The sequence below is a fragment of the Maricaulis salignorans genome (assembly GCF_900103475.1).
Lineage (GTDB): Bacteria > Pseudomonadota > Alphaproteobacteria > Caulobacterales > Maricaulaceae > Maricaulis > Maricaulis salignorans.
This window is the reverse complement of the sequence record NZ_FNHG01000011.1, coordinates 55,659-100,572: the sequence shown is the minus strand read 5'-3', so window position 1 is coordinate 100,572 and position 44,914 is coordinate 55,659. Positions and strand designations below refer to the sequence as shown.

64 protein-coding genes (1 of these 64 running past the window's edge) are annotated in these 44,914 nt (G+C 62.0%); 51 read left to right on the top strand and 13 right to left on the bottom strand.

Annotation, left to right across the window (positions count from 1 at the left end):
• The 29 genes from BLT42_RS10030 to BLT42_RS09890 all read left to right on the top strand — a co-directional run.
• The coding region (locus BLT42_RS10030; RefSeq protein WP_091770313.1) for an EF-Tu C-terminal domain-related protein at positions 1–96 on the top strand (96 nt) is incomplete at its 5' end.
• Positions 97–178: 82 nt separating this feature from the next.
• Entirely contained in the window at positions 179–493 is a 315-nt protein-coding gene (gene rpsJ / locus BLT42_RS10025; RefSeq protein WP_091770311.1) for a 30S ribosomal protein S10, read from the top strand.
• A 4-nt stretch (positions 494–497) separates the two neighbouring features.
• Positions 498–1,259 carry a 50S ribosomal protein L3 gene (rplC, locus tag BLT42_RS10020; RefSeq protein ID WP_091770309.1) on the top strand — a complete coding sequence of 254 codons (762 nt, stop codon included), beginning with the start codon at positions 498–500 and terminating at the stop codon, positions 1,257–1,259.
• Complete coding sequence (rplD, locus tag BLT42_RS10015; protein ID WP_091770307.1) at positions 1,256–1,891, top strand: 50S ribosomal protein L4; 636 nt, start codon at positions 1,256–1,258, stop codon at positions 1,889–1,891. The genes rplC and rplD overlap by 4 nt, the downstream gene beginning before the upstream one ends.
• A gap of 2 nt (positions 1,892–1,893) precedes the next feature.
• A complete protein-coding gene (locus BLT42_RS10010) occupies positions 1,894–2,190 on the top strand; it encodes a 50S ribosomal protein L23 (RefSeq protein WP_091770305.1) in 297 nt (98 codons plus the stop codon).
• Position 2,191: 1 nt separating this feature from the next.
• Positions 2,192–3,028: a 50S ribosomal protein L2 gene (gene rplB / locus BLT42_RS10005; protein WP_091770303.1), complete on the top strand. Its 837-nt coding sequence runs from the start codon at positions 2,192–2,194 to the stop codon at positions 3,026–3,028.
• A 10-nt stretch (positions 3,029–3,038) separates the two neighbouring features.
• A complete protein-coding gene (gene rpsS / locus BLT42_RS10000) occupies positions 3,039–3,317 on the top strand; it encodes a 30S ribosomal protein S19 (RefSeq protein WP_091770301.1) in 279 nt (92 codons plus the stop codon).
• A 3-nt stretch (positions 3,318–3,320) separates the two neighbouring features.
• A complete protein-coding gene (gene rplV, locus BLT42_RS09995; protein ID WP_091770299.1) occupies positions 3,321–3,701 on the top strand; it encodes a 50S ribosomal protein L22 in 381 nt (126 codons plus the stop codon).
• Positions 3,701–4,405 carry a 30S ribosomal protein S3 gene (gene rpsC, locus BLT42_RS09990; RefSeq protein ID WP_091770296.1) on the top strand — a complete coding sequence of 235 codons (705 nt, stop codon included), beginning with the start codon at positions 3,701–3,703 and terminating at the stop codon, positions 4,403–4,405. The genes rplV and rpsC overlap by 1 nt, the downstream gene beginning before the upstream one ends.
• Before the next feature lie 12 nt (positions 4,406–4,417).
• Positions 4,418–4,831, top strand: coding sequence for a 50S ribosomal protein L16 (gene rplP / locus BLT42_RS09985; RefSeq protein WP_091770294.1), 414 nt, complete (start codon positions 4,418–4,420; stop codon positions 4,829–4,831).
• A 14-nt stretch (positions 4,832–4,845) separates the two neighbouring features.
• The gene (gene rpmC, locus BLT42_RS09980; protein ID WP_091770292.1) at positions 4,846–5,052 is read left to right on the top strand and encodes a 50S ribosomal protein L29; all 207 of its coding nucleotides are present in this window, start codon (positions 4,846–4,848) and stop codon (positions 5,050–5,052) included.
• A gap of 3 nt (positions 5,053–5,055) precedes the next feature.
• Complete coding sequence (rpsQ, locus tag BLT42_RS09975) at positions 5,056–5,292, top strand: 30S ribosomal protein S17 (protein WP_091770290.1); 237 nt, start codon at positions 5,056–5,058, stop codon at positions 5,290–5,292.
• Between the two features lie 40 nt (positions 5,293–5,332).
• Entirely contained in the window at positions 5,333–5,701 is a 369-nt protein-coding gene (gene rplN / locus BLT42_RS09970) for a 50S ribosomal protein L14 (RefSeq protein ID WP_091770288.1), read from the top strand.
• Positions 5,701–6,018: a 50S ribosomal protein L24 gene (gene rplX, locus BLT42_RS09965; protein WP_091770285.1), complete on the top strand. Its 318-nt coding sequence runs from the start codon at positions 5,701–5,703 to the stop codon at positions 6,016–6,018. Before rplN ends, rplX begins: the two co-directional genes overlap by 1 nt.
• Positions 6,011–6,565, top strand: a complete 555-nt coding sequence (gene rplE, locus BLT42_RS09960) for a 50S ribosomal protein L5 (RefSeq protein WP_091770283.1) — start codon at positions 6,011–6,013, stop codon at positions 6,563–6,565. The genes rplX and rplE overlap by 8 nt, the downstream gene beginning before the upstream one ends.
• Before the next feature lie 48 nt (positions 6,566–6,613).
• The gene (gene rpsN / locus BLT42_RS09955) at positions 6,614–6,919 is read left to right on the top strand and encodes a 30S ribosomal protein S14 (RefSeq protein ID WP_091770280.1); all 306 of its coding nucleotides are present in this window, start codon (positions 6,614–6,616) and stop codon (positions 6,917–6,919) included.
• Positions 6,920–6,931: 12 nt separating this feature from the next.
• Positions 6,932–7,327, top strand: a complete 396-nt coding sequence (rpsH, locus tag BLT42_RS09950) for a 30S ribosomal protein S8 (RefSeq protein WP_091770278.1) — start codon at positions 6,932–6,934, stop codon at positions 7,325–7,327.
• A gap of 12 nt (positions 7,328–7,339) precedes the next feature.
• Positions 7,340–7,873, top strand: a complete 534-nt coding sequence (rplF, locus tag BLT42_RS09945) for a 50S ribosomal protein L6 (RefSeq protein WP_091770276.1) — start codon at positions 7,340–7,342, stop codon at positions 7,871–7,873.
• An 8-nt stretch (positions 7,874–7,881) separates the two neighbouring features.
• Complete coding sequence (rplR, locus tag BLT42_RS09940; protein WP_091770273.1) at positions 7,882–8,244, top strand: 50S ribosomal protein L18; 363 nt, start codon at positions 7,882–7,884, stop codon at positions 8,242–8,244.
• A 12-nt stretch (positions 8,245–8,256) separates the two neighbouring features.
• On the top strand, positions 8,257–8,859 hold the full coding sequence (gene rpsE / locus BLT42_RS09935) for a 30S ribosomal protein S5 (protein WP_091770271.1): 603 nt from the start codon (positions 8,257–8,259) through the stop codon (positions 8,857–8,859).
• A gap of 11 nt (positions 8,860–8,870) precedes the next feature.
• Positions 8,871–9,056 (top strand): 50S ribosomal protein L30, encoded by a 186-nt coding sequence (rpmD, locus tag BLT42_RS09930; RefSeq protein ID WP_091770268.1) that lies wholly within the window; start codon positions 8,871–8,873, stop codon positions 9,054–9,056.
• A gap of 39 nt (positions 9,057–9,095) precedes the next feature.
• Complete coding sequence (rplO, locus tag BLT42_RS09925) at positions 9,096–9,569, top strand: 50S ribosomal protein L15 (RefSeq protein WP_091770342.1); 474 nt, start codon at positions 9,096–9,098, stop codon at positions 9,567–9,569.
• A gap of 33 nt (positions 9,570–9,602) precedes the next feature.
• On the top strand, positions 9,603–10,937 hold the full coding sequence (secY, locus tag BLT42_RS09920; RefSeq protein WP_091770266.1) for a preprotein translocase subunit SecY: 1,335 nt from the start codon (positions 9,603–9,605) through the stop codon (positions 10,935–10,937).
• The gene (locus BLT42_RS09915; protein ID WP_091770263.1) at positions 10,934–11,500 is read left to right on the top strand and encodes an adenylate kinase; all 567 of its coding nucleotides are present in this window, start codon (positions 10,934–10,936) and stop codon (positions 11,498–11,500) included. The genes secY and BLT42_RS09915 overlap by 4 nt, the downstream gene beginning before the upstream one ends.
• 144 nt (positions 11,501–11,644) lie before the next feature.
• Complete coding sequence (gene rpsM / locus BLT42_RS09910) at positions 11,645–12,013, top strand: 30S ribosomal protein S13 (RefSeq protein ID WP_091770261.1); 369 nt, start codon at positions 11,645–11,647, stop codon at positions 12,011–12,013.
• A 10-nt stretch (positions 12,014–12,023) separates the two neighbouring features.
• Positions 12,024–12,413, top strand: a complete 390-nt coding sequence (rpsK, locus tag BLT42_RS09905; protein WP_091770259.1) for a 30S ribosomal protein S11 — start codon at positions 12,024–12,026, stop codon at positions 12,411–12,413.
• 75 nt (positions 12,414–12,488) lie between these two features.
• Complete coding sequence (locus BLT42_RS09900; RefSeq protein ID WP_091770257.1) at positions 12,489–13,508, top strand: DNA-directed RNA polymerase subunit alpha; 1,020 nt, start codon at positions 12,489–12,491, stop codon at positions 13,506–13,508.
• A gap of 45 nt (positions 13,509–13,553) precedes the next feature.
• Complete coding sequence (rplQ, locus tag BLT42_RS09895) at positions 13,554–13,976, top strand: 50S ribosomal protein L17 (RefSeq protein ID WP_091770255.1); 423 nt, start codon at positions 13,554–13,556, stop codon at positions 13,974–13,976.
• Positions 13,977–14,054: 78 nt separating this feature from the next.
• A complete protein-coding gene (locus BLT42_RS09890; protein WP_233342423.1) occupies positions 14,055–15,464 on the top strand; it encodes a Do family serine endopeptidase in 1,410 nt (469 codons plus the stop codon).
• Here BLT42_RS09890 and BLT42_RS09885 read toward each other — a convergent pair.
• Positions 15,461–15,877: a VOC family protein gene (locus BLT42_RS09885; RefSeq protein WP_091770253.1), complete on the bottom strand. Its 417-nt coding sequence runs from the start codon at positions 15,875–15,877 to the stop codon at positions 15,461–15,463. The genes BLT42_RS09890 and BLT42_RS09885 overlap by 4 nt on opposite strands.
• Positions 15,878–15,925: 48 nt before the next feature.
• Here BLT42_RS09885 and BLT42_RS09880 point away from each other — a divergent pair, with 48 nt between their 5' ends.
• Entirely contained in the window at positions 15,926–17,242 is a 1,317-nt protein-coding gene (locus tag BLT42_RS09880; RefSeq protein WP_091770251.1) for a replication-associated recombination protein A, read from the top strand.
• 39 nt (positions 17,243–17,281) lie between these two features.
• Here BLT42_RS09880 and BLT42_RS09875 read toward each other — a convergent pair whose 3' ends face one another.
• A complete protein-coding gene (locus tag BLT42_RS09875; protein ID WP_091770249.1) occupies positions 17,282–18,007 on the bottom strand; it encodes a DUF6624 domain-containing protein in 726 nt (241 codons plus the stop codon).
• A 584-nt stretch (positions 18,008–18,591) separates the two neighbouring features.
• Here BLT42_RS09875 and crcB point away from each other — a divergent pair.
• The 7 genes from crcB (at position 18,592) to BLT42_RS09840 (ending at position 24,040) form a co-directional block, all read left to right on the top strand.
• Positions 18,592–18,975, top strand: a complete 384-nt coding sequence (crcB, locus tag BLT42_RS09870; RefSeq protein WP_091770247.1) for a fluoride efflux transporter CrcB — start codon at positions 18,592–18,594, stop codon at positions 18,973–18,975.
• Entirely contained in the window at positions 18,972–19,964 is a 993-nt protein-coding gene (locus BLT42_RS09865) for an RluA family pseudouridine synthase (RefSeq protein WP_091770245.1), read from the top strand. The genes crcB and BLT42_RS09865 overlap by 4 nt, the downstream gene beginning before the upstream one ends.
• Entirely contained in the window at positions 19,964–20,641 is a 678-nt protein-coding gene (locus BLT42_RS09860; protein ID WP_091770243.1) for an HAD-IA family hydrolase, read from the top strand. The genes BLT42_RS09865 and BLT42_RS09860 overlap by 1 nt, the downstream gene beginning before the upstream one ends.
• A 117-nt stretch (positions 20,642–20,758) precedes the next feature.
• Entirely contained in the window at positions 20,759–21,976 is a 1,218-nt protein-coding gene (locus BLT42_RS09855) for a hypothetical protein (protein WP_091770240.1), read from the top strand.
• A 22-nt stretch (positions 21,977–21,998) separates the two neighbouring features.
• Positions 21,999–22,751, top strand: a complete 753-nt coding sequence (locus tag BLT42_RS09850) for an ATP12 family chaperone protein (protein ID WP_091770238.1) — start codon at positions 21,999–22,001, stop codon at positions 22,749–22,751.
• Positions 22,752–22,813: 62 nt separating this feature from the next.
• Positions 22,814–23,491: a 2OG-Fe(II) oxygenase gene (locus tag BLT42_RS09845; protein WP_176780324.1), complete on the top strand. Its 678-nt coding sequence runs from the start codon at positions 22,814–22,816 to the stop codon at positions 23,489–23,491.
• Positions 23,492–23,524: 33 nt separating this feature from the next.
• Positions 23,525–24,040 carry a GrpB family protein gene (locus BLT42_RS09840; protein WP_091770235.1) on the top strand — a complete coding sequence of 172 codons (516 nt, stop codon included), beginning with the start codon at positions 23,525–23,527 and terminating at the stop codon, positions 24,038–24,040.
• A gap of 31 nt (positions 24,041–24,071) precedes the next feature.
• Here BLT42_RS09840 and BLT42_RS09835 read toward each other — a convergent pair whose 3' ends face one another.
• Both BLT42_RS09835 and BLT42_RS09830 read right to left on the bottom strand, forming a co-directional pair.
• Positions 24,072–24,857, bottom strand: a complete 786-nt coding sequence (locus BLT42_RS09835; RefSeq protein ID WP_091770233.1) for a hypothetical protein — start codon at positions 24,855–24,857, stop codon at positions 24,072–24,074.
• Between the two features lie 39 nt (positions 24,858–24,896).
• Positions 24,897–25,988 (bottom strand): GNAT family N-acetyltransferase, encoded by a 1,092-nt coding sequence (locus BLT42_RS09830; RefSeq protein ID WP_091770231.1) that lies wholly within the window; start codon positions 25,986–25,988, stop codon positions 24,897–24,899.
• Between the two features lie 155 nt (positions 25,989–26,143).
• Between BLT42_RS09830 and BLT42_RS09825 the strand changes: the two genes are divergently transcribed.
• A complete protein-coding gene (locus BLT42_RS09825) occupies positions 26,144–27,676 on the top strand; it encodes an acyl-CoA carboxylase subunit beta (RefSeq protein WP_091770229.1) in 1,533 nt (510 codons plus the stop codon).
• Here the strand turns inward: BLT42_RS09825 and BLT42_RS09820 are convergent.
• The 3 genes from BLT42_RS09820 to BLT42_RS09810 all read right to left on the bottom strand — a co-directional run bounded on the left by BLT42_RS09820 (position 27,673) and on the right by BLT42_RS09810 (position 29,362).
• Positions 27,673–28,377 (bottom strand): 5-formyltetrahydrofolate cyclo-ligase, encoded by a 705-nt coding sequence (locus BLT42_RS09820; RefSeq protein WP_091770227.1) that lies wholly within the window; start codon positions 28,375–28,377, stop codon positions 27,673–27,675. The genes BLT42_RS09825 and BLT42_RS09820 overlap by 4 nt on opposite strands.
• Before the next feature lie 77 nt (positions 28,378–28,454).
• The gene (locus BLT42_RS09815; protein WP_091770225.1) at positions 28,455–28,934 is read right to left on the bottom strand and encodes a hemerythrin domain-containing protein; all 480 of its coding nucleotides are present in this window, start codon (positions 28,932–28,934) and stop codon (positions 28,455–28,457) included.
• Positions 28,931–29,362: a group III truncated hemoglobin gene (locus tag BLT42_RS09810; protein WP_091770332.1), complete on the bottom strand. Its 432-nt coding sequence runs from the start codon at positions 29,360–29,362 to the stop codon at positions 28,931–28,933. The genes BLT42_RS09815 and BLT42_RS09810 overlap by 4 nt, the downstream gene beginning before the upstream one ends.
• 130 nt (positions 29,363–29,492) lie before the next feature.
• Here BLT42_RS09810 and BLT42_RS09805 point away from each other — a divergent pair, with 130 nt between their 5' ends.
• The 4 genes from BLT42_RS09805 to BLT42_RS09790 all read left to right on the top strand — a co-directional run bounded on the left by BLT42_RS09805 (position 29,493) and on the right by BLT42_RS09790 (position 32,953).
• A complete protein-coding gene (locus BLT42_RS09805) occupies positions 29,493–29,924 on the top strand; it encodes an Rrf2 family transcriptional regulator (RefSeq protein WP_091770223.1) in 432 nt (143 codons plus the stop codon).
• 14 nt (positions 29,925–29,938) lie between these two features.
• Positions 29,939–30,169, top strand: a complete 231-nt coding sequence (locus tag BLT42_RS09800) for a hexameric tyrosine-coordinated heme protein (protein ID WP_091770221.1) — start codon at positions 29,939–29,941, stop codon at positions 30,167–30,169.
• A gap of 175 nt (positions 30,170–30,344) precedes the next feature.
• Positions 30,345–32,642 carry an adenosylcobalamin-dependent ribonucleoside-diphosphate reductase gene (locus tag BLT42_RS09795; protein ID WP_091770219.1) on the top strand — a complete coding sequence of 766 codons (2,298 nt, stop codon included), beginning with the start codon at positions 30,345–30,347 and terminating at the stop codon, positions 32,640–32,642.
• 20 nt (positions 32,643–32,662) lie between these two features.
• Entirely contained in the window at positions 32,663–32,953 is a 291-nt protein-coding gene (locus BLT42_RS09790; protein ID WP_091770217.1) for a DUF6522 family protein, read from the top strand.
• Positions 32,954–32,993: 40 nt separating this feature from the next.
• Here the strand turns inward: BLT42_RS09790 and soxR are convergent, their stop codons facing one another.
• Positions 32,994–33,452 carry a redox-sensitive transcriptional activator SoxR gene (gene soxR / locus BLT42_RS09785; protein ID WP_091770215.1) on the bottom strand — a complete coding sequence of 153 codons (459 nt, stop codon included), beginning with the start codon at positions 33,450–33,452 and terminating at the stop codon, positions 32,994–32,996.
• A 112-nt stretch (positions 33,453–33,564) separates the two neighbouring features.
• Between soxR and BLT42_RS09780 the strand changes: the two genes are divergently transcribed.
• The 5 genes from BLT42_RS09780 (at position 33,565) to BLT42_RS09760 (ending at position 38,047) form a co-directional block, all read left to right on the top strand.
• Positions 33,565–33,948, top strand: coding sequence for a VOC family protein (locus tag BLT42_RS09780; protein WP_176780323.1), 384 nt, complete (start codon positions 33,565–33,567; stop codon positions 33,946–33,948).
• 428 nt (positions 33,949–34,376) lie between these two features.
• Positions 34,377–35,846 carry an IMP dehydrogenase gene (gene guaB / locus BLT42_RS09775; RefSeq protein ID WP_091770211.1) on the top strand — a complete coding sequence of 490 codons (1,470 nt, stop codon included), beginning with the start codon at positions 34,377–34,379 and terminating at the stop codon, positions 35,844–35,846.
• A gap of 115 nt (positions 35,847–35,961) precedes the next feature.
• Positions 35,962–36,378 (top strand): MAPEG family protein, encoded by a 417-nt coding sequence (locus BLT42_RS09770; RefSeq protein WP_091770209.1) that lies wholly within the window; start codon positions 35,962–35,964, stop codon positions 36,376–36,378.
• Complete coding sequence (locus tag BLT42_RS09765) at positions 36,375–36,737, top strand: DUF3088 family protein (RefSeq protein WP_091770207.1); 363 nt, start codon at positions 36,375–36,377, stop codon at positions 36,735–36,737. The genes BLT42_RS09770 and BLT42_RS09765 overlap by 4 nt, the downstream gene beginning before the upstream one ends.
• On the top strand, positions 36,734–38,047 hold the full coding sequence (locus BLT42_RS09760) for an RsmB/NOP family class I SAM-dependent RNA methyltransferase (RefSeq protein WP_091770205.1): 1,314 nt from the start codon (positions 36,734–36,736) through the stop codon (positions 38,045–38,047). The genes BLT42_RS09765 and BLT42_RS09760 overlap by 4 nt, the downstream gene beginning before the upstream one ends.
• An 88-nt stretch (positions 38,048–38,135) precedes the next feature.
• Here the strand turns inward: BLT42_RS09760 and BLT42_RS09755 are convergent, their stop codons facing one another.
• The gene (locus BLT42_RS09755; protein ID WP_091770204.1) at positions 38,136–38,954 is read right to left on the bottom strand and encodes a sulfotransferase family protein; all 819 of its coding nucleotides are present in this window, start codon (positions 38,952–38,954) and stop codon (positions 38,136–38,138) included.
• Positions 38,947–39,747: a sulfotransferase family protein gene (locus tag BLT42_RS09750; RefSeq protein WP_091770202.1), complete on the bottom strand. Its 801-nt coding sequence runs from the start codon at positions 39,745–39,747 to the stop codon at positions 38,947–38,949. The genes BLT42_RS09755 and BLT42_RS09750 overlap by 8 nt, the downstream gene beginning before the upstream one ends.
• 347 nt (positions 39,748–40,094) lie before the next feature.
• Between BLT42_RS09750 and guaA the strand changes: the two genes are divergently transcribed.
• The 3 genes from guaA (at position 40,095) to BLT42_RS09735 (ending at position 43,052) form a co-directional block, all read left to right on the top strand.
• Positions 40,095–41,654: a glutamine-hydrolyzing GMP synthase gene (gene guaA, locus BLT42_RS09745; protein WP_091770200.1), complete on the top strand. Its 1,560-nt coding sequence runs from the start codon at positions 40,095–40,097 to the stop codon at positions 41,652–41,654.
• Between the two features lie 64 nt (positions 41,655–41,718).
• Positions 41,719–42,462: an SDR family NAD(P)-dependent oxidoreductase gene (locus BLT42_RS09740; RefSeq protein WP_091770198.1), complete on the top strand. Its 744-nt coding sequence runs from the start codon at positions 41,719–41,721 to the stop codon at positions 42,460–42,462.
• Positions 42,459–43,052 carry a 2-hydroxychromene-2-carboxylate isomerase gene (locus BLT42_RS09735; protein ID WP_091770196.1) on the top strand — a complete coding sequence of 198 codons (594 nt, stop codon included), beginning with the start codon at positions 42,459–42,461 and terminating at the stop codon, positions 43,050–43,052. Before BLT42_RS09740 ends, BLT42_RS09735 begins: the two co-directional genes overlap by 4 nt.
• Here the strand turns inward: BLT42_RS09735 and BLT42_RS09730 are convergent.
• Positions 43,049–43,414 carry a hypothetical protein gene (locus BLT42_RS09730; protein WP_091770194.1) on the bottom strand — a complete coding sequence of 122 codons (366 nt, stop codon included), beginning with the start codon at positions 43,412–43,414 and terminating at the stop codon, positions 43,049–43,051. The two genes, BLT42_RS09735 and BLT42_RS09730, sit on opposite strands and share 4 nt — an antisense overlap.
• A gap of 106 nt (positions 43,415–43,520) precedes the next feature.
• Here BLT42_RS09730 and BLT42_RS09725 point away from each other — a divergent pair, with 106 nt between their 5' ends.
• The gene (locus BLT42_RS09725; RefSeq protein ID WP_176780322.1) at positions 43,521–43,742 is read left to right on the top strand and encodes a SlyX family protein; all 222 of its coding nucleotides are present in this window, start codon (positions 43,521–43,523) and stop codon (positions 43,740–43,742) included.
• An 18-nt stretch (positions 43,743–43,760) separates the two neighbouring features.
• Here the strand turns inward: BLT42_RS09725 and BLT42_RS09720 are convergent, their stop codons facing one another.
• Both BLT42_RS09720 and BLT42_RS09715 read right to left on the bottom strand, forming a co-directional pair.
• Entirely contained in the window at positions 43,761–44,726 is a 966-nt protein-coding gene (locus tag BLT42_RS09720) for an alpha/beta fold hydrolase (protein ID WP_091770190.1), read from the bottom strand.
• Positions 44,727–44,797: 71 nt separating this feature from the next.
• Positions 44,798–44,914, bottom strand: partial view of a LytTR family DNA-binding domain-containing protein gene (locus tag BLT42_RS09715; protein ID WP_091770188.1) — the 3' portion only. Its footprint extends 1,416 nt past the window's final position; only the last 117 of its 1,533 coding nucleotides appear in the window; its start codon lies beyond the right edge, outside the window; its stop codon occupies positions 44,798–44,800.

Sequence of the window (44,914 nt, the reverse complement as noted above, 5' to 3'; positions counted from 1 at the left end):
ATCGTCCCGATCGCGATGGAAGAGAAGCTCCGCTTCGCCATCCGCGAAGGCGGTCGCACCGTGGGTGCCGGCGTCGTCTCGAAAATCGTCGAATAACTAGCATTCACTGGTTGGAGCGGCGCCCAGTGCGCCGCTCCGGCTTCGCTCTTTTTGAAGTTTAAGAAACGGGATCGGGTTGATGGAACGTCAAAACATCCGCATTCGCCTGAAGGCTTTCGATCATCGGGTACTGGATAGCTCCACCCGGGAGATCGTCTCGACGGCAAAGCGCACAGGCGCGAACGTGCGCGGACCGATTCCGCTGCCGACGCGCATTGAGAAATTCACCGTGCTGCGTTCGCCGCACATCGACAAGAAGTCGCGTGAGCAGTTCGAAATCCGGACCCACAAGCGCCTTCTCGATATCGTCGACCCCACGCCACAAACGGTGGACGCGCTGATGAAGCTCGACCTGTCCGCCGGCGTGGACGTCGAGATCAAGCTGGGAGCCTAGGACCATGCGCCAGGAAGATCGTAGAACCGGTGTGGTTGCCCGCAAGCTCGGCATGACGCGCGTCTTCGCTGAAGACGGTTCGCATGTGCCTTGCACGGTGCTCCATCTGGAAGGTTGCCAGGTTGTGGCCCACAAGACCGTCGACACCGACGGTTATCTGGCCCTGCAGCTTGGTTCCGGCACCGCAAAAGCCAAGCGCACGCCAAAGGCGATGCGCGGGCATTTCGCGAAAGCCAAAGTTGCTCCCAAGCGCAAGCTTGTGGAATTCCGGGTTCCGGAAACCGGTGTGATTGAAGTCGGCGCCGAGCTGACCGCCGATCACTTCGTGCCAGGTCAAAAGGTTGACGTGGCCGGGACATCGATTGGTAAGGGTTTTGCAGGCGCGATGAAACGTCACGGCTTTGGGGGTCTTCGGGCGTCCCACGGCGTGTCAGTTTCGCACCGTTCGCACGGCTCGACCGGTCAGTGTCAGGATCCGGGCAAGGTGTTCAAAGGCAAGAAGATGGCCGGCCATATGGGTGCCGTGCGCGTGACGACCCAGAATATCGAGGTTGTTCGCGTCGACACTGATCGCGGCCTGGTGCTTGTCAAAGGTGCAGTCCCCGGTTCCGCCGGTGGCTGGGTTGAGTTGCGGGATGCCATCAAGGGACACGGCGCTGCCGATCTGCCCCTTCCTGGCAAGTTCCGTACGCTCGACGCAATCAACGCTCCGGCGGCCGATCCGGCTCCGGTGGCCGTTGATGGCGAAGAAGGAACGGAAGCATGAAGTTCGAGGTAAAGACCCTCGCGGCGAAAAATGCCGGTGCCATCGAGCTTGACGATGCCGTTTTCGGTATCGATGAAGTTCGCGCCGACCTTTTGCAGCGTGTCGTCAAGTGGCAGCTCGCCGCTCGGCAACAAGGAACGCACAAGACCAAGGGCCGTTCCGAAATCGCCCGCACCAAGAAGCGGTTTGGCAAGCAAAAGGGCGGCGGTACTGCACGTCACGGCGCTCGCTCTGCTCCGCAATTCGTCGGTGGCGGCAAGGCACACGGACCTCGCGTTCGCAGCCATGCCCACGATCTGACGAAGAAGTTGCGCTCGCTGGCCCTGTGCCATGCGCTGTCGTCCAAGGCCGGTTCGCAATCGCTCATCATTCTTGATGATGCGGTGCTGAGCGCGCCGAAGACCAAAGAGTTGCGCCTCTCCTTCGCCGGCCTCGGCCTGTCGAATGTGCTGATCATCGACGGCGAAGCCGTCAATGAGAATTTCGCCCTCGCGGCTCGCAACCTGCCGTGCGTCGATGTTCTGCCTGTCCAGGGCCTGAATGTTTACGACGTGCTGCGTCGCGATACGCTGGTATTGACCAAGTCGGCCGTGGAGAAAATCCACGAACGCTTTAGCGCGAAGGAGGCTTGAACATGTCAGCTGCTGCGCGCCATTACGACACCATCCTGGGTCCAGTGATCACGGAAAAGTCCACCCTGCTGTCGGAAGACGGCAAGGTTGTCTTCTTCGTGCCGCTGAGCGCCAACAAGAAGGAGATCGCCGAGGCGGTCGAAGAGCTCTTCAAGGTGAAAGTGACGGCCGTGAACACGATCAGGATTCACGGTAAAACCAAGCGCTTCCGCGGTATTAGCGGTCGACGTAATGACCAGAAAAAAGCGGTTGTGACCCTCGCCGAGGGCCACTCGATCGATGTGACGACGGGGCTCTAAGATGGCTTTGAGAACATTCAAACCAACGTCTCCGGGCCGTCGCGCTCTCGTGCTTGTGGATCGTTCCGCACTGCACAAGGGCCGTCCGGAAAAATCCCTTGTTGAGGGCCTGTCGAAGCACGGCGGCCGCAACAATATGGGGCGGATCACTGCTCGCCGTATCGGTGGTGGTGCCAAGCGTCTGTACCGTCTTGTCGACTTCAAACGTCGCAAGTGGGACATGCCGGCTACGGTCGAGCGCCTGGAATACGATCCGAACCGGACCGCATTCATCGCGCTGATCCAGTACGAAGATGGCGAGAAATCCTATATCCTGGCGCCACAGCGCCTGGCTGAAGGCGATGTCATCATTGCCGCAGCCAAGGTCGATGTGAAACCGGGTAATGCGATGCCGCTCAAATCGGTTCCGGTTGGCACGATCCTGCACAATGTTGAGCTGAAGCCTGAAAAAGGTGGTCAGGTCGCCCGCTCTGCTGGCGCTTATGTCCAGCTGGTCGGCCGCGATAATGGCTATGCCCAGATCCGTCTGGCGTCTGGCGAGCTTCGCATGGTCTCTGACAAATGCATGGCAACGGTCGGTGCGGTGTCCAACCAGGACCACTCCAACATCAATCTCGGCAAGGCCGGTCGCAAGCGCCACATGGGCAAGCGTCCGTCGGTCCGCGGTGTTGTCATGAACCCGGTCGATCACCCGCACGGCGGCGGCGAAGGCCGCACCTCTGGTGGTCGCCATCCGGTGACCCCATGGGGCAAGCCGACCAAGGGTGCCAAAACACGCAAGAACAAGTCTACGGACAAGTTCATCATCCGCTCGCGTCACGAACGCAAGAAGCGATAGGGAGCCGACGATGCCTCGTTCTGTCTGGAAAGGTCCGTTCGTCGACGGCTATCTGCTGAAAAAAGCGGAAAAGTCGCACGAAGGCGGACGCAAGCAAGCGATCAAGACCTGGTCGCGCCGTTCCACCATCATGCCACAATTCGTGGGCCTGACATTCCAGGTTCACAACGGCAACAAGTTCGTGCCTGTGCTCGTGTCGGAAGACATGGTCGGTCACAAGCTTGGTGAATTTTCCCCGACCCGGACCTATTACGGTCACGCGGCCGACAAAAAAGCGAAGCGGAGATAAGAGATGGGAAAAACAGCTAATCCCCGCCGCGTCGCCGATAATGAAGCGCGGGCAAAATTGCGGACGATCCGTACGAGTGGCCAGAAGCTCAATCTCGTTGCTGCGATGATCCGCGGCAAAAAGGTCGAGCGCGCCCTGGCGGATCTGGAATTCTCGCGCAAGCGGATTTCGCTCGAGGTCAAGAAGACCCTCGAGTCTGCGGTTGCCAACGCCGAAAACAATCACGGCCTCGACATCGATTCACTGATCGTTGCTGAAGCCTTCGTCGGCAAAAACCTTGTGATGAAGCGTTTCCGGGCCCGTGCCCGGGGCCGCGGCGCCAAGATCCTGAAACCATTCTCCGAGCTCACCATCGTGGTTCGTGAAGTTGAGGAGGCCGCCTGATGGGTCAGAAAGTAAATCCGATCGGTCTGCGCCTTGGCATCAACCGTACCTGGGATTCCCGCTGGTACGCGTCGGCTGGCGAATACGCCAAGCTGCTGCACGAAGACCTCGCGATCCGCAAAGTGCTGAAAGAGCGCCTCAAGGCCGCCAGCATTTCCAAGATCGTGATCGAGCGTCCGCACAAGAAGTGCCGCGTCACTGTTCACACGGCCCGTCCGGGTGTGGTGATCGGCAAGAAGGGCTCCGATATCGAAGTCCTGCGCCGCGAACTCTCGAAAATGGTCGATGGTGAAGTCTTCCTGAACCTGGTTGAAGTTCGCAAGCCTGAGATTGATGCCACGCTCGTCGCGGAGTCGATCGCTCAGCAGCTCGAGCGCCGTGTGGCTTTCCGCCGCGCGATGAAGCGTTCACTGCAGTCGGCGATGCGTATGGGTGCCAAGGGCTGCAAGGTTGTTTGCGGTGGCCGCCTCGGCGGTGCCGAAATCGCCCGGACCGAACAGTATAATGAAGGCTCCGTGCCGCTCCACACTCTGCGTGCGGATATCGATTATGGGACCGCCTCCGCCAAGACCGCGATGGGTATCATCGGGATCAAGGTCTGGATCAATAAGGGCGAGATCATGGAACACGACCCGATGGCCCAGGAGCGCCGGCTCCAGGAGTCGGGTGAGCAGCGCGCCCGTTCGGGCCGCCAGGCTGCGTAAGGAAATCGGGTCATGCTGCAACCGAAACGTACAAAATTCCGCAAAGCCCATAAGGGTCGGATCAAGGGTGTTGCCAAAGGCGGCTTCACGCTGAATTTCGGATCTTACGGTCTTAAGGCGCTTGAGCCTGAACGCGTTACCGCGCGTCAGATTGAAGCGACCCGCCGCGCCATCACCCGTCATATGAAACGGGCAGGGCGCGTGTGGATCCGTATCTTCCCGGACGTGCCGGTTTCGAAGAAACCGACTGAAGTCCGGATGGGTAAAGGTAAGGGCACGCCAGAATTCTGGGCGTGTCGTGTGAAACCGGGCCGTATCATGTTCGAAATCGACGGTGTTCCGGACGATGTCGCACGTGAGGCTCTGTCGCTCGGCGCTGCAAAGCTGCCGATCAAGACAAAAATCGTCGCCCGGATGGGCGAGTAAGGGAGAGCGGAACGATGAAACCCGTTGACGTTCGCGCCATGACCGAAGATCAGCTGAAGGATAATATCCTGAAGCTGAAAAAGGAGCAGTTCAATCTGCGCTTCCAGGCGGCTACCGGCCAGCTGGAAAACACGGCTCGTTTTACCCAGGTTCGCCGCGACATCGCGCGTCTCCGGACCATTCAAAGCGAGCGCAAGTCGCAGCAAGAGCAAGGGAGCTAAGCGATGCCGAAGCGTATCCTGCAAGGCGTCGTGGTGAGCGATAAAGGTACCAAAACCGTTGTGGTTCGGGTGGAGCGGACATTCCTGCATCCCCTGCTTCGCAAGACGGTTCGCCGTACCAAGCGTTATCACGCGCATGACGAGCAATCCGCATTCAAGGTCGGGGATATGATCCAGATCCAGGAATGCGCACCCAAGTCGAAACTTAAGCGGTGGGAGGTAGTTCCGGCTCAAGCCTAGGCTTGGACTGGATAACGCCATCTCATAAGGAGGATCTGCGATGATCCAGATGCAGACAAATCTGGACGTGGCCGACAATTCCGGCGCACGTCGTGTGCAATGCATCAAGGTGCTCGGCGGCGCGAAGCGTCGTTATGCCCACGTCGGCGACATTATTGTCGTGTCCGTCAAGGAAGCCATTCCACGCGGCCGCGTGAAAAAAGGCGATGTCCGTAAAGCGGTCGTCGTTCGCGTCCGCAAGGATATCAAGCGTAAGGACGGCAGCGTCATTCGCTTCGATTCGAATTCGGCTGTCCTGATCAACAATAATAACGAGCCGCTCGGCACTCGTATCTTCGGACCGGTTCCGCGCGAATTGCGCGCCAAGAACCACATGAAGATCATCTCGCTGGCTCCGGAGGTGCTGTAATGGCTGCCAAGATCAAGAAGGGCGACAAGGTCGTCATTCTCGCTGGCCGTGACAAGGGCAAGACCGGCGAAGTCATGAAAGTGATTCCTGCTGAAGACCGGATGATCGTTGCCGGCGTGAATGTGGTCAAACGCCACACGCGCGCAACGCAAGCCGATCCGGGCGGGATCAAGGAAAAAGAAGCCACGATCCACAAGTCAAATGTGGCTCTGGCTGATCCGAAGACTGGTGAGCCGACCCGTGTCGGTTTCAAGACGCTTGATGACGGCCGCAAGGTTCGTTTCGCCAAGAGTTCGGGTGAGGTGATCGATGTCTGATTCTTACACACCACGCCTTCGCACCAAGTATCGCGACGAAATTCGCGAGAAGCTGAAGGAAAAATTCGGCTATGCCAACGTCATGCAGATCCCGCGCCTGGATAAGGTCGTGATCAATATGGGTGTTGGTGAAGCAGCCCAGGATTCCAAGAAGATCAAGGGCGCGCTCGAAGACCTCCAGGCGATCTCCGGCCAGAAGCCGGTCCAGACCGTCGCGAAGAATTCGATCGCTGGCTTCAAGCTGCGCGAAGAACAGGTGATCGGGGCCAAAGTGACCCTGCGCCAGGATCGCATGTATGAGTTCCTCGACCGACTGATTACGATTGCCCTGCCACGCGTCCGCGACTTCCGCGGCCTCAATGGCAAGAGCTTCGACGGCCGCGGCAATTACGCGATGGGCTTGAAAGAGCATATCGTTTTCCCTGAGATCGACTATGACAAGGTCGAGAAGATCCGGGGCATGGACATTGTGGTGTGCACCACCGCAAATTCGGATGAAGAAGCGAAGGCTTTGTTGGCCGAGTTCGATTTTCCGTTTTCGAACTAACGCAACAAGGGCGCAGGCCGATCGGGCCCTGCACGCAGGAGGAATTAAATGGCGAAAAAATCCGCAGTGGAGCGCAATCGCAAGCGCGAGCTCTTGGTCAAGCGTTACGCTGCCAAGCGCGAGCAGCTCAAGGCGATTGCCCGTAATAAGGACCTGCCGGTTGAGGAGCGCTTTGCCGCTCAGCTCAAGCTGGCAAGCCTGCCGCGGAATTCCGCGGTCTCGCGCGTGCGCAACCGTTGCCTGGTTTCGGGCCGGCCGCGCGCTTTCTATCGCAAGTTCCGCATGTCGCGTATCGCGATGCGTGATCTGGCCAGCCAGGGCTTGGTGCCCGGCATGGTCAAGTCAAGCTGGTAAGGGAGAGCGAGCATGGTGAATGATCCTCTCGGCGATATGTTGACCCGTATCCGTAATGCGCTGATGCGCAACAAGCGGACCGTCAGCACGCCAGCATCGGCCTTGCGCCGCCGGGTTCTCGAAGTTCTGAAGACTGAAGGCTATATCCGTGATTATGCGGAAGTCGAACATTCTTCGGGCCAGAAAGAGCTCGAAATCGAGCTGAAATATTACGAAGGTGACTCGGTGATCCAGCACATCAAGCGGATCTCAAAGCCAGGTCGTCGCGTTTATTCCGGCGTCAAAGATATCGCCCTCGTCCAGAATGGCCTCGGCATCGCTATCCTCTCCACGCCCCAGGGCGTGATGTCGGATACGAGCGCCCGTGAAGCCAATGTGGGCGGGGAAATTCTCTGCCACGTAAGCTAAGGGAGCGAATCCATGTCACGTATCGGTAAACTCCCCGTCGCGATCCCGGCCGGCGTCACCACGACGCTCACCGAGAGCGGTCTGACCGTCAAGGGACCCAAGGGCGAATTGTCCATGGTGTTCGTTCCTGAGGTGTCCGTCACCCAGGAAGACGATGGCTTCAAGGTCACGCCTCGCGATATGACCAAGCGCGCCCGCTCCATGTGGGGCTTGCAGCGCGCTCTGGTGGCAAACCTGGTTCAGGGTGTCACTACGGGTTACGAGAAGAACCTCGAGCTTGTCGGCGTCGGTTATCGCGCTTCCATGCAGGGCAATTCCGTGAAACTGGCCCTCGGCCTGTCGCACGATGTTGTCTACGATCCGCCTGCTGGCGTCACGATTTCCTCTACGAAGCCCACCGAGATCAAGATCGAAGGTGCGGACAAGCAGAGAGTTGGCCAGGTGGCCGCTGAAATCCGTCGCTTCCGTCCGCCTGAGCCCTATAAGGGCAAGGGTATCAAATATGCTGGCGAATACATTCGCCGCAAAGAAGGCAAGAAGAAGTAGGGCGAGCGATGAAAAACCAACGCGAAAAATCTGTCCGTCGCGCCCAGCGCACGCGGACCCGTCTGCGGAAATTCGCCAATGGGCGTTTGCGCCTGTCCGTCTTCCGTTCTTCGAAGAATATCTACGCGCAGATCATCGACGACACCAATGGCGTCACTGTCGCCGCAGCGTGTTCGCTCGAGGAAGCGGCCAAGAAGGAGCACCCGAAAGGGGGCGACGTCACGGCTGCTGGCATCGTGGGTAAAATGATCGCTGAACGCGCCGTCAAGGCTGGCGTGAAAGAGGTCGTCTTCGATCGCGGCGGCAATATGTTTCACGGGCGTGTCAAAGCGCTTGCAGAGGCGGCCCGCGAGGGCGGCCTGAGCTTTTAAGGGAGCGGACGCATGGCTCATCCAAACGAGCAGCAGCGCGATCGTGGTGATCGGGGTCGCGGACGCGGTCGCGGTCGTGAACAAGAGCGCGAAGACGAATTCGTCGACAAGCTGGTTCACATCAATCGTGTTGCCAAGACGGTCAAGGGCGGCCGTAACTTCCAGTTCGCCGCGCTTGTCGTCGTCGGTGACAAGAAGGGCCGCGTTGGCTTCGGCCAGGGCAAGGCCCGCGAAGTTCCTGAAGCCATTCGCAAGGCCACTGATGAAGCCAAGAAGAGCTTGATCCGTGTGCCCCTGCGCGAGGGCCGGACCCTGCACCATGACGGCAAGGGCCGTCACGGCGCCGGCAAGGTTGTTCTGCGCGCTGCGCCTCCAGGTACCGGCGTCATCGCCGGTGGCCCGATGCGCGCCGTGCTTGAAACCCTCGGGATTCACGACGTTGTTGCCAAATCGGTTGGCACGTCCAACCCGTACAACATGATCCGCGCCACGTTCGACGCGCTGAAATCGCAGGCGAGCCCACGCTCGGTTGCGGCCAAGCGTGGCCTGAAGGTTGGTGATGTGGTGAACCGCCGCGATGATGGCGCGTCCTCACCCGAAGCGATCGAAGCGTAAGGATCGCTGTCATGGCCAAGAAGACACTCAAAGTACGCCAGATCCGGAGTCCTATCCGTCGTCCGGCAGATCAACGCGCAACCCTGGTCGGCCTCGGTCTCAACAAGATCGGCCGCGAGCGCGTCCTGGAAGATACACCGTCTGTCCGTGGCATGATCGCCAAGGTCAGCCATATGGTGGAAATCGTCGAAGAGTAGGTCCCTTGCGGGATACCGCTCTTTCGAATGGAGAATGACATGCGTCTCAATGAATTGCGCGACAATGATGGCTCGACCAAGAACCGTTTTCGGGTTGGTCGCGGTATCGGCTCTGGCAAGGGCAAGACCGGCGGCCGCGGCGTAAAAGGCCAGAAGTCACGCTCCGGCGTGGCGATCAAGGGCTTTGAGGGTGGCCAGATGCCACTCCACATGCGTCTGCCAAAGCGCGGCTTCAACAAGCCGAACCGCAAGGCCTGGGCCGAGATCAATCTCGGCCGGATCCAGAAGGCCATCGATGCCGGACAGATTGATGCGAAAAAGCCGATCGATGCCGACGTCCTGCGCGCTGCCGGACTGGTTCGTCGTGAGCTTGATGGCATCCGCCTTCTTGCAAAGGGCGAGCTGAAGACCAAGGTTGAGATCACCGTTGCCGGCGCTTCCAAGCCAGCCATCGAGGCTGTCGAAAAAGCCGGCGGTAAAGTCAATCTGCCCGCGGCAGCGTCCGCGGAATAAGCGGTCAAGCGTCGGCCGCGAGGGGAATAGCTAATGGCTTCAGCTGCCGAACAGCTTGCTGCGAACATGAATTTCAGCTCCTTCGCCAAGGCGAAGGAGCTGCAGCAGCGTATCCTGTTCACCATCATCATTCTGGTCGTTTACCGTCTCGGCACCTGGGTTCCGATCCCGGGTATCGACATGGTCCAGTATGCGCGGGTGTTTGAACAGAATTCGCAGGGTATCCTGAGCATGTTCAACGTGCTGGGCGGCGGTGCCGTCGAGCGCATGGCGATTTTCGCCCTGAATGTGATGCCGTATATCTCGGCATCCATCATCATGCAGCTGATGTCCGCCACCATTCCCAGCCTTGAAAAGCTGAAGAAGGAAGGCGGCGAAGCCGGCCGCAAGCAGATCAACCAGTATTCCCGTTATCTGACTGTCGTGCTGGCCACCGGTCAGGCCCTGGCCATCGCCATGGGCATGAATGCGGTCAATGCTGATGGTCTCAGCATGGCCCTGAACCCGGGACCTTTCTTCATTATTTCAACCGTGGTCACCCTGGTTGGCGGCACCATGCTGCTGCTGTGGCTCGGTGAGCAGATCACATCGCGCGGCGTCGGCAATGGCGTGTCGCTGATCATCTTCGCCGGCATTATCGCAGCGGTCCCGGGCATGCTGGGCAACGCTCTGAGCCTGAGCGCCAGTGGCGGCATGTCGGCCGGCGTTTTCTTTGGCGGCATTCTGATGATCGTCGCCGGCCTGGTTCTGGTCGTCTTCATCGAGCGCTCACAGCGCCGGCTGCTGGTTCAATACCCCAAGCGCCAGCAGGGCAATCGTATGGTGGGCGGTGATTCGTCCTTCCTGCCGCTGAAACTCAACACGGCCGGCGTGATTCCGCCGATCTTCGCGTCCTCGCTGCTATTGCTGCCGGCGACGGCAGCCGGCTTCCAGTCGCAGTCAGGACCGGAATGGCTGCAGACTGCGGTCGCCTATCTCGGTGCCGGTTCGCCGCTCTTCCTGGCGCTGTACGCGGCTCTGATCATCTTCTTCTGCTTCTTCTACACCTCCGTGGTGTTCAATCCGGAAGAGACGGCTGACAATCTGCGCAAATATGGTGGTTTCCTTCCGGGCATTCGCCCCGGTCAGCGCACCACTGAATATCTCGACTATGTCCTCTCGCGGCTGACCCTGATCGGGGCGCTCTATCTGACCCTGATCTGCCTGGTACCGATGATGATGAGCACGAATGCTGGTCTGGGCGGCACGTCCATCCTGATCGTGGTCTCGGTCTCCATGGATACGATTTCGCAGATCCAGTCGCATCTGCTGGCGCACCAGTATGAAGGCCTGATCAAGAAGTCGAAGCTGCGGGGCCGTAAACGATGAATGTCATCCTGTTCGGACCTCCAGGCTGCGGCAAGGGCACACAGTCCAAGCGGCTTGTCGCTGAGCGCGGCTGGGTGCAGTTGTCGACCGGTGACATGCTGCGCGCTGCCAAGGCAGCCGGTAGCGAACTGGGTAAGCGGGTTGCAGCAATCATGGATGCGGGCGATCTGGTGTCCGACGCGATCGTAATCGAACTGATCGAGGAAAGACTGCCTGAGGCGGAAGCCGCTGGCGGTGCGATTTTTGACGGCTTTCCACGCACTGTGGCCCAGGCAGAGGCGCTCGATGCAGCGCTCGCCCGCCGCGGCAGCAAAGTGGAATGCGTGATCCGCCTTATGGTGGATGACAAGGAACTTGTGGCCCGCATGGAAAAACGTGCGGCCGAAGAAGGACGTGCAGACGATAATATTGAGGCGTTCAAAGTGCGCCTCAAAAACTACCAGGACCAAACGGCGCAACTGATCCCGTTTTATGCCGCTCAAGGCAAAATGCGGGAAGTGCCAGGAATGGGCTCTGTGGACGATGTAGCTGCAGGAATATCTGCTGCTTTGTCCGTGAACTGAACCAACCCTGTTGCAACCCCATTGACGGGGGGGCAATGCTGACTGTAGATAGCGCCCTTCGCGAGACGGGCGAGCTCATGTGGCGACCGAAAGGTTGTCCATTGGTTCGCTCGCGCACGGCGTTCTGATTTTGGGAGATGGATTGTGGCCCGTATTGCCGGCGTCAATATTCCGACGAATAAGCGCGTGGAAATCGCGCTGAGCTATATCCACGGCATTGGCCCGGCCAAGGCGAAGGAGATCTGCGAGCAGGTTTCCATTGCGTCTGAGCGCCGCGTCAATCAGCTGACGGATGCAGAAGTCCTGCAAATCCGCGAAGTGATCGATCGTGATCACCAAGTGGAGGGGGATCTGCGCCGTGAGGTTGCTGTGAATATCAAGCGTCTCATGGACCTGGGTAACTACCGTGGCTTGCGCCACCGTCGTGGCCTTCCGGTTCGTGGTCAACGCACTCACACCAATGCGCGTACGCGCAAGGGTCCCGCCAAGCCTATTGCTGGCAAGAAGAAGTAGGGCCTAGATTATGGCTAAGGAACAGGGCCGCGTTAAGCGGCGCGAACGCAAAAACATCACATCGGGCGTTGCCCATGTGAGCGCGAGCTTCAACAACACCATGGTGACCATCACCGATGCGCAGGGAAATGCTATTTCCTGGTCGTCGGCTGGCCACATGGGCTTCAAGGGGTCGCGTAAATCGACTCCTTATGCGGCCCAGATGGCGGCTGAGGATGCTGGCAAGAAGGCCATGGAACACGGCATGAAGACCATCGAGGTGAAAGTCTCGGGTCCAGGGTCGGGTCGTGAGTCGGCTCTGCGTGCCTTGCAGTCGGTGGGTTTCACCATCACGACCATCCAGGACGTCACGCCGATTCCACACAATGGCTGCCGTCCGCCGAAACGCCGCCGCGTCTAGTACGTGTTTGTGCAATTCGGATATTGAACGCGCCGTCGGGATCTCCCGCGCGGCTGATGAAGGGGCAGTAAGAACGTGATCGAAAAGAACTGGCAAGAACTCATCCGCCCGATGAAGCCGGAAATCGAACCGGGTCATAACCCGGCTCGACATGCCAAGATCATTGCCGAGCCGCTGGAACGCGGCTTTGGCATGACGCTCGGCAATTCGCTGCGTCGTGTGCTGCTGTCTTCGCTTCAGGGCGCAGCGGTCACCAACGTACATATCGATGGCGTTGTGCACGAGTTCTCGTCGATCGACGGTGTTCGTGAAGACGTCACCGATATCGTGCTCAACATCAAGCAGATTGCCTTGCACATGCATGGCGAGGGCCCAAAGCGCGTTGTTCTGCGCAAGTCCGGCCCGGGCGTGGTGACAGCCGGCGATATCGAAGAGACGGCCGACATCGAGATCGTCAACAAGGATCTCGTTCTGTGCACGCTCGATGTTGGTGCTGAAATCCGTATGGAATTCACCGTCAATACCGGGAAGGGCTATGTCCCGTCCGACCGTAATCGTCCGGAAGATGCACCGATCGGCCTGATTGGCGTCGATGCCCTGTTCAGCCCGGTCAAGCGTGTGTCCTATCGCGTCGAAAACACGCGTGAAGGCCAGGTGCTCGATTATGACAAGCTGATTCTTGAAGTCGAAACCGATGGCACCGTGTCACCGGAAGATGCCGTCGCCTATTCGGCGCGCATCCTGCAGGACCAGTTCCAGATCTTCATCAACTTTGAAGAAGCTGTGGAAGCGCGTCCGGCCGAAGATGACAAGCCTGAGCTCGACTTCAACCCGGCGCTCCTGCGCAAGGTCGACGAGCTTGAACTGTCGGTGCGTTCAGCAAACTGCCTGAAGAACGACAACATCGTCTACATCGGTGACCTGATCCAGAAGTCGGAGGCGGAAATGCTCCGCACGCCGAATTTTGGCCGCAAGTCGCTTAATGAGATCAAGGAAGTTCTCGCCCAGATGGGTCTGCATCTTGGCATGGAAGCGCCGAACTGGCCGCCGGAGAACATCGAAGATCTTGCCAAACGTTTCGAGGACCACGTCTAGCAAGGCAGCCGAGAGGCTCCCGACTGGACCTGAGGAGATCAAGCCATGCGTCACGGCATCGCACACCGCAAGCTCAACCGCACGCACTCGCATCGCAAAGCCTTGTTCGCCAATATGGCTGCATCGCTGATCGAGCACGAGCAAATCATCACGACCCTTCCCAAGGCGAAGGAGCTGGCTCCGTTCATGGACAAGCTTATCTCGCTGGCGAAGCGTGGCGATATCCATGGCCGCCGTCAGGCGATGTCCAAGGTTCGCAACGAGGAACAGGTCAAGAAGCTGTTCGACACACTCGGCGGCCGCTACACCGAGCGCAATGGTGGTTACACCCGCGTGCTCAAAGCCGGTTACCGTCATGGCGATAATGCGCCGATGGCTGTTATCGAGCTTGTCGATCGCGACGCCGCGGCAAAGGGCGCCGTCGACCGGGCCCGCGCCGAAGCCGCGAATGACATGACTGACGAGTAAGATTGTCGTCATCAAAATATCAGATCAAGGCGGTTAGCTCAGGCTAGCCGCCTTTTTCATGCCGGAAATCAGGGTTATATGAGCATCATGATCAAACATCTGCTTCTCGCATCCATCCTGTTTGCAGCGCCCGCAGCAGCCCAGGATATCGACCTCGCCGCCGCGCAGGACCGGATCGTTCCCGAGAGCCGCGTCGAGATGCAGCTCTCCTTTGCGCCCATCGTGCGCGAAGTGGCGCCCGCCGTGGTGAATGTATTCTCCCGCCGTGTCGTGAATAATCAGAACCGGTTTGCCAATGATCCGGTCTTCTCGCGCATGTTCCGGTCGCAGCCGCGCGAGCAAAACTCGCTCGGTTCCGGTGTGATTGTCGACCAGTCCGGCGTCATCGTGACAAATTACCATGTCGTCGCCGATGCCACGGAACTGCGTGTTGTGCTCGCAGACCGCCGCGAGTTTGAAGCGGAGGTGCTGCTCACCGATGAGGCGACCGATCTGGCTGTCCTCAAGATCGAGACCGACGAACCTCTGCCCATGCTGCCCTTCAACATGACCGATGATCCGGAAGTCGGGGATCTGGTGCTGGCGATCGGCAATCCGTTTGGCGTTGGCCAGACGGTGACCAGCGGTATCGTCTCGGCCCTGGCGCGGACCGATGTCGGCCAGACCGATTTTGCCTCCTTCATCCAGACTGATGCGGCGATCAATCCGGGCAATTCCGGCGGCGCGCTGGTGGATATGCGCGGGCAGTTGATCGGCGTGAATTCGATGATCTTCTCGCGCTCGGGCGGCTCGAACGGGATCGGGTTTGCAATCCCGGTTGAGATGGTCCGGCGTGTGGTTGATACGGCCCTGAGCGAGGGCGAGTTGATCCGGCCCTGGCTGGGCGCACGCCTGCAGCCGGTGACCGGCGATATCGCCTCGAGCTTTGGCATGGTCCGGCCGCGCGGCGCGCTGGTCAGTGAAATCTATCCGCGGGCCGCCGCCGATGATGGCGGGCTGCGCCAGGGCGATATCGTCCTGGCTGTCGACGGCCATGAAATCAGCAATGATGCCGGGGCTCGTTTCCGGCTGGCCATTCGCGGCGCTGGTGAGGCGGCCCGTTTCACCGTCCTGCGCGGTGAGGATGAGCTGGAACTTGACGTCCCCGTCTTGCCCGCACCTGGAGCGACGACGCCGGAACTCCTGCCGGTCGAGGGGCGCAATCCCTTGTCCGGTGTCCGGCTGGTCCAGCTGTCGCCGGCCTTCAACGAAACCGTCGGGCTCGATCCCTTCCTGGATGGTGTTGTGGTGATGAATGTGCAGCGCCGCTCGGTGGCCGCGCGCTATGGCTTCCGCCCTGGCGATCGCCTGATTTCGCTGATGGGGCAGCCGATCGAGACCCTGGACGATGCCGCCAGTATTGCCAGCCGCTTCGATGGTGAGCGGGAGTGGCCGATCGTGCTCGATCGCCGCGGGCAGCGCTATCAACCGACCCTGCGGCTCTACTAGTCCTGTTGGGCTTGTTTGAGCGTTACCAGGCTCCAGACATGGCCAAACGGGTCGCGCAGCTTGCCGTGCCGACCGTAGAACTCATCACTGCAGGGGCGTAGCACAGCGGCTCCTGCAGTGATCGCCCGGTCAAACCAGGCATCCGCATTGTCGACATAGAGCATGATGGTGACGCTCGTCCGGCCGCCCAGTGTATCGGGCGCGACCGTGCCGATCTGGTCCTCGTGCTCTGGATACTCATCGGCGAGATTGAGGATGCCACCATTGATCCGCAGTGTCGCATGCCCGATCTTGCCCTCATGCTCATAGCGCTCAAGAGCCTCGGCCCCGAAGGCTGACGTGTAGAACTCGATCGCCTCAGCGCCGCGCCTGACGCTCAGATAAGGCGCGATGACAGTCCGGGGCGTGCTCATACCGTGTCTTCCTCTTGCAACGCGGTTGCGTGGCTCTAGCCTAGCGCAATGTCGAGTCTGTTTGAAGCTGCCGGTCTTGAGACCGAAGCGCCGCGCCCGCTGGCGGACCGTTTGCGGCCGCGCGTGCTCGACGAGGTCGTCGGTCAGGATCATCTGCTCAAGGGTGACGGGCCGATTGCCCGCATGCGCGCCCAGGGACGGCTGGCCTCGCTGGTCCTGTGGGGACCGCCCGGCGTCGGCAAGACGACCATTGCCCGTCTGCTGGCCGAGGATAGCGGTCTGGAATTCGAGCCGCTTTCGGCGGTCTTCTCCGGTGTTGCCGATCTCAAGAAAGTGTTCGAGCGCGCAAGGGCGCGCCGCGCGGCCGGGCGCGGAACGCTCCTGTTCGTCGACGAGATCCATCGCTTCAATCGCGCCCAGCAGGATGGTTTCCTGCCTGTGGTGGAGGAGGGGGTTGTCACTCTCGTCGGGGCGACCACGGAAAACCCGTCCTTCGAGCTCAATGCGGCCTTGCTGTCGCGCTGTCAGGTTCTGGTCCTCAAACGCCTCGATGATGCGGCGCTCGATGATCTGATCGCGCGCGCCGAGGACGAGATGGAGCGCAAGCTGCCGCTCGATGATGATGCCCGCCATGCGCTCGCGGCCATGGCCGATGGCGACGGGCGCTACCTGCTCAATCTTGTCGAGGAGGTTTTTACCTTCCAGCGCGAGACCCCGATCGGCCGGATCGAGCTGGGCCGTCTGCTCAACAAGCGCGCGCCGGTCTATGACAAGTCACGCGACGAGCATTTCAACCTGATCTCCGCCCTGCACAAATCCGTACGCGGTTCCGATCCGGATGCGGCGCTCTACTGGCTGGCGCGGATGATCGAGGGCGGTGAGGATCCGCTCTATCTGGCGAGGCGCATTGTGCGCATGGCGATCGAGGATATCGGCCTGGCCGACAGCGCGGCCATTCACGCTGCCCTGGCGGCCAAGGACACCTATCAATTCCTCGGTTCTCCCGAGGGCGATCTCGCCCTCGCCCAGGCTGTGGTGCATCTGGCCTGTTCGCCCAAGTCGAACGCCGTCTATACCGCCTGGAAACGGGCCCAGAAGTCAGCCCGCGAGACCGGCTCGCTGATGCCGCCCGCCCATATCCTCAATGCCCCGACTTCGATGATGAAGGATCAGGGCTATGGTGCCGGCTATCAATACGATCATGATGTCGAGGGCGGTGTGTCCGGTCAGGACTATTTTCCTGAGGACATGCGCGACCGGCCGGTTTTCTATGAGCCCAAGGATGCGGGCCGTGAGGCGGCGATTGGCGAACGGCTGGCCCGCTGGCGAGCCCTGCGGCGCGGCAAGAGCCCGGCCGGGCCGTAACCGTCTTGTCGCCGCGTCAGCTTGCCTTGTGGCGCATCATCATGGCGCAGGCGCTGCCTCACACGACTCACCCTCGTCGGCGATCAGCGCAGCCCAGGCTTCGTCCATCGGGGACAGACCCAGGGCCGCGCGGCGCGCATCCAGTTCGGCCGGTCTGCGCACGCGTACCGGTTCGCGCAGACCGTCGACACAGGCGGAAAGCGTGCCGTAAACTTGGCGGCCATTCTGGCTCACGGCCAGGGCATCGGCCATTGGTGCAAAATCCCGGGCATCATAGCGGCCGGCCCGGGCGACTGGTTCGAGCGCAGCGACAATGCGGCGGCGGCCCGCCTCGTCGCGCTCGGCCCAGCGCAGGAGATCGGCGGCGAGGCGCGGATGTTCCAGCTCGAAAGCGGCGAAGTGTTCCGGATCCAGCTGGGCGAGGGCCCATTGCGTGTTGGCCGCCTCGACCTCGGCGATCGTATCGCGGGTTTCGCGCAGGATCTCGCTGCTGGCGCCTTCATCGAGATCGGAGCGGGTAATCACTGGTAACAGCAATTCGGCCAGATAACGCTCGCGCGCCTTGCGCGCTGCCAGCTCGGCGATGAGATCGCTCCAGGCGTCGTATTGCGCGTCGAAGCGGGCGATCAGTGTGGCGGCGTCGGTCGGTGGAGGCGCCGGTGTGGCGGTGACGTCATTGGCGTCCGCCGCGACATCGCCTGGCTCGGCTGGCGGCTCGGTCGTCTGCAGGACTAGCGTGGCGGCGATGGCGGTGACGAGAAACATGGCGCTGGGACCTTGAAAGCGAAGGTCATCAGTCTAGATCGTAAACGCGCGCTGCCAAGCCTGCGACGGCATTGTCCTGCGACCAGACAAAACAAAAGCGGGATCAGGTAGGAGCCTGGTCCCGCTTTTTGTCTGCGTAGTCACCTGTGCCGGGACCGCGAAATGCGGTCCCGCCGACGTGGGTGTTCTAGGCGATGGTGCCGCCGAGTGCGACAGCCATGGCGCCGAACGCGCCAGCGAGGAAGAGGACGTTGATGACAGCGTTGAGAGTGCTGGTGAAGCGGTTCATGATAATAACTCCATTTGTTCTTGGTGCGCCGGGCCCTCCCGGTTCACGCCTTTGTAAATAGGTGGTTAGGCATGTTTCACAACCTCTGTTACGCCAAGACGGCTATGCATAAATGCAAGTTAAGAAAAGTTTAGTATGAATTTTTAGGGGGCCAACTCTGGTCGGGACTGGCCGCCCATTGCGGGGAGGGCGGATCGCGGCCAGGCCTGTCGGGCCGGCGGCAAAGCCCGGTCTCGACCCATGTCTCAGGCTGTGCGGCCTTGCCAATCCCGCCTGCACAGCCTATCGAGCCGCGATGCAAAGCCTTCTTCTCATCGGAACCGGCGGGGCGCTGGGTGCGATCTCCCGGCATCTGGTCGGGCGTGCAGCGCTGAAATGGCTCGGGCCGGATCAGCCCTGGGGCACATTGGCGGTCAATATCGCCGGTGGCTTGATGATGGGGCTGTTGATCGGCTGGCTGGTGGCGAGTGATCGCGGTGATCACCACATGCTGCGGACATTCGGTGCGGTCGGCTTTCTGGGCGGCTTCACAACATTCTCGGCCTATTCGCTCGATATCGCACTGATGATCGAACGCAAGGCCTGGCTCAATGCCTTCGCCTATGCGGCAGGCTCGGTAATTCTGGCGCTGGCAGCGCTGATGATTGGCATGATGATCATGCGGAAAGTTTATCCATGAGTGGCGTTCAATTACTGACGGTCGACCAGGGCGAGGACGGCGCACGGCTGGATCGCTGGTTCAAGCGCCGTTTTCCGCATATCGGCCAGGGCCTGATCCAGAAGCTCTGCCGCAAGGGCGATATCCGCGTCGATGGCCGCCGCGCCAAGACCGATCTGCGCGTCGAGATGGGGATGGAAATCCGCATCCCGCCCCTGCCCGAGCCAGGCGAGGTCGAGAAGATCGATGTCCTGACCCCGGAAGAGATTCATTATGTGCGTGGCCTGGTCATCTATGAGGATGACGAGCTGATCGCCTTCAACAAGCCTTCGGGACTGGCCGTGCAGGGCGGTTCGAAAACCACCAAGCATCTCGACCGCCTGCTCGACGCCTTCGGCGAGGGCATGACGCGCCCGCGCCTGGTGCACCGGCTCGACAAGGACACGTCCGGCGTCCTCGTCGTCGGCCGCACGCCCAAGGCTGCGGCCCGTCTCGCCAAGGCCTTCCAGCAGCATCGCACCAAGAAGACCTATTGGGCGATCGCGATTGGCGTTCCCAAACCACGCATGGGCGAGATCAAGGGTTTCCTCAAGAAGGCGGCCGGCGCCGGCGGCGATCCCGACCGTGAATTGATGGTCGGCGCCAGCCATGGCGATCCCGGCTCGCACCACGCCCTGACGCGCTATACCGTTATTGCCGATGCAGGCCAGAAGGCCAGCTGGGTCGCGCTGCGGCCCGTCACCGGCCGGACGCACCAATTGCGCGTCCATCTCGCCGCGATGGGTACCGCCATTCTCGGCGACCGCAAATACACCTGCGACCGTCCGGCACCGGAAGATCTCGGCCAGCGGCTCTGCCTGCACGCGCGCCGGCTGGAAATCCCGCGCGATAATGGCAATCCGCTCATCATTGAGGCCGACCTGCCCAAACCGCTGGCCAAGGTGTTCAATACGCTCGGCTTCAATCCACGCGAGATTGACGAGACCGAGATCGAGGCACAGCTGGCCTGATGCCGGATCTGAAACTCGCCATCTGGGATATTGACGGCACGCTCGTCGACAGCCGCGTCGTGATCCAGCAAGCCATGGAGCGCGCCTTCAAGCGTGCCGGGCTGGGCGAGATCGCCTATGAGCGCACCCGTACCATTGTCGGGCTGGAACTGACCGAGGCCGTCATGCGTCTGGCACCGGTCGATTACCCGGCAGAGCGCGTGCCCGAGCTGGCGACTTTCTACAAACAGGCCTTCGTGGAAATGCGCGGCGAGCCTGATTTTTCCGAACCACTCTATGATGGTGCCCGCGAGACGCTGGAGAAGCTGCGCGATGAGGGCTGGCTGCTCGGTGTGGCCACCGGCAAGCCGCGGCGCGGGCTCGACGCCGTGTTCGAGCATCACGGGTTGCACCGTTATTTCGACACCTTCCAGACCGTCGATCACGGTCCCGGCAAGCCGCATCCGCGCATGGTGCTCGACGCCATGAAGGAGACCGGCACCGAAGCCGGCCAGGCCGTCATGATCGGCGATACCGGTTTTGACATGGCGATGGGCCGCAATGCCGGCGTGCATACGCTGGGCGTTTCCTGGGGCTTTCATACCGCTGACGAGATCAACGAGGGCGGCGCCCACGAATTGCATCATGATTTCGATACGTTGAACGCGGCCCTCGACAGCTTTGCCGCAAGGGCGTGACGGCTGAGGCCTGGCGGCTGATGGCCGGCGCTGGATCGCTGTACGCGCGAATCCTATCGAGCAGCCCGTTATTCGTGTATCAACCCTGAAGGGAATCGGTGACTCGGGGGCGGGCTATTGACACTGCAATGCCGCTTCAAGGAATTGAAGGTTCAGCTCGACCAGGCGGTCCAGGACCAGACCTCGTCGATCAAGGTCCATCGTTGCGTCGACATTTCCGCACACCGGGATTTCCTGACCCTGTCCTGGCTGGGGGATCTCGATTACTGGCGTAGCCATGCAGTTGATGCCGAGGTCCGCCGCCGCCGCAAACTCCCAGAGAACAAGGGGGTCTCGGAGGAGCGCCTGAGGCGCCTCAGTCTGCCCCTTATTCTCAAACGCCATGCCCACAAGCAGGAGCGTGCCTATGCGCTCGAACGCGTGGTGTTTTTCAAGACCTCCAATCTGGTGCCTGAAACCCTTGAGAAAATGGCCCCCGATTGTGTGCCCGGTTATCGCGAGGCTCCGCTGCATCGCCATATCGTTCTGGCGCGCTGCGAGAAAGCCGTCGACAAGGGCGGCGAGCCGGAATTCACCCGCTGGCGAGTACAGACGAAATTCCATCGGCTGGCCTCCGACGTCATCAAGTCGCTGAGTGACGAGATCTTTCCCAAACCCCTGCCGGAACGCCGCAAGCGCCGGTGGATATGGTTTGTATGCCTCGCCATTCTGGTCGCGGCGCTGGGCGCGGCCACTGCCGTGCTGACGGTGCCGGAATTGAAGACCCGCTTCCTGCCGCATCCACATCATGTTGACCGCGATGAGCTGGAAAGCCTGCGCACCCAGCTGGCCGAAATGGTCGAGGTCGATCAGGCGCTGCGGGACCAGATCGCGGCGGGCAGGCAGGTCGATGCCGAAACCGCAACGCGCCTGACCGAACTGGATCAGGAAATTGCCGCGGTGTGGGCGCGCCTGGCGGCCCTGCCTGTGCCGGGCACGCAAATGGACCGTATCGGGCAGGCCGCATGTTTGCCGGTGCGGCATGAAGGCGATCGCGCCTTCCCGACCTTTCTATATGCCATCACGCTGGACCGGGATGCATCGCTCTCGCTGCGTCCACTGGCTGACGGGGTGGAGATGGCGCGCAATCGCGGCTTCACCGAAATACCCGAGCAGCCGGCATCGCAGCTCGGGATTGCCGCCTTTGAAACCCTGGTGCGCCCCACCTCGAATGAGGCCCGCGCCCGGTCGTGCCGGCACTTCGTACTGCTGATCGAAAATGATCCGCAGGACGCAGGACGCTATATAGCCCGGCGAGAAGCGGTTGAACGGCATTTCTACGTGTTCCGGCCGTAACCAAAGAGCATCGGGTAGAGACGTGACCTACGAAACCAAGCCGGGCGTGCGCATGCCCACGCCGGAAGATAACCGGCCCAAGCGCTTTTACACGGCGGTCAGCGTCGCGCCGGGCGATGCGGGCTGGCAGGTCCTGCTCGATGGCCGTTCGGTCAAGACCCCGGCCAAGAACCTGTTGCAGGTTCCGACGAAGGCGTGTGCTGAATTGCTGGCGTCGGAGTGGGAGGCGCAGGGCGAGCGCATCAATGCCCCAGCCATGCCGGCCAACCGTCTGTGTTTCGTCGCGATCGATCTGATGGGTGAGGCCCATGGCGCTACGGTCGCGGAAGTGACGCGCTATGCCTCGACCGACCAGCTCTGTTTCCGCGCCCCGGATCCCTCCGATCTCGTCGCGGCGCAGGCGGCGGCCTGGGACCCAATGCTGGACTGGGCCAGAAACGAGCTTGGTGTCGAGCTTCGTTCAGGCACGGGGGTCCTGCCGATCGACCAGGATCCCGCAGCCCTGCAGGCCATTCATGCGCGCGCCGCCGCGCTTGATATCTGGCGTCTGACGGCGCTGGCCCATGCGACGGCGGTCTGCAGCTCCGCCGTGCTCGGCTTTGCTTTGCTGACCGGCGAGCGTGGCGGCGAGGACGTGTTTGCCCTGTCCATTATCGACGAAGCCTACCAGGCCGCCCATTGGGGCCAGGACGAGGAAGCAACCGAAAGGCTCGATCTATTGAAAACCGAGCTGATTGCCGCTGAACGGTTGCTGCGTGCATTGGACGCGTCGTGACAGGTTGAAGGCGGCGGGCGGCACGCTAATGTGTTGCCAGGGCGGAAGCGAAAGATTGCACCATGGCTGAGATAAACACGACAAAGCGCGGCAAGGGCGGCAAGACCGGTCCCGGCGGCATCCTCGATTTTGACGCCCTGCGCGCGGCCGAACTGCGTACCGAGCCCTATAATTATTTCGTTGCACCGGGCACGCTCAGCGAGGCCGAGGTCGGCGAGATCCGCCGTGATTATCCGCAGATCAACAAGCCGGGCTATCTGCCGCTCTCCAAACTGGAAGCGCACGGCACATTCGATCAATTGATGCAGGACCTCAATTCGGCGGAACTGGCACAGCTGTTGACCGACAAGTTCGGCGTCGACTTCACCGACAAGCCGCGCATGATCACGGTTCGCAAGGTCTCACAGCTCTCCGACGGTCCGATCCACAATGATTCGAAGTCAAAAATCCTGACCATGCTGACCTATCTCAATGCCGAGTGGGACGGGACCGGGGCGGGCTGTATCCGCGTGCTCAACGGGCCGAAGGATTTTGACGACTTCACCGAGGAAGTGCCGCCTCTGGCCGGTTATGTCTTCGCTTTCCTGCGCGCCGATAATTCCTGGCACGGACACCTGCCCTTTGAAGGCGAGCGCTATGTCGTGCAGACGACTTTCCTGACCTCGCAGGAAGAGCTCGACCGCAAGGAAAATCGCGGCGGGCTGCAGTATTTCCTCAAAAAACTGAATCCGTTTCAGTAGGCCCGCGCCAGCCTGGCCCGGAGGAAACACTGAATGACACCGATTCTGGTTGCGCATAACCCGTCCTGGGCCAGGCAATATCGGCACGAGGCCGCCGGCATCCGGGCAGCCCTCGGAGCGAACGCCGTCGACCTGCACCACATCGGAAGCACTTCGATTCCGGGCATCTTGGCCAAACCGGTTATCGATATGCTCGGCGCTGTGACATGCCTGGATGCCGTCGATGAGTGTGTCGATGCGATCGGCCGCCTCGGCTATGAGGCCAAAGGGGAGTTCGGCCTGGCGGGGCGGAGGTATTTTCGCAAGCATGACGACCGTGGGCAACGCACGCACCATCTGCATATTTACGCCAGGAACTCGGCGGATTTCTCGCGCCACCTCGTATTCCGGGATTTTCTATTGGCCTTTCCCGAACAGGCGAAACGCTACAGTGAGTTCAAGGCCAAACTGGTCGACGGGATTGGTGTCAGACGCGAGGATTACCAGGCCGCCAAAAGCCCGTTTGTCGCTGATCTCGAGCGACAGGCTCTGGCGTGGTCCCAAGGCTGAGACGCTGAACGCATTCGGGACTGCTGTAGCCTCAGTAGGCTGTCAGCGTCTTTAGCCAGCGCGGTTTCAGGCTTAATCGTCCGTCATCGAGCCGTTTCCAGATCAGGAAACCGGCGATGATAACTGCCAGCTCGCCGAGCTCCTGGAAGACGTGGTGGCAGAGCAGCACGGCGCTGAGCACCAGCAGCGCCCTCAGGGCGAGCAGGCCACGCACCTGTTCGGTCGATTTCAGGATCTGCCGCAAATTGGCGGCGATCAACAGCAAGACCAGACCCGTCGCGAAATATATCGCCTCCATCATGCCGGGCGGGATGTAATTGTGCAGATTGATTTCCGACTGCAGATTGGCCTGCGCGATGGCGTCGGGGACAGCGAGCCCGAACCAGTGCTGGCCCCAGCTGATTTCCTCGCCAAAACCCGCCAGCAGCGCCAGGCTGAGCGCGGTCATCATGGATGGCCCGAAATGGCCGCGCCTCGGTTTGCCGCTCAGCAGGTGAGCCAGGAAGATGACGGCAGGGAAAATCATCACGGTGATGGTCAGGTTTTCGATCAGTCCGCCATCGCCGACTTCGGGGCGAAAGACGCCGGTGAGTGGCGTGAACTGATTGACCAGATTGAGAAGGGCCAGCGCGACCAGGGCGAGAGCCACGGCGCTGTCATAGCGCCACAGGCTCGTGACCAGCCCGCCAAGGCCGGTATCGCGTGCCTGTGCGGCCAGGCCACGGAGCAGGATGAGGCCGCCCGCGAGCGTGACCAGCAGCAGACCGATGGCCTGAAGGGGGGAGCCGATTTCTCCGTCAGGAGAGAGGATTTCCATCTCGCGTCTCCGTTGTTTCGCATTGCGCCGCGCGGCGCATCAGATGCCGTAGGCGGCGGCGAGCGTGTCGAGGCGGCGCAAGGCCTTGCCGGGCCAGTGGCTCACGCGCCCGATCGGCAGTTTGCGGGCAAAGGCATCCATGCTCGCTCCGGCGGCGATCAGGCTGGCGGCCATTGAGGGTCGCTCGATCCGTCCACCGGCGATGTCGAAAGAGGCATTGGCCAGCTTGCGTTTGAAGTCCATATCGCCCGGACCCAGATGGATGCTGTCGATACCGGTGGTTGTCATCTCACGCGCCATTTCGATGAAGAGCTGCAAGCCGGGTCCGAACCTGGAGTATTCAGGCCAGTAGACCGGGAACCAGTAGTGCAGCACGCTTTCCGAGCGCATGCCGAAATGCGCCGCCGCCAGCTGGCCATTGATTTCGAGCGTCGACAGGCAGCCGCTCAATTGCGGTGTCTGGTGCTCGAACAGATCATTGATCAGGTCGCGGGCCCATTTGGCGATGAAAACGTCAAAGGCATTGGTGCGCCGGTATTGCTCGCGCTTGTTGGCGAAGCTGGCGGCGAGGGCTTCCGGGCGACGGTCGTCGAAGCGATAGGTGACCTCAAGGCCGGATTCGGCGAGCTTGCGCTGGCGGGCGCGGATATTGCGCATTGCCTTGGCATCGGCGAGGCGTCTGCCTTCGAGCCATTGATCACAACCCTGGCTCAGATCGACCGTCCAGGATGGTTCAATTTGCGACGCTTCGTCGGTGAATGTGGGCTGGCTGACCAGTGCGCCATGAAAGCAGTATACCGAAACGGGACTGTTCTGGAGCGCGGCTCCCAGGTCGAGGCTGTCATCCTCGGTGATCAGTGCATGATGATCGCCGAGCGGGCCACCGAGCGGGCGGGCCACACCCAAACTCGACAACTGCATCGGCAGGAAACCGACCGTGCGGCCCTTGCGTGTCAGAACGAGGGCCTGGGCATCAGGTCGCCGGTCGGCAATCAGGTCGGCAAACTCGAGTGCGAAATAAGGCGAGGCCAGCGTCGGGTTTTCGGCACGCATGCCACGCCATGCGGCGCGATGCGCGGTCGTCAATCCGGAGATCGGGACCAGTTCTGTGGTGATGGCGCGGTGTGCCATGATCGCCTTTTCATTTGCTCTGCCCCGGTAAAATGCAAGAAGCGCACCGCGCCGGCCGCGGCTCAGCCGGATCGGGGAGCAGGTCGATTGATTGCCCTTGCGGCGCGACCTCTGCTATCGAACCGGGATTGATTGGTGCGGAAGGATTGACGTCCATGAAGGATGTACTCGAACAACTCATTGAAAAGCGGGCCGGCGCTCGCGCCGGTGGCGGTCCCAAACGGGTCGCGAACCAGCATGCCAAGGGCAAGCTGAGCGCGCGGGAACGCGTCGAAATGCTGCTTGATGATGGCTCATTCGAGGAATGGGACATGTTCGTCGAACATCGCTGCGTCGATTTCGGCATGGCCGAGAAAAAAATCCCAGGCGATGGCGTCGTCACCGGCCATGGCACGATCAATGGCCGTATGGTCTACGTCTTCTCCAAGGACTTCACCGTGTTCGGCGGCTCGCTGTCCGAGACCCACGCCCAGAAAATCGTCAAAATCCAGAAGGCCGCGATCCAGAATGGCGCGCCGATTATCGGGATTTTCGATGCTGGCGGTGCGCGTATCCAGGAGGGCGTCGCCTCTCTGGCCGGCTATGCCGACATCTTCCTGCAGAATACGCTGGCCTCAGGCGTTGTGCCGCAAATCTCCATGATCATGGGGCCTTGCGCCGGCGGCGATGTCTATTCGCCGGCCATTACCGACTTCATCTTCATGGTGAAGGACACGTCCTACATGTATGTCACCGGGCCCGATGTGGTCAAAACCGTGACCAATGAGACCGTCACCCATGAAGAGCTCGGCGGCGCCTCCATCCATGCCAAGAAATCCGGTGTCGCCGATGGCGCTTTCGAGAATGATCTTGAAGCCCTGGTCCAGCTGCGCCGCCTGATCGACTTCCTGCCGCTGTCCAATCGCGAGAAACCGCCCGTACGGCCGTCCTTTGATGACCCGGACCGGATTGATCCCAGCCTGGATACGCTCGTCCCGGCCAATCCCAACAAGCCCTATGACATCAAGGAATTGATCTCCAAGGTCGCCGATGAAGGCGATTTCTTCGAGATCGCGCCGGATTATGCCGCCAATATCGTCACCGCCTTTGGCCGCCTCAACGGCCAGCCGGTCGGATTTGTCGCCAATCAGCCGATGAGCCTGGCCGGGGTGCTCGACAGCGATGCTTCCCGCAAGGCCGGCCGTTTCGTGCGCTTTTGCGATGCTTTCGGCATTCCGATCATCACCTTTGTCGACGTGCCCGGCTTCCTGCCCGGCACCAAGCAGGAATATGGCGGCCTGATCAAACACGGCGCCAAACTCCTCTTTGCCTATGCCGAAGCCACCGTGCCCAAACTCACCGTCATCACCCGCAAGGCCTATGGCGGTGCCTATGATGTGATGAGTTCGAAACATCTGCGCGGCGATGTCAACTACGCCTGGCCGACGGCCCAGATCGCCGTGATGGGCGCCAAGGGTGCCGCCGAAATCATCCACCGCGCCGATCTCGACGATGCCGAGAAAATGGCCGGCCATGTGAAGGAATATGAAGACCGTTTCGCCAACCCGTTCATCGCGGCCGGCCGCGGCTATATCGACGATGTGATCAGCCCGCACTCAACCCGCAAACGCCTGATCGCGGCGCTCAGAACGCTGAAGAACAAGAAGCTCGAAAACCCCTGGAAAAAGCACGATAATATACCGCTCTAAGGGGCTTTTTCGTCGCATTCCAGCCTCGCCATGCCGGTCTCGGTCACGATGGCCTGCATGGCGATGTCATGGGGTTGCGGGAATATCGTCGCGATCCGGGCGGCGTCGAGGCCGATGCCGATCGTCAGCGGGCGTGGGGTGAGGGCGGCCAGGGTGCGATCGAAATACCCGCCGCCATAGCCGAGCCGATAGCCGCCCCGATCCCAGCCGACCAGGGGCGACATGACGATGTCGGGGATGATGTCGGGGCCGTGCGCGGGCACGGGAATATTCCAGACGCCGCGCTTCATTTTCATCTCTGGCGTCCATGCGCGAAAGACCAGCGGGGCCGAGCGGACGGTGACCACGGGCAGGGCGGCCCGCGCGCCGCGCCGGGCCAGAGTGGCCAGCCAGTCGCGCAGATCGAGTTCAGCCTTGATCGGCCACCAGGCCGAGATCGTCAGATCGTCGAGCGTATCGAAGCGGTCCGCCAGCCATGCGTCGAGATGGCGGGTGACCGCGATCGCGGCGGCCTTGCGCGTGTCGCCGTCCAGGGCTGCGCGCTGCGCGAGAAGCCGTGCGCGCTCGGCCTTGCGCCAGCGCGCCACATCGAGCGCCTGTTGCGGGTCGACCGCGGCTGTGCCGGCATAGACCGGGTCGATCTCATGCGCCAGGCAGGGCGGCGAGGCAAAGCCCGGTGATTTCTCCGTCGGTTCGCTCATCGATCCTGGCCTCTTCCGGCGATTGCCGCTGATCCCGGGCCGGGACAGCGCCCGATCTGGCCAGACGCGGTTGCGGCTCAGACGCCCTGCGGTTCAAATTGCGGAAACAACACCTCGTTTTCAAGCTGAAGATGAGCGTCGAAATCATCGAGAAACCGGCCCAGGCCTTCATACAAGGCCGTCCAGGAGCGGCAGGCCCCGTCCGGCAGGGTGAGATTGTCGGTCAGCTCGCGGATCTGCCCGATCATGGCTTCATGGTCCCTATGGTCGGCACGCATCACCGCGATCGGGTTTTCAAGGCCGCTGGCGCCACCGCGACGGATGGCGGGGAAGAGAATCAGCTCCTCCTTCTTCATGTGAACCTCGAGCTCGCCAATCATCAGCTGCAGCACGGCTGCCAGCCCCGCCGGGACTTTGGCGGCGTCGGCATGGACGCGCTCGACCCTCAGGGCGAGGGCGGTCAGATCGGGCAATTCCTCGCGATGGCGCGCGTGGTAGCGCGCCTCGATGAAACTGGTCAGGGCAGCGGGATCATCGGGGGGCAGGTCTTCGGTCATGACAGTCTCTCCGGTTCAGACGGGGTTGGCGGGGCGGCTCGGCCTTCGCGGTCCCGCGCCGTCTCGATATTCATGTGGATGGATGTGGCGATGCGTTCGGCCCGCTCGATCACCCAGTCGGCGCCGGCCGGCGGGCAGACCTCGCGGGCGGTGAGGCGGAAAAGCTCAAGCCAGCGCACAAAATGCTCGGCATGGATGGGCAGGGGCAGATGCTTGGGCATGGGGGCACCATGATAGCGGCCGGTCATCAGCGCGACCGATGACCAGAATTCCACCATCCGCTCGAGATGCGGGCCCCAGTCGGTGATGCGCTCGGCAAAGACCGGGCCCAGCAGCTCATCCACGCGCACGCGGTCATAGAAACCGTGAACCAGACGTTCGAGCAGGCCCTCATCGAGGCCCGTCCGGGCCATCAGATCGGCCGTCATCTGCGGGCGGGCGCTGGAAACGGGCGAGGCGGAGGCGGCGGGCATGGTGGTCAATTCCGTATCGAGGACTTGCATCACGCATAGACCTTGCTAATAGGTATTGTAAATACCAATTGTGAGTCGAATCCCAATGCGCCTGACATCCTTCACCGATTTTGGCCTGCGGGCCCTGATGCGCATGGCGTCCGAGCCGGAGCGCGCGTTTTCCACCGCCGAGCTGGCCGATGAGTTCGAGCTGTCGCGCCATCATCTGACGAAGATCATGGCGACCCTGGCGCAGGCCGGAATCGTCCTCACCCGGCGCGGCGGCGGCGGAGGTGCCCGGCTCGGACGGCCCGCGGGGCAGATCAGCCTGGGTGATATTGTCCGCGTGCTGGAAAGCGACCAGGCGCTGGTCAATTGCTTCGCCGCCGATGGCGGTTCCTGTTCGATCAGCCCGCAATGCCGTCTCAAGGCCCGCCTGGGCAGCGCAGAGGCGGCGTTTCTGGCCGAGCTGGACCGCTCCACGCTCGCCGATGTGGCCTTGCCGCCGCTGGCCGCCGCACCCATTTCCGCCCCCTGAACAGGAGAGTTCCGATGGATAACTGGCTTCCCACCCTGCAGACCGAAACCCCGAGCGAAGGCTACGACCTGGCGGTCAAACTGGCCCGGATGACGATCAAGAAAACCCAGACCGATGCCGCGATCCGCGACCGTCTGCGGCCGGACTATGCCGAGAATGCCGATTCCCTGATTGCCGTAAGCGCCGTCGTCGCCACCCATTTCGCCACCATCTCTGCCGCCAATGGATATTGGGCTCGGCCGTGAGTCCGGTGAGCGCCATGGGCGATGGCGTGCACAGGGGGTGCGGCATGATGAGCGCTGGCGGAATCGCCGGCACGCGCGTTCACTCCTGGGCTGACGATTCGCATCCCATACTTGTCCGGCGCCCGGATCTTCCGGCGCGTGAGTTTTTGAAATCCAACACCTGACCGAGAACGCCATGATCGCGCTGCAGAAAATTTCGACCGATATCTGGGACATGAAATACCGCTTCAAGAGCGGTGAGAGCGGCGTGGTCGACGAAACCATCGAGGATACGTGGGACCGGGTCGCCCATGCGCTGTCACGCTGTGAGGGCAAGAAGGCGGCGCACTGGAAGCGCGAATTCCGCAGCGCACTGGAGGATTTCCGTTTCCTGCCGGCCGGTCGCATCGTTTCGGGCGCCGGTACCGGCCGCAATGTGACCCTGTTCAATTGTTTCGTGATGGGCACCATCCCCGACAGCCTCGGCGGCATATTCGACATGCTCAAGGAAGCCGCGCTGACGATGCAGCAGGGGGGCGGGATCGGTTATGATTTCTCGACCATCCGCCCCAAGGGTAGCCGTGTCGCCGGTGTCGATGCCGATGCCAGCGGACCTTTGAGCTTCATGGATGTGTGGGATGCAATGTGCCGCACGATCATGAGCGCCGGCTCGCGCCGCGGCGCGATGATGGGTGTGATGCGCGATCATCACCCCGATGTGCTGGCCTTCGTCGAAGCCAAGCGCGACCAGGCGCGGCTGCGCAATTTCAATCTCTCCGTCCTGGTCAGCGATGCGCTGATCGAAGCCATTGATCAGGACGCCGACTGGCCGCTGCATTTTGACGGCAAGGTCTACAACACCATCCGCGCCCGCGATCTGTGGGATGCGATCATGGCCGCGACCTATGACTATGCCGAGCCGGGCGTGATCTTCATCGACCGGATCAACAAGACCAATAACCTGTCCTGGCTCGAAACGATTGCCGCCACCAATCCGTGCGGCGAACAACCCTTGCCGCCCTATGGCGCCTGTCTGCTCGGCTCGGTCAATCTGAGCCGCTTCGTCGCGGATGCCTTCACAGACGCCGCGCATATCGATGTCGAGGCCCTGAAATCCTGCGTCGCGACGGCGGTGCGGATGATGGATAATGTTGTCGATTCCAGCAATTTCCCGCTCGAGCAGCAGCGCGAGGAAGCCTTCAACAAGCGCCGGCTCGGCCTCGGTGTCACCGGGCTGGGTGATGCGCTGATCATGTGCGGCATCCGCTATGGCTCACCGCAAGCGGTCGAGGCGGTCGATGCCTGGCTCGGTGCCATCGCCAATGAGGCCTATCGCACCAGTGCCCTGCTGGCGAAGGAGAAGGGGCCATTCCCGCTCTATGAGGCCGAGCATTATCTCAAGGCGCCGATGGTGCAGTCGCTCGATGCCGATGTGCAGGCCTTGATCGCCGAACATGGGATCCGCAACAGTCATCTCACCTCGATCGCCCCGACCGGAACCATCTCGCTCTACGCCAATAATACCAGCGGCGGCGTCGAGCCGGTGTTTGGTTATGTCTTCAACCGCAAGGTCCTGCAGACCGATGGCTCGCACGTCGAAGAGGAAATCCAGGATTTCGCCTATCTGACCTTCCGTAGCGTGTTCGGTGAGGACACCGCGCTGCCGGATTATTTCGTTGAGGCCGACGGGCTGACGCCGCGCGAGCATGTCGTGATGCAGGCGGCGGCGCAAAAATGGGTCGACAGCTCCATCTCCAAGACGATCAACCTGCCGCGCGATATCGATTTCGAGGCCTTCAAGGATGTCTACCGGCTCGCCTATGATCTGGGCTGCAAGGGTTGCACGACCTATCGCCCCAATGAGGTGACCGGTTCGGTCCTGTCCAAAGCCGAGGCCCCGGCCGCGGTGAGGAAAACTGATACGGCCAAGCCGGCCGGCTTTATCAACCGGCCCGAGGAATTGCCGGGCCAGACCTACAAGGTGCGCTGGCCGCACAGTGAGCACGCCATCTATGTCACCCTCAATGATATTGTGGAGGAGGCCGTCGACTCGGATGGCGAAATCGTCCAGGCGCGCAAGCCGTTCGAGATTTTCATCAACTCCAAGAATATGGATCATTACGCCTGGACCCTGGCCCTGACGCGGATGATCTCGGCGGTCTTCCGGCGCGGCGGCGATGTCCGCTTCGTCGCCGAGGAATTGGGCGCCGTGTTCGATCCGCAGGGCGGTGCCTTCGTCAATGGCCGCTATGAGCCCAGCCTTCTGGCCGTTATTGGCGGCGTCATCGAACGCCATCTCAATACGCTGGGCGGCGGCGCATCACCGGTGGCCTTCGTGCCGGAGTCGGCGCGTGCTGCGGCCGGCGCGGTCGAGGTCGAGGCCGTCAATTCGCCGGCCAGGGACCAGCTCTGCCCCAAATGCCATCAGCCCAGTATCGTGAGGATGGAGGGCTGTAACACCTGCACCAGCTGCGGCTATTCGAAATGTAGCTGAGCGCGACAGGAGCACGAGCCATGACCCAAGTGACCCTCAAGGCCGGCGAATTCACCGTCGATGCCGACCTCATCGCCGCCGCCTTCGCCCTCGACCAGCAGGCCGTGCAGGCCAGGATGCGCGCTGGCGAGATCACCAGCCGCTGCGCCACCGGTGTCGGCGAAGACGAGGGCCGTTTCCAGCTCAGCTTTCACTATCAGAGCCGCGCCCTGCGGCTGATCGTCGACGGGAGCGGACGGATTCTCTCCAAGGCGATGGAAGTGACCGGCCACAGGCGGCGCGCGGCTGCGGCCAGCGCGCCATCGGCCTGATCCGGGCGCTCGTCGTCTCCACAATAATAGCGGGCCGGGGCTAGGCCTTGCGCCGCCGGTCGCCGAGCAGATAGCGCGGGCCGGGGCCGCGCGCGGCGATGCGATCGCCGGGATTGTAGAGGGCGCAGACCTTCAGTGACAGGCAGCCGCAGCCGATACAGCCATCCAGCCGGTCGCGCATCAGAGTGAGCCCGGCAATACGCTCATCAAGCACCTGGCCGAATCGGGCGCTGATCTGCGACCAGTCGGCCTGGGTCGGGGTGCGGCCCTGGGGCAGGCTGGCGAGCTGATCGCCAATTTCCGCGATGGTGAAGCCGAGCTTCTGGGCGATCAGCACGAAGGCGATGCGGCGCACATCAGAGCGCAGGAAGCGCCTCTGGCCACCGGCATTGCGGCTGGCACTGACCAGGCCGCGGGCTTCGTAAAACCGCACCGCCGAGACGGAAACACCTGTCCGTTCAGCCAGTTGACCGATGGATATCGAGTCATTTGCCCGCATAGAAAGTCTCCGTCCTTACCGCTGCAATTTGTCGCTTGACCTGAACTTAAGTTGAGCAATTAGGCTTGGCAAATCGCAGCCCGTAGCGGGCCTCAGCAAGACCGGAAAAATCATGAAAACAGGATTGCTCGAACACGTGAACGTCACCGTTGCCAAGCCGCAAGACACCGCAGATCTGATGTGCCGCCTTTTCGACTGGCACATCCGCTGGGCCGGCCCCTCGGCTCTGGGTGGCCAGACCGCCCATGTCGGCACGGACACCGCCTATATCGCGCTCTATTCACCGGCCAGTCTGGAGACCGCCGGGGCCCGCAACATCGCCGCGCCGGGCCATCTCAATCATATCGGCGTCGTCGTCGAGGACCTCGACGCGGTCGAGGCGCGCGTCATCAAGGCCGGCTATGAACCAGCTTCCCACGGCGATTACGAGCCGGGCCGGCGATTCTATTTTTTCGACGAAAACGGGATCGAGTTTGAGGTGGTGAGTTATTCGTGAGGGGCAGCGATACCGGGCGCGGGGCAGCGGCCTCGCGCCGGTCTTTGCTTACCCGCCCCCGGGAGACGCACTGGCGGGACGCCGGGGGCTGTCGCGGGGTGGGGGAGGTGGCACTCCTGATCCGCCGCCACTACCGCCGCGCCATAATCGGGCCCCCTCGCTCTTTGACATCGTTCTCCCGAGCAAAAAATCACAGCCGACATACGTCCGCGCGTGGCAGACTCTGTCATTCGATGGCAGGGCCAGGACGCCTCCGAGCGGCCGCTATGTCCAGCCCACACGAGGCTGCCCGCGTGTCGATGGCAGAATGGCAGGATGGCAGACATGTGAAATCATGACAGTCCGGCTTCCTCGCTCCCGCACTGCACAATTGACCTTCGCGTCACACCTGTTATAGCCGCGCCGCAAGCAGCGAAAAGGAGTCTCTGATGGAGATTCGTGAAGGTTTGACCTTCGATGACGTGCTCTTGCAGCCCGGCCCGTCCGACGTTCTTCCCGCCGACGCCATCGTTTCCACACGCGTGGCGCGCGATTGTGGTCTCAATATTCCGATCATGGCTGCGGCCATGGATACGGTGTCTGAAGCGCATATGGCGATTGCCATGGCACAGGCCGGCGGGCTGGCGGTGATCCATCGCAACCTGACCATTGCCGAGCAGGCCGAGGAAGTTCGCCGCGTCAAGCGTTTCGAGAGCGGCATGGTGGTCAATCCGGTGACAATCGCCCCGGACGCGACCCTGGCCGAGCTTCGCGCCCTGATGGCCGAACGCCGCATTTCCGGCATTCCCGTCGTTGAAGGCGCCGCACCGGGCAAGCCGGGCAAGCTGGTCGGCATTATCACCAATCGCGATGTGCGCTTTGCCGATGATCCCAATGAAAAGGTTGGCAATCTGATGACGCGCGACGTCGTCACCGTCAATGAAGGTGCGAGCCAGGACGAGGCCCGCGCCAAGTTGCACCGCCACCGGATTGAACGCGTGCTGGTCGTCGATGCCGACAATCGCTGCATCGGTCTGATCACCGTCAAGGATATGGAGAAGGCCCAGGCCCATCCCACCGCCGCCAAGGATCGCGAAGGCTCGCTGCGCTGCGCCGCCGCGACCACGGTCGGCGATAGTGGCTATGAGCGCGCCATGGCGCTGATCGATGCCGGCGTTGATGTCGTCGTGATCGATACCGCGCATGGTCAGAGCTCTTCGGTGCTTGAGCAAGTCCAGCGCATTCGAAAGGCGTCGAACCTGTCGCGCATTGTCGCCGGCAATGTCGCCACCTATGACGGTGCCAAGGCGCTGATCGAGGCGGGCGCTGATTGCGTCAAGGTCGGGATCGGACCGGGCTCGATCTGCACCACGCGGATCGTTGCCGGTGTCGGCGTGCCGCAATTGACCGCGATCATGGATGCACGCCGTGCCGCACAAGGCTCGGACGCCTGCATCATCGCTGATGGCGGCATCAAATATTCCGGTGACATGGCCAAGGCGATTGCCGCCGGAGCTGACGCCATCATGGTCGGCTCCCTGCTGGCCGGTACTGAAGAAGCGCCCGGCGAGGTTTTCCTCTATCAGGGCCGCTCGTATAAATCCTATCGCGGCATGGGCTCGCTCGGGGCGATGGCGGCGGGTTCCGCCGACCGATATTTCCAGAAGGATACCGAGCGTATGAAGCTGGTGCCCGAGGGGATTGAAGGCCAGGTGCCCTATAAGGGCCCCGTCGCACCGATCCTGCACCAGATGGTTGGCGGCCTGCGTGCGGCCATGGGCTATACGGGCTCCAAGACGATCAGCGACTTGCACGAGCGGGCGCAATTTGTCCGCATCACCAATGCCGGCCTGCGAGAAAGCCATGTCCACGACGTCAAGATCACCCGCGAAGCGCCGAATTATCCGACGCAGAGCTAGGGCGTTTGACCTCTGGCAAGCGATGGGCGCGTATGGCCTGTCTGCATGTTTGTCGATTGACCGGGAGGGGCGGCGAGCCTTGGCTCGCCACCCCGTTTGAACAAGGATCCAAGTGATGAATTACGCGCTCCTCTACCCGGTCTTCGTCCAGGTCGCCCTGACCTTTGCGCTGGTTTTCACCATGGGCGCGATGCGCTATGGTGCCATCGCTTCGGGCAAGGTCAAGCCGGGCGATATCGCGCTGGGGCAGCAAGCCTGGCCGGTGCGGGTGCAGCAGGTCTCCAACGCCTATGAGAACCAGCTTGCCTCCCCGGTGCTCTTCTATGCCGGCATCGCCTTCGCCCTGATCGCCAGCTCGACCAGTGTCCTGCTCGTCGTGATCGCCTGGGCCTATGTTGGCCTGCGCCTGCTGCACGCCCTGATCCATGTCACCAGCAATCATTTGCGCTCGCGCTTCATGGCCTTCGCCACCAGTCTTCTGGTATTGCTGGCCTATTGGGTCGTGCTCGCCGTGGAGCTGATGACGCGATGATGCAGGACCAGCCCGCCATCGAAACCGGCAAGGATATCCTCTTCCTGCTCACCGGCGCCTGGGACGGCGTTGACGGGCCGCGCCTGTGTGCCGATTGCTGTCTGCTCGAGGGCGCCTTGCTCGGCAATCCACACTGGACAGACGCCATCAGCATTGTCCGCATCGAATACCCCCGGCCACGGCCAGAGATTATCGCCCTTCTGGGGGAGGCGCACCAGAATGCGCCGACCCTGATCCTGGCCGGCGAGACCAAAGCCCATATCCTGGTGGAGACCGCGAATGATCGCCGTTTCCTGACCGACCCGATCGCGATCTGCCAACAGCTCGCCACCACCTATGGCGGAGCACAGCCAAAATGAGAGATGCAGCCAAGATCGCCGCGGCGATTGAAATCCTCGACAATCAATTGCGCCAGCACACACCGGTCAAGGACGCCGTGCGCGACTGGGGCAAGGCCAATCGTTATGCCGGCTCCGGCGACCGCGCCTGGATCACCGGTCTGGTGCTTGACGCCCTGCGTCACCAGTCCTCGGTTGGCCATGCGATGCAGGATGAGAGCGCCCGCGCGCTCGCTTTTGGCACCGTCGCCCGCGTCTGGGGTGTTTCGGTCGAGGAAATCGACGCCATGATGGAGGGCGATCCGCATGCGCCCGAAACCCTGACCAATGCCGAGCGCAGCGGTCTGGAGCGCGATATCTCCGATGCACCGCTCTATATCCGCGGCGATTTCCCCGAATGGCTTGAGCCCAGCTTTCAGCGCGCCTTCGGCGAGAAGGCTGAGGAAGAGGCGCACGAGCTTTGCTCGCGCGCGCCGGTCGATCTGCGCGTCAATGAAGTCCAGGTCGGGTTTGACAAGGCGTTCAAGGAAGTCAGCTCGAAGCTGAAGACCGCCGAGCCTTCAGAACTCGCTGCGATGGCGATCCGCATCCCGCAGCGCGATCCGCGCGGCAAATCGGCCGCCGCTGAAAGCATTCCGGCCTATGGCAAGGGCTGGGTCGAGGTCCAGGATATCGGCTCGCAGGTGGCGGCGCTCGCCTCGGGCGCCCGCGAAGGCATGCAGATCCTCGATTATTGTGCCGGTGCCGGCGGCAAGACGCTGGCGCTGTCGGCCCTGCTCAACAATACCGGTCAGATCCATGCCTGGGATATCGACTGGCGCCGCCTGCGCGCCATCTGGCCGCGCCTCAAGCGCGCCGGGGCCCATAATGTCCAGGTTCATGATGCCGAGGAAGACAAATGCCTCGGTGAGCTCAAATCCAAGATGGATGTCGTCTTCTGCGACGCGCCCTGCACCGGTACCGGCACCTGGCGCCGCCGCCCCGACGCCAAATGGCGTCTGCGCGAACGCGCCCTGGAAACCCGTATGGGCGAACAGGACACCGTGCTTGAACGCGCTCAAGCCTACGTCAAACAGGGCGGCCGCCTGGTCTATGTCACCTGTTCCGTCCTGCCGGAAGAAAACGAGGACCGCATCACCGCCTTCCTCGCCAAGGCCGAGAACTTCAAGCCTGTTCCGGCTATCAAGGCGATGCGCGCCTCGGGCGGCCTTGCCAAGGGCGCCGAGGAAATCCTCGCAAAATGTGAAGGCCTGCACGGGGCCCTGCAACTCTCGCCGGCGCGCACCGATACGGACGGGTTCTACATCTGCGTGCTGGAACGCGTGGGCTAGGGGGCTCGCCTTCCGCCTCCGGTGCAAAGTTTTCGCTCTGCGCCAAGTATTCCGCGGGCGACGCGAAGCCGGGAAGGATTGCGCGGGGCTAGTGCCGTGTGCGAGAAGCGGCCGCTGCCCGATAGCCCAGTGCCCGCAATCTTTCCCGACCGGCCTCATTCATCAACCCGTCCAGCTCACGCCCGGCGCCGATCCTGTCGATGCAGACGGGGGCATCGAGCAGCGGCAGGCTCTCGCGCTCCAGTCCGATCCATTCGATCGGATTGCCGGCATAATTGAGCGTTGCCGGCTCGTATTCGAGCCCCAGGAAGCGCAGCAGGGCCGTCATACTCCGCTTGGGCTTTTTCACCACATCCTCATAGCGCAGGCGCAGGACGCGGCCGGGGCCCAGGGCGGTTTCCGCCTGCAGGCCGATCCCGGTGAGATCGTTCCAGTATTTCAGCGCCGCTGCTGGCTGGCTCACATGCGCGAAGGGACGGGTATCGGGGCCGCGCCAGTCGCGTTTCAGCAGTGAGGCGGCGACATCGCGGCCATCGCGCACGATATGAACGAAGCGCGCCTCAGGCAGCAAGCGGCCCAGGCGTTCGAAGGCGAGGATGTTGAGACTGGTCTTTTCCACCAGCCGGTGACCTGGCCGCCCGTGGATGGGTTCGCCGATCAGCCCGGTCAGCAGTTCGGCCATATTGGCGCGCACCTGCTCTGCCTCAAGGCCGAAATCATCCCGGTGCAGATCACCGAGCTGGGTGGTGAAATTCTCCCACTGCATGGCGATCGCCACGGGCAGGCCGGTATCGGGTCCGCAATGGATTCGCGAGTGTCCAGCCAGAAGCCGGCGCATCACGGTCAGGCCGGAACGCGGGCAACCGCCGAGAAAGACGAAGCCCGCTCCGCTCGCGGCCTCAGACATATCCCAGCTGCGACAGGGCCGGGCCGGCGATCTGCATGACAGTGGCGTATTGCTGTGCGTTGAGTTGCCCACGCCAGCGGCCGATGGATTGCGTGTCGATGGGTTGGGCAACGCGGTCATTGCTGGCCTCATTGCGACCCGAGGCCGGATTGAAACTGCGCGCATGATCGAGTGCCGCTTCGACGGCCTGCGCATCCTCGCCGAGGAAACCGAACAGGCCGGCAATCGTGTCACGGGGATAGCGCACCAGCGATTCATAGCGCAGTTCGAAATAATTCCCGTCCTCGCGCATTGCCGTGCCGGCTTCGATGCTGGCGACCCAAAGACGCGCGGCGGCTGCGGCATCACGTGTGACGGCCATGGGGCGACCGGTCCGGGCATCCGGCCAGTCCATTGAAAGCAGTGAGGCGACGACATCGCGGCCGTCACGAATGATTCCGACGAGCGGGCTGGCCGGGAAAAGGCGGCGCAACTGGCTGAAATGCAGTACATTTGCCGGCGTTTTCTCGGCGATGCGGCGGCCGGCGCGCGCCTGCAATGGTGCAAGAAACCCATTGATGCTGGTGGCAAATTTCTGGTGCAAGGCGTCAGCATCGAGTCCGTATTGCTGTTCGAGCACCGGCATGTGCATCTGTTCCACCTGTGTGGACAGGGCGGCCAGCGCCGGTACGACTCGGGATTCCGGGCCGCAGACAATGCCTTTCGACGTATTGACGATGGCGCGCAAGAGCGTCGTACCCGAGCGCGGTGCGCCACCGATAAAGATCGGAGCCTGGCCGATAATCTGCTGCATGTCCCATACCTCCCGCTCCGCTCATCTAGCCTTGGCGCACATGGTTTGACACTTACGGGAAGGTTACGGAACAGCAATACATTACAAAGAGATGGCGAATTTCTTGGGGCGCGGGACGGGCGCCGCCTCAATCCCCCGGCTCGCCTCATTTTTGCCCGATTTGAGACTGGATTGCGCCTTGATTGCCGGGGTCCGGTGGCGGATGCGGTCCGGATCGGCGTCAAAACCGGATTCCTTGCTGGCCATCGCGGCTGACTCGCGCTATCCGGCGCCATGCTGAAATCGAGCTCGGCCATAACCCCCACATTTCGTCCCCGGAAAGCCCGCGCCTGCGGGAATGAGAGCGCATGACTGATCAACACGAAAAAGCCCTCATCATCGACTTTGGCAGCCAGGTCACCCAGCTGATCGCGCGGCGTTTGCGCGAGAGCGGCGTCTTCTGCGAAGTCCATCCCTATAACCGCGCCGACAAGGCCTTTATCGACGCTTACGACCCCAAGGCGATCATCCTGTCGGGTTCGCCCCATTCGACCCATTGGGATAATTCGCCGAAAGCTGATCCATCGGTCTTCACACGCGGTATCCCGGTTCTGGGGATTTGCTATGGCGAGCAGACCATGTGCGCCCAGCTCGGCGGCCGCGTCGAGGCATCGGAAGAGCGCGAGTTCGGCCGCGCCGATATCAAGCTCGTCGCCGATAGCCCGCTGTTTGCCGGCTTTGGCCCCATTGGCCATGAAGAACGCGTCTGGATGAGCCATGGCGACCGCGTCAGCGCCCTGCCGGACGGTTTCCATGTCGTCGCCACTTCGGGCAATGCCCCCTATGCGGCGATTGCCGACGAAGCGCGCAAATTCTATGCGGTGCAATTCCACCCCGAAGTCGTGCACACGCCGCGCGGGGCCGAGCTGCTCAAGAATTTCACCCATCAGATCGCCGGTTTCCGTGGCGACTGGTCCATGGCGAGTTTCAAGGACGAGGCGATCACCAAGATCCGCGCCCAGGTTGGCGACAAGCGGGTATTGTGCGGCCTGTCAGGCGGTGTCGACAGCTCCGTGGCGGCCGTGCTGCTGCACGAAGCGATTGGCGACCAGCTGATCTGCGTCTTTGTCGATACCGGCCTGATGCGTCTGGGCGAGGCCGATGAGGTCGTTGACCTGTTCCGCGAGCATTACAATATCCCGCTCGTCCACGCCCAGGCCGAGGACTTGTTCCTCACCGCGCTCAAGGGCGTCGAGGATCCGGAGAAGAAGCGCAAGATCATTGGCGGCCTCTTCATCGACGTGTTCGACGAGAAGGCGAAGGAGGCCGGCGGCGCCGATTTCCTCGCCCAGGGCACGCTCTATCCCGATGTGATCGAAAGCGTCAGCTTCGATGGCGGACCTTCGGTCACCATCAAATCGCACCATAATGTCGGCGGTCTGCCGGCGCGCATGAAGATGCAGTTGGTCGAGCCCTTGCGCGAGCTGTTCAAGGACGAAGTGCGCGCGCTGGGCCGTGAGCTCGGCCTGCCGGAAGCCTTCGTCAAACGCCATCCCTTCCCGGGACCAGGCCTGGGCATCCGCATTCCCGGCGCCGTCTCCAAGGAGAAGGCCGATATCCTGCGCAAGGCCGATGCGATCTATATCGAGGAGATCAAGAAGGCCGGCCTCTATGACGTCATCTGGCAGGCCTTCTCGGTCCTGTTGCCGGTCAACACCGTCGGCGTGATGGGCGATGAGCGCACCTATGACGCCGTGCTGGCCCTGCGCGCCGTGACCTCGGTCGACGGCATGACGGCGGATTACTACCCGTTCGAGCATGATTTCCTCGGGCGAGTGGCCACCCGCATCATCAATGAATGCCGCGGGATTAATCGCGTGGTTTATGATGTGACCAGCAAGCCGCCGGGGACGATTGAGTGGGAGTAGGGGGCTAGCGCCCCGTTCGGGCGTCCAGGCGCGCTCTCGAATGCGAACAGACCGGGAGCCCAGCATGACCCAGCGCAATGCCAGCATCGCCATCGTCGGCGCCGGTGATTTCATCGGCGCCGCCATTGCCCGGCGTTTTGCCGCCGAGGGGTATCATGTCCATGGCGGGCGGCGGCGCGGCGAGATGCTGGCACCGGTGGGGCAGGAGATCGAGGCGGGGGGCGGGCGTTTCACTGGCCATTCGCTGGATGCGCGCGACGAGAAATCCGTGACGGCCTTTCTCGACGCGGCCGAAGCCTCAGCGCCGCTCGAGGCGGTGATCTTCAATGTCGGCGCCAATGTGCAATTCCCGCTGCTGGAGACCTCGGAGCGTGTTTTCTCCAAGGTGTGGGACATGGCCTGCAAGGCGGGCTTCCTGACCGGGCGTGAGGCGGCGCGGATCATGTTGCCGCGCGGGGCGGGGTCTATCTTCTTTACGGGGGCTACGGCCTCGATGCGCGGCGGCAAGGGTTATGCGGCCTTCGGGGCGGCCAAGGCCGGGCTGCGCTCGCTGGCGCAATCCATGGCGCGCGAATTGGGACCGCAGGGCCTGCACGTCGCCCATCTCGTGATTGATGCCGGCGTCGATACGGCCTGGGTGCGTGAGCGCATCGCCCAGGCGAAGGGCGCCGAGGCTCTGGCCGCCATGCCGCCGGACACGCTGATGGACCCGGCCTCGATTGCCGAGACCTACCTCATGCTGCATCGCCAATCACGCGATGCCTGGACCCATGAACTTGACCTTCGGCCCTATGGAGAAAACTGGTGAGCGATTCAACAAACGGCCCGGTCTTCTATTTCGACTTTGCCAGCCCCAATGCCTATTTCGCGCATCGCATCCTGCCGGGTGTCGAGGCACGCACGGGTCTGAAATTTCGCCATGTGCCGGTGCTGCTCGGCGGGATTTTCAAATCGACCGGCAATCAGGCGCCGATGATCGCCTTCGCCGGGGTGCCGGCCAAGCTGGCCTATGAATACAAGGAAATCGAGCGCTTCATCGCCCGCCATGATCTCCAACACTTCAACTTCAATCCGCATTTCCCGGTCAATACGCTGGCCCTGATGCGCGGTGCGGTCGCGGCGGAAGCGGAGGGCGTGCTGGAGGCCTATGTCGAGGCGATGTTCCACTTCATGTGGGAGAAGCCGCGCAAGCTCGACGATGCGGATGTCTTGCGCGCCACGCTGACCGAGGCCGGCCTGCCAGCGGAACGCCTGCTGGCCGCGATCCAGACGCCGGAGGTCAAGGCGCAGCTGATGGCGAATACGCAATTGGCGGTCGACCAGGGCGTGTTCGGCATTCCCAGCTTCATCGTCGGCGGCGAGCTCTATTTCGGCAAGGACCGGCTGGAGACGCTCTAGTCCTGGCTGGCCGTGTTGGTCGGCACAGCATTCTTGACCGCCGGCTGGTAGTCGGTGATCTGCACCGGGCGCCAGATACGGTAGATGATCAATCCCAGCAGGAGCAGGCCGCTGAACACGAAGGCGTGGAATATGATGATGATCGGGAAGAGCGCCAGCATTGGCAATAATTGCGCGGCGACCGGTCCAGCACCTTCGACGACTTCGCCGTTTATCGTGGCCTGGCCGCTGACGAGCATGGCCAGCAGGCCGATGCCCCCGATAATCACGAAGATGCTGGTCCAGCCGATATACCAGCTGACCACGAATAATTTGTAGGCACTGCCCAACGTCAGCTTGCCGTTGATTGATTTCAGCTGCATGACATCCTCGCCCCCTGAACCAGCATGCAGCATAGAGCAGGCAAGACCGCAGGCAAGACGATTGCACCACCGGTTGTGTGCAATCCGTGATGTAGAGGAGCAGGCCATGAGCGATGAGCTGCCAGACCCGTTGATCGAGCGTATCGATGAGCTCGAAGCCCACATCGCGCATCAGGACCAGATGCTGCAGGAACTCTCCGAGGTCATGAATGACCAGCGCACCGAGTTCGACCTGATCAAGGCGCGGCTCAACCAGTTCCTCGACCGTATCCATGCCGTCGAGGCCCAAGGCCCCGCGCCGGAGAATCGTCCGCCGCCGCATTGGTAGGCCCGGCCACCCGGCCCCTCACGCGCCGCCAGTATGCGCCGTCAGAAAGCCACTGACCCGCGCGCGGACATCGTCGTGATGGCCGAGCATCAAATGACCGCCGCTCTCGAGCGGGACAAGTTCGGCGCCGGCAATCTCGCGCGCGAGACCTTGTGCGATCTCGAACGGATTGAGGCCGTCATCGCGGCTGTGGATGATCAGGGTCGGTGCCGTGATGGCGCCAAGATCGTATTGCGCTGCCGGATCAATCGCCGCGCCTTCATTGCGCACGCCGTCAAGGCGCTGGGTGACGGGCTGAAACAGATCCACCATCCCGGCGAGAAAGACGCGCTCTTCTTCGCTCATGCCGCTACGCAGTTCCGGCGTGACGTCGAAAATGCCTTCCAGCGCCGGGCGGGCCGTCTTGCTCAGGGCCCAATAGGGGAAGTTCGAGCTGAACAGGGCCTGGTAGAGCCAGGCCGGGATCGGCAAGCCCTGCTGCTCTGTCGTATAGGGCGTGTGTGGTGCCGAGGAGAGCAGGACCAGGGCCGAGGTGCGATCGGGATAGCGCGCGGCGAATTGCAGCGCCGGGGGCACGCCGCCGGATATCGCGATGATCGCCACCCGTTCAATGCCCAGCCCGTCGAGCAGGGCGGCGAAGGCATCGGCCTGCGCCGCGGTGGAGGCATCATCGGGCAGGGGGGAGCGTAGATAGCCAAAGCGTGACGGGGCGATCCAGTGGAAATCATCGCCGACAAAGGTGGTGGCAAACAGCGCGCCCTGGTCGAATCCGCCACCGGCACCGTGCAGGGCCAGCACGGCGGTACCGCTTCCGCCGGTTGTGTATTCCACCGGCCCGGACGGGCCCGGGATCAATATGCTGGTCGCTGCCAGCCGCGCGCGGATCGTCTGCATGTCTCGCGCATAGGCCGCATAGCTTGCCACGAGGGCGAGCAGGATGAGGGTGATGATCGCAAGCGGAATCATGTGCGGCCAGCGTTGCATGGGAGCCTCCGGGCGTGCCGGAGGCCATCATATCCCAATTCGTTCGTCGCGTGAGGCGGCGTATGGCCGCGCTATTGTGCCGCGTCAGCCAGCGCCGATCTCACCTTTGGCAGGATCCGCCGGCTGATCGGAACATCCATCCCGTTCGACAGGATCAGCCGTCCGACACCGGAGGCATCGCGCTCCAG

Coding starts and splice junctions, on each gene's coding strand:
- rpsJ (WP_091770311.1), top strand. CDS start 179: ATGGAACGTCAAAACATCCGCATTCGCCTGAAGGCTTTCGATCATCGG.
- rplC (WP_091770309.1), top strand. CDS start 498: ATGCGCCAGGAAGATCGTAGAACCGGTGTGGTTGCCCGCAAGCTCGGC.
- rplD (WP_091770307.1), top strand. CDS start 1,256: ATGAAGTTCGAGGTAAAGACCCTCGCGGCGAAAAATGCCGGTGCCATC.
- BLT42_RS10010 (WP_091770305.1), top strand. CDS start 1,894: ATGTCAGCTGCTGCGCGCCATTACGACACCATCCTGGGTCCAGTGATC.
- rplB (WP_091770303.1), top strand. CDS start 2,192: ATGGCTTTGAGAACATTCAAACCAACGTCTCCGGGCCGTCGCGCTCTC.
- rpsS (WP_091770301.1), top strand. CDS start 3,039: ATGCCTCGTTCTGTCTGGAAAGGTCCGTTCGTCGACGGCTATCTGCTG.
- rplV (WP_091770299.1), top strand. CDS start 3,321: ATGGGAAAAACAGCTAATCCCCGCCGCGTCGCCGATAATGAAGCGCGG.
- rpsC (WP_091770296.1), top strand. CDS start 3,701: ATGGGTCAGAAAGTAAATCCGATCGGTCTGCGCCTTGGCATCAACCGT.
- rplP (WP_091770294.1), top strand. CDS start 4,418: ATGCTGCAACCGAAACGTACAAAATTCCGCAAAGCCCATAAGGGTCGG.
- rpmC (WP_091770292.1), top strand. CDS start 4,846: ATGAAACCCGTTGACGTTCGCGCCATGACCGAAGATCAGCTGAAGGAT.
- rpsQ (WP_091770290.1), top strand. CDS start 5,056: ATGCCGAAGCGTATCCTGCAAGGCGTCGTGGTGAGCGATAAAGGTACC.
- rplN (WP_091770288.1), top strand. CDS start 5,333: ATGATCCAGATGCAGACAAATCTGGACGTGGCCGACAATTCCGGCGCA.
- rplX (WP_091770285.1), top strand. CDS start 5,701: ATGGCTGCCAAGATCAAGAAGGGCGACAAGGTCGTCATTCTCGCTGGC.
- rplE (WP_091770283.1), top strand. CDS start 6,011: ATGTCTGATTCTTACACACCACGCCTTCGCACCAAGTATCGCGACGAA.
- rpsN (WP_091770280.1), top strand. CDS start 6,614: ATGGCGAAAAAATCCGCAGTGGAGCGCAATCGCAAGCGCGAGCTCTTG.
- rpsH (WP_091770278.1), top strand. CDS start 6,932: ATGGTGAATGATCCTCTCGGCGATATGTTGACCCGTATCCGTAATGCG.
- rplF (WP_091770276.1), top strand. CDS start 7,340: ATGTCACGTATCGGTAAACTCCCCGTCGCGATCCCGGCCGGCGTCACC.
- rplR (WP_091770273.1), top strand. CDS start 7,882: ATGAAAAACCAACGCGAAAAATCTGTCCGTCGCGCCCAGCGCACGCGG.
- rpsE (WP_091770271.1), top strand. CDS start 8,257: ATGGCTCATCCAAACGAGCAGCAGCGCGATCGTGGTGATCGGGGTCGC.
- rpmD (WP_091770268.1), top strand. CDS start 8,871: ATGGCCAAGAAGACACTCAAAGTACGCCAGATCCGGAGTCCTATCCGT.
- rplO (WP_091770342.1), top strand. CDS start 9,096: ATGCGTCTCAATGAATTGCGCGACAATGATGGCTCGACCAAGAACCGT.
- secY (WP_091770266.1), top strand. CDS start 9,603: ATGGCTTCAGCTGCCGAACAGCTTGCTGCGAACATGAATTTCAGCTCC.
- BLT42_RS09915 (WP_091770263.1), top strand. CDS start 10,934: ATGAATGTCATCCTGTTCGGACCTCCAGGCTGCGGCAAGGGCACACAG.
- rpsK (WP_091770259.1), top strand. CDS start 12,024: ATGGCTAAGGAACAGGGCCGCGTTAAGCGGCGCGAACGCAAAAACATC.
- rplQ (WP_091770255.1), top strand. CDS start 13,554: ATGCGTCACGGCATCGCACACCGCAAGCTCAACCGCACGCACTCGCAT.
- BLT42_RS09890 (WP_233342423.1), top strand. CDS start 14,055: ATGAGCATCATGATCAAACATCTGCTTCTCGCATCCATCCTGTTTGCA.
- BLT42_RS09885 (WP_091770253.1), bottom strand. CDS start 15,877: ATGAGCACGCCCCGGACTGTCATCGCGCCTTATCTGAGCGTCAGGCGC.
- BLT42_RS09880 (WP_091770251.1), top strand. CDS start 15,926: ATGTCGAGTCTGTTTGAAGCTGCCGGTCTTGAGACCGAAGCGCCGCGC.
- BLT42_RS09875 (WP_091770249.1), bottom strand. CDS start 18,007: ATGTTTCTCGTCACCGCCATCGCCGCCACGCTAGTCCTGCAGACGACC.
- crcB (WP_091770247.1), top strand. CDS start 18,592: ATGCAAAGCCTTCTTCTCATCGGAACCGGCGGGGCGCTGGGTGCGATC.
- BLT42_RS09865 (WP_091770245.1), top strand. CDS start 18,972: ATGAGTGGCGTTCAATTACTGACGGTCGACCAGGGCGAGGACGGCGCA.
- BLT42_RS09860 (WP_091770243.1), top strand. CDS start 19,964: ATGCCGGATCTGAAACTCGCCATCTGGGATATTGACGGCACGCTCGTC.
- BLT42_RS09845 (WP_176780324.1), top strand. CDS start 22,814: ATGGCTGAGATAAACACGACAAAGCGCGGCAAGGGCGGCAAGACCGGT.
- BLT42_RS09840 (WP_091770235.1), top strand. CDS start 23,525: ATGACACCGATTCTGGTTGCGCATAACCCGTCCTGGGCCAGGCAATAT.
- BLT42_RS09835 (WP_091770233.1), bottom strand. CDS start 24,857: ATGGAAATCCTCTCTCCTGACGGAGAAATCGGCTCCCCCCTTCAGGCC.
- BLT42_RS09830 (WP_091770231.1), bottom strand. CDS start 25,988: ATGGCACACCGCGCCATCACCACAGAACTGGTCCCGATCTCCGGATTG.
- BLT42_RS09825 (WP_091770229.1), top strand. CDS start 26,144: ATGAAGGATGTACTCGAACAACTCATTGAAAAGCGGGCCGGCGCTCGC.
- BLT42_RS09820 (WP_091770227.1), bottom strand. CDS start 28,377: ATGAGCGAACCGACGGAGAAATCACCGGGCTTTGCCTCGCCGCCCTGC.
- BLT42_RS09815 (WP_091770225.1), bottom strand. CDS start 28,934: ATGACCGAAGACCTGCCCCCCGATGATCCCGCTGCCCTGACCAGTTTC.
- BLT42_RS09810 (WP_091770332.1), bottom strand. CDS start 29,362: ATGACGGCCGATCTGATGGCCCGGACGGGCCTCGATGAGGGCCTGCTC.
- BLT42_RS09805 (WP_091770223.1), top strand. CDS start 29,493: ATGCGCCTGACATCCTTCACCGATTTTGGCCTGCGGGCCCTGATGCGC.
- BLT42_RS09800 (WP_091770221.1), top strand. CDS start 29,939: ATGGATAACTGGCTTCCCACCCTGCAGACCGAAACCCCGAGCGAAGGC.
- BLT42_RS09795 (WP_091770219.1), top strand. CDS start 30,345: ATGATCGCGCTGCAGAAAATTTCGACCGATATCTGGGACATGAAATAC.
- BLT42_RS09790 (WP_091770217.1), top strand. CDS start 32,663: ATGACCCAAGTGACCCTCAAGGCCGGCGAATTCACCGTCGATGCCGAC.
- soxR (WP_091770215.1), bottom strand. CDS start 33,452: ATGCGGGCAAATGACTCGATATCCATCGGTCAACTGGCTGAACGGACA.
- BLT42_RS09780 (WP_176780323.1), top strand. CDS start 33,565: ATGAAAACAGGATTGCTCGAACACGTGAACGTCACCGTTGCCAAGCCG.
- guaB (WP_091770211.1), top strand. CDS start 34,377: ATGGAGATTCGTGAAGGTTTGACCTTCGATGACGTGCTCTTGCAGCCC.
- BLT42_RS09770 (WP_091770209.1), top strand. CDS start 35,962: ATGAATTACGCGCTCCTCTACCCGGTCTTCGTCCAGGTCGCCCTGACC.
- BLT42_RS09765 (WP_091770207.1), top strand. CDS start 36,375: ATGATGCAGGACCAGCCCGCCATCGAAACCGGCAAGGATATCCTCTTC.
- BLT42_RS09760 (WP_091770205.1), top strand. CDS start 36,734: ATGAGAGATGCAGCCAAGATCGCCGCGGCGATTGAAATCCTCGACAAT.
- BLT42_RS09755 (WP_091770204.1), bottom strand. CDS start 38,954: ATGTCTGAGGCCGCGAGCGGAGCGGGCTTCGTCTTTCTCGGCGGTTGC.
- BLT42_RS09750 (WP_091770202.1), bottom strand. CDS start 39,747: ATGCAGCAGATTATCGGCCAGGCTCCGATCTTTATCGGTGGCGCACCG.
- guaA (WP_091770200.1), top strand. CDS start 40,095: ATGACTGATCAACACGAAAAAGCCCTCATCATCGACTTTGGCAGCCAG.
- BLT42_RS09740 (WP_091770198.1), top strand. CDS start 41,719: ATGACCCAGCGCAATGCCAGCATCGCCATCGTCGGCGCCGGTGATTTC.
- BLT42_RS09730 (WP_091770194.1), bottom strand. CDS start 43,414: ATGCAGCTGAAATCAATCAACGGCAAGCTGACGTTGGGCAGTGCCTAC.
- BLT42_RS09725 (WP_176780322.1), top strand. CDS start 43,521: ATGAGCGATGAGCTGCCAGACCCGTTGATCGAGCGTATCGATGAGCTC.
- BLT42_RS09720 (WP_091770190.1), bottom strand. CDS start 44,726: ATGCAACGCTGGCCGCACATGATTCCGCTTGCGATCATCACCCTCATC.